61 protein-coding genes, 1 tRNA gene, 2 rRNA genes and 1 pseudogene (1 of these 65 only partly in view) are annotated in these 57,213 nt (G+C 44.0%); 30 read left to right on the top strand and 35 right to left on the bottom strand.

Annotated elements, in window-relative coordinates; translation table 11 throughout:
* The 8 genes and pseudogenes from ACINWC323_RS07125 to ACINWC323_RS07140 all read left to right on the top strand — a co-directional run.
* On the top strand, positions 1-1,765 hold the 3' portion of the coding sequence (locus ACINWC323_RS07125) for a toprim domain-containing protein (RefSeq protein WP_009513135.1). 965 nt of this gene lie to the left of the window's left edge; only the last 1,765 of its 2,730 coding nucleotides appear in the window; the start codon falls outside the window, past its left edge; the stop codon is at positions 1,763-1,765.
* Entirely contained in the window at positions 1,762-2,097 is a 336-nt protein-coding gene (locus ACINWC323_RS07130) for a hypothetical protein (RefSeq protein ID WP_009513201.1), read from the top strand. Before ACINWC323_RS07125 ends, ACINWC323_RS07130 begins: the two co-directional genes overlap by 4 nt.
* A 15-nt stretch (positions 2,098-2,112) precedes the next feature.
* Positions 2,113-2,421, top strand: a complete 309-nt coding sequence (locus ACINWC323_RS0119155; protein ID WP_032881570.1) for a hypothetical protein — start codon at positions 2,113-2,115, stop codon at positions 2,419-2,421.
* Positions 2,422-2,488: 67 nt separating this feature from the next.
* A complete protein-coding gene (locus ACINWC323_RS20395; RefSeq protein ID WP_009513195.1) occupies positions 2,489-3,064 on the top strand; it encodes a hypothetical protein in 576 nt (191 codons plus the stop codon).
* Positions 3,052-3,406 (top strand): annotated as a pseudogene (gene ssb / locus ACINWC323_RS0119145) (single-stranded DNA-binding protein). Before ACINWC323_RS20395 ends, ssb begins: the two are co-directional and overlap by 13 nt.
* A gap of 10 nt (positions 3,407-3,416) precedes the next feature.
* Positions 3,417-3,782: a hypothetical protein gene (locus tag ACINWC323_RS19500; RefSeq protein ID WP_009513087.1), complete on the top strand. Its 366-nt coding sequence runs from the start codon at positions 3,417-3,419 to the stop codon at positions 3,780-3,782.
* Positions 3,783-3,794: 12 nt separating this feature from the next.
* Positions 3,795-4,010 carry a hypothetical protein gene (locus ACINWC323_RS07135; RefSeq protein ID WP_009513070.1) on the top strand — a complete coding sequence of 72 codons (216 nt, stop codon included), beginning with the start codon at positions 3,795-3,797 and terminating at the stop codon, positions 4,008-4,010.
* Position 4,011: 1 nt separating this feature from the next.
* Entirely contained in the window at positions 4,012-4,308 is a 297-nt protein-coding gene (locus ACINWC323_RS07140) for a hypothetical protein (RefSeq protein ID WP_009513141.1), read from the top strand.
* 27 nt (positions 4,309-4,335) lie between these two features.
* On the opposite strand, the gene ACINWC323_RS07145 is transcribed toward ACINWC323_RS07140, so the two are convergent.
* Positions 4,336-5,403, bottom strand: coding sequence for a tyrosine-type recombinase/integrase (locus ACINWC323_RS07145; RefSeq protein ID WP_009513104.1), 1,068 nt, complete (start codon positions 5,401-5,403; stop codon positions 4,336-4,338).
* Positions 5,404-5,572: 169 nt separating this feature from the next.
* Positions 5,573-5,659, bottom strand: a tRNA-Leu gene (locus ACINWC323_RS07150).
* Positions 5,660-5,839: 180 nt separating this feature from the next.
* Here ACINWC323_RS07150 and queA point away from each other — a divergent pair.
* The 8 genes from queA (at position 5,840) to secF (ending at position 14,559) form a co-directional block, all read left to right on the top strand.
* A complete protein-coding gene (queA, locus tag ACINWC323_RS07155; RefSeq protein ID WP_009513030.1) occupies positions 5,840-6,877 on the top strand; it encodes a tRNA preQ1(34) S-adenosylmethionine ribosyltransferase-isomerase QueA in 1,038 nt (345 codons plus the stop codon).
* Positions 6,878-6,939: 62 nt separating this feature from the next.
* Entirely contained in the window at positions 6,940-7,926 is a 987-nt protein-coding gene (locus ACINWC323_RS07160) for a hypothetical protein (RefSeq protein ID WP_009513169.1), read from the top strand.
* Positions 7,927-8,022: 96 nt separating this feature from the next.
* Complete coding sequence (locus tag ACINWC323_RS07165; RefSeq protein ID WP_009513041.1) at positions 8,023-9,051, top strand: hypothetical protein; 1,029 nt, start codon at positions 8,023-8,025, stop codon at positions 9,049-9,051.
* Positions 9,052-9,081: 30 nt separating this feature from the next.
* Complete coding sequence (locus ACINWC323_RS07170; protein ID WP_009513072.1) at positions 9,082-9,651, top strand: LemA family protein; 570 nt, start codon at positions 9,082-9,084, stop codon at positions 9,649-9,651.
* Between the two features lie 406 nt (positions 9,652-10,057).
* On the top strand, positions 10,058-11,188 hold the full coding sequence (gene tgt / locus ACINWC323_RS07175) for a tRNA guanosine(34) transglycosylase Tgt (RefSeq protein ID WP_005289237.1): 1,131 nt from the start codon (positions 10,058-10,060) through the stop codon (positions 11,186-11,188).
* A 109-nt stretch (positions 11,189-11,297) separates the two neighbouring features.
* Positions 11,298-11,627 (top strand): preprotein translocase subunit YajC, encoded by a 330-nt coding sequence (yajC, locus tag ACINWC323_RS07180; protein ID WP_005226801.1) that lies wholly within the window; start codon positions 11,298-11,300, stop codon positions 11,625-11,627.
* Positions 11,628-11,678: 51 nt separating this feature from the next.
* Positions 11,679-13,580, top strand: coding sequence for a protein translocase subunit SecD (gene secD / locus ACINWC323_RS07185; RefSeq protein ID WP_009513047.1), 1,902 nt, complete (start codon positions 11,679-11,681; stop codon positions 13,578-13,580).
* Between the two features lie 10 nt (positions 13,581-13,590).
* Positions 13,591-14,559 carry a protein translocase subunit SecF gene (secF, locus tag ACINWC323_RS07190; RefSeq protein ID WP_009513137.1) on the top strand — a complete coding sequence of 323 codons (969 nt, stop codon included), beginning with the start codon at positions 13,591-13,593 and terminating at the stop codon, positions 14,557-14,559.
* 61 nt (positions 14,560-14,620) lie between these two features.
* On the opposite strand, the gene ACINWC323_RS07195 is transcribed toward secF, so the two are convergent.
* From ACINWC323_RS07195 to ACINWC323_RS07280, 19 genes are all read right to left on the bottom strand, one after another.
* Positions 14,621-15,262, bottom strand: coding sequence for a hypothetical protein (locus ACINWC323_RS07195; protein ID WP_009513127.1), 642 nt, complete (start codon positions 15,260-15,262; stop codon positions 14,621-14,623).
* A 22-nt stretch (positions 15,263-15,284) separates the two neighbouring features.
* Complete coding sequence (locus ACINWC323_RS07200) at positions 15,285-15,938, bottom strand: 4'-phosphopantetheinyl transferase family protein (RefSeq protein ID WP_009513147.1); 654 nt, start codon at positions 15,936-15,938, stop codon at positions 15,285-15,287.
* Positions 15,939-16,004: 66 nt separating this feature from the next.
* A complete protein-coding gene (gene der, locus ACINWC323_RS07205) occupies positions 16,005-17,414 on the bottom strand; it encodes a ribosome biogenesis GTPase Der (RefSeq protein WP_005226795.1) in 1,410 nt (469 codons plus the stop codon).
* A 176-nt stretch (positions 17,415-17,590) separates the two neighbouring features.
* The gene (gene bamB, locus ACINWC323_RS07210; RefSeq protein ID WP_009513018.1) at positions 17,591-18,733 is read right to left on the bottom strand and encodes an outer membrane protein assembly factor BamB; all 1,143 of its coding nucleotides are present in this window, start codon (positions 18,731-18,733) and stop codon (positions 17,591-17,593) included.
* The gene (locus ACINWC323_RS07215; protein WP_005226791.1) at positions 18,733-19,431 is read right to left on the bottom strand and encodes a YfgM family protein; all 699 of its coding nucleotides are present in this window, start codon (positions 19,429-19,431) and stop codon (positions 18,733-18,735) included. The genes bamB and ACINWC323_RS07215 overlap by 1 nt, the downstream gene beginning before the upstream one ends.
* 29 nt (positions 19,432-19,460) lie before the next feature.
* Positions 19,461-20,753: a histidine--tRNA ligase gene (hisS, locus tag ACINWC323_RS07220; protein ID WP_009513080.1), complete on the bottom strand. Its 1,293-nt coding sequence runs from the start codon at positions 20,751-20,753 to the stop codon at positions 19,461-19,463.
* Positions 20,750-21,865 carry a flavodoxin-dependent (E)-4-hydroxy-3-methylbut-2-enyl-diphosphate synthase gene (gene ispG / locus ACINWC323_RS07225; RefSeq protein ID WP_005226789.1) on the bottom strand — a complete coding sequence of 372 codons (1,116 nt, stop codon included), beginning with the start codon at positions 21,863-21,865 and terminating at the stop codon, positions 20,750-20,752. The genes hisS and ispG overlap by 4 nt, the downstream gene beginning before the upstream one ends.
* A gap of 22 nt (positions 21,866-21,887) precedes the next feature.
* The gene (locus ACINWC323_RS07230) at positions 21,888-22,685 is read right to left on the bottom strand and encodes a helix-turn-helix domain-containing protein (RefSeq protein ID WP_009513036.1); all 798 of its coding nucleotides are present in this window, start codon (positions 22,683-22,685) and stop codon (positions 21,888-21,890) included.
* Positions 22,676-23,482, bottom strand: coding sequence for a type IV pilus biogenesis/stability protein PilW (gene pilW, locus ACINWC323_RS07235; RefSeq protein WP_032881569.1), 807 nt, complete (start codon positions 23,480-23,482; stop codon positions 22,676-22,678). Before pilW ends, ACINWC323_RS07230 begins: the two co-directional genes overlap by 10 nt.
* A gap of 17 nt (positions 23,483-23,499) precedes the next feature.
* A complete protein-coding gene (gene rlmN, locus ACINWC323_RS07240) occupies positions 23,500-24,735 on the bottom strand; it encodes a dual-specificity RNA methyltransferase RlmN (RefSeq protein ID WP_009513049.1) in 1,236 nt (411 codons plus the stop codon).
* A 121-nt stretch (positions 24,736-24,856) separates the two neighbouring features.
* Positions 24,857-25,288, bottom strand: coding sequence for a nucleoside-diphosphate kinase (gene ndk / locus ACINWC323_RS07245; protein ID WP_004775629.1), 432 nt, complete (start codon positions 25,286-25,288; stop codon positions 24,857-24,859).
* 107 nt (positions 25,289-25,395) lie between these two features.
* Positions 25,396-25,596: a Fe-S cluster assembly protein IscX gene (iscX, locus tag ACINWC323_RS07250; RefSeq protein WP_005226785.1), complete on the bottom strand. Its 201-nt coding sequence runs from the start codon at positions 25,594-25,596 to the stop codon at positions 25,396-25,398.
* A gap of 107 nt (positions 25,597-25,703) precedes the next feature.
* Positions 25,704-26,255, bottom strand: a complete 552-nt coding sequence (locus tag ACINWC323_RS07255) for a phosphatase PAP2 family protein (RefSeq protein ID WP_009513084.1) — start codon at positions 26,253-26,255, stop codon at positions 25,704-25,706.
* Positions 26,256-26,287: 32 nt separating this feature from the next.
* Positions 26,288-27,559 (bottom strand): glycosyltransferase family 4 protein, encoded by a 1,272-nt coding sequence (locus ACINWC323_RS07260; protein WP_032881568.1) that lies wholly within the window; start codon positions 27,557-27,559, stop codon positions 26,288-26,290.
* 156 nt (positions 27,560-27,715) lie between these two features.
* A complete protein-coding gene (locus ACINWC323_RS07265; protein ID WP_009513106.1) occupies positions 27,716-28,555 on the bottom strand; it encodes a symmetrical bis(5'-nucleosyl)-tetraphosphatase in 840 nt (279 codons plus the stop codon).
* Positions 28,555-29,367 (bottom strand): 16S rRNA (adenine(1518)-N(6)/adenine(1519)-N(6))-dimethyltransferase RsmA, encoded by an 813-nt coding sequence (gene rsmA, locus ACINWC323_RS07270; RefSeq protein ID WP_009513026.1) that lies wholly within the window; start codon positions 29,365-29,367, stop codon positions 28,555-28,557. Before rsmA ends, ACINWC323_RS07265 begins: the two co-directional genes overlap by 1 nt.
* A gap of 40 nt (positions 29,368-29,407) precedes the next feature.
* Entirely contained in the window at positions 29,408-30,394 is a 987-nt protein-coding gene (gene pdxA / locus ACINWC323_RS07275; protein WP_009513057.1) for a 4-hydroxythreonine-4-phosphate dehydrogenase PdxA, read from the bottom strand.
* A 222-nt stretch (positions 30,395-30,616) separates the two neighbouring features.
* Positions 30,617-30,970 carry a hypothetical protein gene (locus tag ACINWC323_RS0119135; protein ID WP_032881567.1) on the bottom strand — a complete coding sequence of 118 codons (354 nt, stop codon included), beginning with the start codon at positions 30,968-30,970 and terminating at the stop codon, positions 30,617-30,619.
* Positions 30,971-31,035: 65 nt separating this feature from the next.
* Complete coding sequence (locus ACINWC323_RS07280) at positions 31,036-31,677, bottom strand: hypothetical protein (RefSeq protein ID WP_032881566.1); 642 nt, start codon at positions 31,675-31,677, stop codon at positions 31,036-31,038.
* A 268-nt stretch (positions 31,678-31,945) separates the two neighbouring features.
* Between ACINWC323_RS07280 and rplM the strand changes: the two genes are divergently transcribed.
* Positions 31,946-32,374, top strand: coding sequence for a 50S ribosomal protein L13 (gene rplM / locus ACINWC323_RS07285; protein ID WP_005226762.1), 429 nt, complete (start codon positions 31,946-31,948; stop codon positions 32,372-32,374).
* A gap of 12 nt (positions 32,375-32,386) precedes the next feature.
* Positions 32,387-32,773, top strand: a complete 387-nt coding sequence (gene rpsI / locus ACINWC323_RS07290) for a 30S ribosomal protein S9 (RefSeq protein ID WP_004775642.1) — start codon at positions 32,387-32,389, stop codon at positions 32,771-32,773.
* 63 nt (positions 32,774-32,836) lie between these two features.
* Here the strand turns inward: rpsI and ACINWC323_RS07295 are convergent, their stop codons facing one another.
* Positions 32,837-33,232, bottom strand: a complete 396-nt coding sequence (locus tag ACINWC323_RS07295) for a hypothetical protein (protein ID WP_009513060.1) — start codon at positions 33,230-33,232, stop codon at positions 32,837-32,839.
* A 126-nt stretch (positions 33,233-33,358) separates the two neighbouring features.
* On the opposite strand from ACINWC323_RS07295, the gene ACINWC323_RS07300 reads away from it, so the two are divergent.
* The 9 genes from ACINWC323_RS07300 (at position 33,359) to ACINWC323_RS07340 (ending at position 40,635) form a co-directional block, all read left to right on the top strand.
* Positions 33,359-34,018, top strand: a complete 660-nt coding sequence (locus tag ACINWC323_RS07300) for a glutathione S-transferase N-terminal domain-containing protein (RefSeq protein ID WP_032881565.1) — start codon at positions 33,359-33,361, stop codon at positions 34,016-34,018.
* A 14-nt stretch (positions 34,019-34,032) separates the two neighbouring features.
* The gene (locus ACINWC323_RS07305; protein WP_005226757.1) at positions 34,033-34,458 is read left to right on the top strand and encodes a ClpXP protease specificity-enhancing factor; all 426 of its coding nucleotides are present in this window, start codon (positions 34,033-34,035) and stop codon (positions 34,456-34,458) included.
* A gap of 15 nt (positions 34,459-34,473) precedes the next feature.
* Positions 34,474-35,136 (top strand): hypothetical protein, encoded by a 663-nt coding sequence (locus ACINWC323_RS07310; protein WP_005226755.1) that lies wholly within the window; start codon positions 34,474-34,476, stop codon positions 35,134-35,136.
* A gap of 386 nt (positions 35,137-35,522) precedes the next feature.
* Positions 35,523-35,882, top strand: coding sequence for a roadblock/LC7 domain-containing protein (locus ACINWC323_RS07315; protein WP_004775651.1), 360 nt, complete (start codon positions 35,523-35,525; stop codon positions 35,880-35,882).
* Between the two features lie 162 nt (positions 35,883-36,044).
* Positions 36,045-37,013, top strand: coding sequence for a hypothetical protein (locus ACINWC323_RS07320; RefSeq protein WP_009513038.1), 969 nt, complete (start codon positions 36,045-36,047; stop codon positions 37,011-37,013).
* 8 nt (positions 37,014-37,021) lie between these two features.
* Positions 37,022-37,564, top strand: a complete 543-nt coding sequence (locus ACINWC323_RS07325; RefSeq protein WP_005226752.1) for a GTP-binding protein — start codon at positions 37,022-37,024, stop codon at positions 37,562-37,564.
* A gap of 23 nt (positions 37,565-37,587) precedes the next feature.
* Complete coding sequence (locus ACINWC323_RS07330) at positions 37,588-38,007, top strand: roadblock/LC7 domain-containing protein (RefSeq protein WP_004775657.1); 420 nt, start codon at positions 37,588-37,590, stop codon at positions 38,005-38,007.
* Positions 38,008-38,349: 342 nt separating this feature from the next.
* Positions 38,350-39,693, top strand: a complete 1,344-nt coding sequence (locus ACINWC323_RS07335) for a sphingomyelin phosphodiesterase (RefSeq protein WP_009513112.1) — start codon at positions 38,350-38,352, stop codon at positions 39,691-39,693.
* 12 nt (positions 39,694-39,705) lie between these two features.
* Positions 39,706-40,635, top strand: coding sequence for a lipase secretion chaperone (locus ACINWC323_RS07340; protein WP_009513091.1), 930 nt, complete (start codon positions 39,706-39,708; stop codon positions 40,633-40,635).
* Between the two features lie 53 nt (positions 40,636-40,688).
* Here ACINWC323_RS07340 and ACINWC323_RS07345 read toward each other — a convergent pair whose 3' ends face one another.
* The 6 genes from ACINWC323_RS07345 to ACINWC323_RS07370 form a co-directional block, all read right to left on the bottom strand.
* Positions 40,689-42,647: an acetyl/propionyl/methylcrotonyl-CoA carboxylase subunit alpha gene (locus tag ACINWC323_RS07345; RefSeq protein ID WP_009513034.1), complete on the bottom strand. Its 1,959-nt coding sequence runs from the start codon at positions 42,645-42,647 to the stop codon at positions 40,689-40,691.
* A gap of 63 nt (positions 42,648-42,710) precedes the next feature.
* Positions 42,711-43,541: an enoyl-CoA hydratase/isomerase family protein gene (locus tag ACINWC323_RS07350; RefSeq protein ID WP_009513143.1), complete on the bottom strand. Its 831-nt coding sequence runs from the start codon at positions 43,539-43,541 to the stop codon at positions 42,711-42,713.
* A gap of 10 nt (positions 43,542-43,551) precedes the next feature.
* Positions 43,552-44,712, bottom strand: coding sequence for an acyl-CoA dehydrogenase family protein (locus ACINWC323_RS07355; RefSeq protein ID WP_005289305.1), 1,161 nt, complete (start codon positions 44,710-44,712; stop codon positions 43,552-43,554).
* Positions 44,713-44,819: 107 nt separating this feature from the next.
* Positions 44,820-46,433: an acyl-CoA carboxylase subunit beta gene (locus ACINWC323_RS07360; protein ID WP_009513055.1), complete on the bottom strand. Its 1,614-nt coding sequence runs from the start codon at positions 46,431-46,433 to the stop codon at positions 44,820-44,822.
* A 2-nt stretch (positions 46,434-46,435) separates the two neighbouring features.
* Positions 46,436-47,311 (bottom strand): SDR family oxidoreductase, encoded by an 876-nt coding sequence (locus ACINWC323_RS07365; protein WP_009513116.1) that lies wholly within the window; start codon positions 47,309-47,311, stop codon positions 46,436-46,438.
* A 10-nt stretch (positions 47,312-47,321) separates the two neighbouring features.
* Complete coding sequence (locus ACINWC323_RS07370; protein WP_009513151.1) at positions 47,322-49,130, bottom strand: acyclic terpene utilization AtuA family protein; 1,809 nt, start codon at positions 49,128-49,130, stop codon at positions 47,322-47,324.
* Between the two features lie 195 nt (positions 49,131-49,325).
* Between ACINWC323_RS07370 and ACINWC323_RS07375 the strand changes: the two genes are divergently transcribed.
* The 3 genes from ACINWC323_RS07375 to ACINWC323_RS07385 all read left to right on the top strand — a co-directional run bounded on the left by ACINWC323_RS07375 (position 49,326) and on the right by ACINWC323_RS07385 (position 50,899).
* Positions 49,326-49,925: a TetR/AcrR family transcriptional regulator gene (locus ACINWC323_RS07375; RefSeq protein ID WP_009513108.1), complete on the top strand. Its 600-nt coding sequence runs from the start codon at positions 49,326-49,328 to the stop codon at positions 49,923-49,925.
* Positions 49,922-50,431 (top strand): GNAT family N-acetyltransferase, encoded by a 510-nt coding sequence (locus ACINWC323_RS07380; protein WP_009513022.1) that lies wholly within the window; start codon positions 49,922-49,924, stop codon positions 50,429-50,431. Before ACINWC323_RS07375 ends, ACINWC323_RS07380 begins: the two co-directional genes overlap by 4 nt.
* 63 nt (positions 50,432-50,494) lie before the next feature.
* Positions 50,495-50,899 (top strand): YbbD-related protein, encoded by a 405-nt coding sequence (locus ACINWC323_RS07385; RefSeq protein WP_009513082.1) that lies wholly within the window; start codon positions 50,495-50,497, stop codon positions 50,897-50,899.
* Positions 50,900-50,915: 16 nt separating this feature from the next.
* On the opposite strand, the gene ACINWC323_RS07390 is transcribed toward ACINWC323_RS07385, so the two are convergent.
* From ACINWC323_RS07390 to ACINWC323_RS07420, 7 genes are all read right to left on the bottom strand, one after another.
* Positions 50,916-52,079, bottom strand: a complete 1,164-nt coding sequence (locus ACINWC323_RS07390) for an acyl-CoA dehydrogenase family protein (RefSeq protein WP_009513074.1) — start codon at positions 52,077-52,079, stop codon at positions 50,916-50,918.
* 133 nt (positions 52,080-52,212) lie between these two features.
* The gene (locus ACINWC323_RS07395; RefSeq protein ID WP_009513193.1) at positions 52,213-52,776 is read right to left on the bottom strand and encodes a DUF4256 domain-containing protein; all 564 of its coding nucleotides are present in this window, start codon (positions 52,774-52,776) and stop codon (positions 52,213-52,215) included.
* Positions 52,777-52,798: 22 nt separating this feature from the next.
* Positions 52,799-53,146 (bottom strand): GFA family protein, encoded by a 348-nt coding sequence (locus tag ACINWC323_RS07400; RefSeq protein WP_009513192.1) that lies wholly within the window; start codon positions 53,144-53,146, stop codon positions 52,799-52,801.
* 89 nt (positions 53,147-53,235) lie between these two features.
* Positions 53,236-53,628 (bottom strand): putative signal transducing protein, encoded by a 393-nt coding sequence (locus ACINWC323_RS07405; RefSeq protein WP_009513179.1) that lies wholly within the window; start codon positions 53,626-53,628, stop codon positions 53,236-53,238.
* A gap of 72 nt (positions 53,629-53,700) precedes the next feature.
* On the bottom strand, positions 53,701-54,042 hold the full coding sequence (locus ACINWC323_RS07410; RefSeq protein WP_009513125.1) for a hypothetical protein: 342 nt from the start codon (positions 54,040-54,042) through the stop codon (positions 53,701-53,703).
* Between the two features lie 140 nt (positions 54,043-54,182).
* Positions 54,183-54,297: ribosomal RNA gene (gene rrf, locus ACINWC323_RS07415) — 5S ribosomal RNA — on the bottom strand.
* A 158-nt stretch (positions 54,298-54,455) separates the two neighbouring features.
* Positions 54,456-57,213: ribosomal RNA gene (locus ACINWC323_RS07420) — 23S ribosomal RNA — on the bottom strand; the annotation flags it as partial.

Raw genomic sequence — 57,213 nt, 5'->3', positions numbered from 1 at the left:
TTGGTTCAATTTAGACATGGACAAATACAGCAAGGAATTAGAACGCATTGAATCCGATCCGGAGAGAGATTTTCTACTCGATAACGAAAAGCGTGAACTTGCACTTCAGCAATGCGCAGCCGTGGCCGAGATCTGCAATCGTCAATTAAATCCGTTGTACTTCCAGCGCAATGAAATAACAGATGAGTCCTGGTACTACTTCCAGATCCAGACACCCGATGACGAAATGAAAGCCACATTTACTGCAGACCACATTTCTGCACCGGGTAAATTCGGCCCACGTTTATTGTCGGTACAGGTAGGTGCCTGGTGGACTGGTAACAATCATCAACTTTTAACGTTTATGAAGCAAAACACCGAGAGGTTACGAGAAGTGAAAACAATCGATTTCATGGGGTACACCAAAGAATATGGGGCGTACATATTCGAAAAACACGCTGTTTATAAAGGGAATGTTATCCACATTAATGATCACGATTTCTACAAGTTAGGACGTCTGGAACTGAAAACTTTAGCTGGTAGTCCATCCATAAAACTGAACCCGAAAAAGGAATTCAAGCCGACCTGGTGGAAAGATTTCTATCGTGTACGTGGAGCAAAAGGATTAATCGCCTTAGCTTGGTGGACCGGATCCTTTTTCGCTGAACAGATCCGTGCCATGCACAGCTCATATCCATTCATTGAAATTGTGGGTGAAGCCGGTGCCGGTAAATCACGTTTAATCGAGTTTATGTGGAAATTGTCTGGCCGTGCCGACTATGAGGGCTTTGATGCCAATAAGTCTACCAACGTGGCGATCTACCGTAATTTCGCCCAGATCTCGAATTTGCCTGTGGTCCTCATCGAGGGCGACCGTAACGACCAGAACGGCAATGCCGTGGCCAAAGCTAAATTTAGCTGGGATGAATTAAAAGATGCATACAACGGACGCGCAATCCGCTCAAAAGGCCTAAAAACCGCTGGTAATGAAACGTATGAACCACCCTTCCGTGGTGCCATCATGATTTCACAAAACACGCAAATTCAAGCGTCTGAAGCGATTCTGACACGTACCTTACATATTTACTTCGACCGTAAAGGCCAATCACTCGAAACCAAGCGAATCGTGGATGAACTGGACCGGATGGATATTGAAGATACATGCACATACATGACGCATTGCCTGAAGCTCGAATCCGAGATCCTGGAAACATACGCCAAGAAGGTCGAAGAATTAGAAGCAGAGTTTCATAACAACGGCATTACCCACACACGTATTGCCCTATGTCATGCCCAAGTTTCAGCACTTATTGATGCATTGGCCAAACACGTTCTGGATGACGCGATCGACATAGAAGAAGTTGTGGCAGCCAAAGAACTGTTAATGACGATGGCCGAGGACCGTGTAAATCAACTGAATGGCGACCATCCGCTTGTAGAACAGTTCTGGGATGCTTACGAGTATCTAAATAGCAGTCGCAGTGCTGCCTTCTCTCTCAACCACTATGACCTTGATGCACAGCACGTGGCCATAAATCTGAACGAGGTTTACAAGGTAGCTGCTCGCAACTTTCAAAACCTTCCAGACATCAAAGAAATGAAGAATTTATTGCGTACCAGTCGACGCTATAAGTTTATTGATATGAACAAAGCCGTTCGATCAAACAAATATCCAGCTGATGAATCAAAAAACCTTTCTGGTGAGGATGACATTTCTGTCGACCGTTCACATACGGTGAAATGCTGGATCTTTACCAACCCAAGCTACGGAGCACCGCAAGTATGAAAACCGATATTTGGAATCAATTCGATCCCAATGAACTGCCCTTTATTGATAGTGAAATGACAGAGGAGGAATTTAACCGGCAATTTATGTGTACTTGGGATCCTGGCCTAAATTCAGTCGGAATTTCAGTCAGTGAACAACAGAACATTGAAGAAGCAATTACACAGGTTCAAAGCTGTATCTGTGCCCTCAACAACCAGGACACACGTTCTGTACGTCGGGAAGCAAAGGAAGTACTTCAGATCATCCGTAAAAACCTGAATTGGGAAAACTACGAAGAACTGAAGAACAAAGTAAATATGTTGCAAAGCCTGCTTTATAAAGCAGTTTAAAACAGAGTGAAATTTATGCAGAACAAACGAATCTTTAAAAATGAAATCACCTTTACAGATGATTCATTAGTCCAGACCTACAGATATACGTTGAGCATTGAAGGCCTGCTTCCCATACTTTGCTTCAATTTAAAATTAACACTGGAGCAAAGAAAGCAAATTTTGGGTTACGAGGAGATGATTGGCTCTTCAATCAAACGAAAGAAATTAAAACGAATCAAAAAAGAATTGGAAAATGGCCGTTTAAAGTTTTTCTTAGACAGCGTCTTAAAGGTCGATGATTACAGTCGTAAATTCAATATACAACTTACTGAAATTAATTAAGTTTAATTAGGCACACATACAAAAGCGGCAACTTCTGTATGTGTCACACAACTACTGGAGAGCAATTATGCAAAATGATTCTACAGCACTAAATCTATTAATGGAAAATACTGCTTTTGAAAACGCCTATATCAAATCGGGCGGAATATTAAATGATGTCATCTATAACGGTTCAACAAATCAATATGGACCAGATTGGGATTTTGAAGGGCTTGATTCAGAAACTCATCAACTACGTGCTGATGATGTCAGTAATTGTTGGCTTGGGTGGCAATTAGCAAAACAGAATAATTTTTTGTTTGTTGACTGCATGATTGACCAAACATGGTTTATGAAAGGTTCACCAGTGGCAAATCTTATTAAACATGCTGAAGGAGTTTATAAAGCTGAAGCAATTGCCCAAAACTCTAATATTCAATTTGGTACAGATGATAATAAAACTTGGTGGGCACACGATGTTCCCTTTTTTGGCACAGTGCAACTCGATCAAATAGAAGAACATGATCTTATCGAGTGGGATATTCATTTTAATGAATGTTGGCAAGGCCCATTCTCATCAAAATCTAAAGCTATTCAACATCTAGAGGAATGCATTGCAGAAAAACGCCAAGAAGTTCAGGAGCAAAAACCATGCGTGGAGTGAACAAAGCAATCTTAGTGGGTACTTTGGGTGCAGATCCAATCTCCAAAATATTCCCAAATGGCGGATCTTATACCCAATTTTCCATTGCCACTTCTGAAAAATGGCAAGATAAGCGTTCTGGTGACTGGATGGAGCACACCGAATGGCACCGCATAGTGGCACATAATAAAACTGGTGAAATTGCCATGAAATTCCTGAAAAAAAGGGTCAAAGGTTTACATTGAAGGATCTATTCACACACGGCAGTGGACCGACCAGAGCCGTAATCATCAATATATAACGGAAGTCAGAGCCAATCATTTACAAGTGCTCGATGGACTTCCTGCAGCTAGTCCAGTTTAAGGAAATAAATATGAGACCTTTAGAATTTGTTGAAAAATATGGCTGGGACATTTCCGCCAGTGTTGTGAGAAATCAACCTAGTATCAATGGTACCCATTACAGAATGAAGGATGATAAATATTCATCTAGATTTAGTCCTAGTTTGAATATTGTATATGTAGAAGATCTGAAGAAATTAGTTGATCAGTGGGAGTTAGTTCAGAGTCTTGGTGGGATCGATGGAGCAAGATCATGCTTTAAATTTGATGGAGGTCCATTTAAGGCAGTTTCTGTAACTATTGAAGGTCGTGAAATACAGATTAAAGTTTTGAAAGAAGCAATCGAAACCGTAAAGCGGATTGACCTTACTCATTTAGAAAATGAGATTCCATTTTAGAGGGCAAACAAAATGATAGTAGTTGAACCTGAACATCCTATTGCAAACGATGCTTATGAAACTGTTAAAGCTTTGAAATGTGAATATATACAGATCCAAGCCAAAACTTATCAAAAAACACCTTCAGAATTGGGCTACTTTATTACTGGCATTTTTCCCAGTAATTCAGAAGAAGGAATGAACAGATCTGATTGGATAAAACGATTTGAAATGCTACAAGAGGTATAAATTGTCAGTAAATATTGATTCTATTATTGAAAAAACGCTTCTTAAAATCATGAAGCAAATTGATTCAAAACCGATTATCCCGATTGAATGCCAGGTATGGGATGAACATGATATTGCTAATTATTTTAAATATACGGTTGATTACACCAAACGAAATATTATGAGTAATAAACATTTTCCACCTGGCAGAGAACTGCCAACGGATCCGAAAGGTGAACGTACCTCACTCCGTTGGAAGGCTACGGACATCATTAAATATGCTATGGCCTTCGATAAGTCCAACGTGAACTACAGTTAAGCAAGAGCCACCGAAAGGTGGCTTTTTTTATGCCATTAGCCGGCTTAAACCAGCTGACATATTCAATTCTTCCAAGATCTCATCATTGGTCGGATTGTAGTAAGTAAGGGCCTGTTTTGGATCCTTCCATCCAAAAATCTTACACAAAGTAAGAGCGTTTTTAATGCGTCTGGCCATGAGTGATGCAGCTTCATGTCTTGAATCATGAAAAGTAAGATCCGCATTTTCTAAACCAGCCTGTTTTCGTGCTTTCCGAAACAGCGCATCACGTGAAGAATCAGAAATTGTAAAAACTTTAGGACTCCCCTTCCGGTCAATTTTCAGGGCTAGCGTCCACAGCTGAAGCGCAAAATCATCTAATGGGACCTTTCTGGCTGTTCCGTTTTTAGTATCGTCCAATTGAACATAACGTTTCTCTAAATTTACATCCTTAGGCAATCGATTCACGATTTCTCCGGATCTCATACCAGTGGCCATAGCAATGAGCCACGCCAAACCCACTTCTTGTGTTTTCGTTTCTGGTACCGTTCCTGGCTTATATTTTAATGCTGTCAGCATTTTCACTAACTCATCTTCTTCAACACGTCTTTCCCGGTTATTCGGTTTTTTAGGCTTTCGAATATTCTGCACAGGATTAAAATCAATCCAGTGTTTATCTAACCGGCACCAGTTAAAGAAAGCTGATAGTAAAGAATAATCACGCAACACACTTGAAGCCTTCAGCGGTCGGATAGATCGCTTCATCACTGAATCTTCCCATTGCTTAATGTACTCACTTTTATAAGCAATCAATGGCCAATCAACGTTGGGAAGGTTTTCTTTGAAATATTCCACCCGATTTCGTTCTTTTCTGGCCGTCTTTTTATGAATAGAAACCTCATCACTATATTTCTGCAGTGCTTCACGCACGGTGAGCACTGTTTTTTTCTTTAATGCTTCCTCTGTGGATGCATTCAGCAATAAATCACGTTCTTCTGCTCTACCCCAATTCGTTGCATCAATTTTATTTTTACAAGTTTTTGTCTTGCGGACTCCATTCACCAGGACGTCTGCTTTCCATTTTTTATTAGGACGCTGATAAACCGATACGCTCATAAAATAAGTAATTCCTTCATTGTGTGTGGTCGGGTGGAAAACGGGTGGAAAGGTATACCAAATAATCCCGAAAAATACCGTAAAAAAACATAAACTCCAGAAACGACAAAGCCCCAAGCCTTTGATATATAAGGCTTGGGGCTTTGAATAATCTGGTTAAGCTTTCGCTTGGTCCCGAGGGTCGGACTCGAACCGACACGTCATCTCTGACAGCGGATTTTGAGTCCGCCGCGTCTACCAATTTCACCACCTCGGGAAGAGTGCGATGCTTTGTGATGCGTATAATAACCTGTTTGATTTTATTGTCAAACACTAACTTACGCTTATTGCTCACTTTTAAATCATTCAGATATTTTTCTGCTTATAAACACGCGAACTCAGCGAAAAAACCCAAAAAAGACTATACTACGCCCAATTTTTGCAATGTTTTAGATGTATGCAACTCTCCGACTTTTCGTTTGATCTCCCCGATGAACTTATTGCTCGCTATCCCTTAGACAGTCGTAGCGCATCTCGCCTGCTGCATATCGATGCGCAAGGTCAATATCACGACCATGCCTTTACCGATATTCTCGATCTACTCGAAGACGGTGATTTGCTGGTACTCAATGACACTAAAGTCATGAAAGCACGCTTAAAAGGCAAACGTGCCACAGGCGGCGCAATCGAAGTGCTGGTTGAACGTATGTTGGATACCCACACTGCGCATTGCCATATCAAATCAAGTAACTCACCCAAAGCAGGTGCAGAACTGTATATCGGTGAAGATGCAGTTCCTGTCACCGTACAAGGTCGCCATGAAAACCTGTTTGTGGTGAAATTTTCCCAACCAATTTTGTCGGTACTGGATCAATACGGCCAGCTTCCGATTCCGCCTTATTTCAATCGTGAAGCCGAAGAGATTGATACTGAACGTTATCAAACCGTGTTCCACGACCCTGAAAAAATTGCCAGTGTCGCTGCACCCACAGCCAGTCTGCATTTCGACCAAGACCTGTTAGAAAAATTAGCCGCTAAAGGCGTACAAAAAACCTTTGTGACCTTACATGTCGGTGCAGGAACGTTTATGCCTGTGCGTACTACAGACATCACCAATCACATTATGCACAGTGAATGGTGTGATGTTCCGCAAGCCACCATTGACCTGATTCTGGCAACCAAAGCACGCGGTAATAAGGTGATTGCGGTAGGCACTACGGCGACCCGTGCGCTGGAAAGCGCAGCACAGGCCAACCAAGGCCAAATTGCAGCGTGGACCGGTGATACCCAGATCTTTATCTATCCGGGTTATCAGTTCTGTATCGTGGACCGTTTGATTACCAACTTCCATTTACCAGAATCGACCTTATTGATGCTGGTTTCAGCCTTGTCAAATCGTGACAATATTCTGACCGCTTATAAACATGCGGTGCAACAACGTTATCGTTTCTTTAGTTATGGCGATGCCATGCTGATTGATAAACTCGACGCTTAAAACAATCAATAGGCTAAATTCAGGTTTAGCCTATTTTTTTCAGAATAATGATTTAAAAAACCATGCCATTTATCTCTAAAAAAATTCAAAAAACCTTTCAAAATCAATTCATGCATAATCAGGTGACCTTAGAAAATATTGAGGCCATTCACCAGTTGCTTGAGGAACAGCCCACACCCGACACGCTTATTCATCGCTTAAAACACTGGCAAGACGAGCAAAACCTGTATATCAAGAATTACCTTTACTGGGCGCTGACCACACTTAGCCTGATTTTTTTATTGGCTGGCCTTTTGTTCTCAGGCTACTACCTAATTGTTTGTGTTGCTTTGTTTGCTCTTGGCCTGCGCTATCGCATTCCGACCATTGAACTGGAAAACTTAAAACAGGAACTCAGACTTTATCTGCTGGAACAGACCTATCAGGTTCGGTTTGATCATGAAAATACACCATTAACCCATGCATTACAGGAACATCCCTTATTTCAACTCGGTGATAAAGACAATACCGTTACAACCTTGCTTACTGGGCAAATGCTCATTAAACAGAAAAACTATGATTATTCACTGATTAAATATCATTACACTTATTTAACCAAAACAACTGATGATCAGGGAAGAGAGGTTTGGGAAACGACTCATTGTGATTTGTGGGGAGTGCTGATGGAGAATTTTCCCTATAAAGGCGTGAGTATTTCAGCGGCACATAAAAGCCATTGTCATCTTGGCATCGAATGGCAGTCCAGTGATATCCGTTTTAACCAGAAGTACCAGCAAAGCGGTATCAGTGAATTTGAGTTTGTGAAATTTTTAACCCCAGAGCGCTTACTGGCACTTGAGCAGATGATGCAGACTTTTCATGGCGATTTTTATGTCGATCCGCACACTGGTCTGATGTGCTGGTTATTTAATGAGTCGCCTTTGGCCGAAAATAATTATTTGTTTCAGGCCATGAGCATCAATGAACTGGCTGAAAAGCTGGAACAGTTGCAAATGCCAAAACTTCAGCGTTTACAAGATGCGTTCTCTAGTCTGCTCAAGACGCTCTAATTGCATTTATAATGGTTAAAATAAGTACTTCTTAGTTTCTGAAATTTAACGCATAATTCAGTTTATACCCAGCAATTATAATGACATAAAAACGCCATGCCGATCGATACCGTACAACAGGCCCTCCATATCCGACGTAAAAAAAATGCACAGGTATTTCGTAATATCGCCCGTTTGTGGGAGGCTGGACAAAAATCACACAGCGATCAGGACTTGTTAGATGCCCTGCATCCATGGCGTGAAGATCATAATCTGTGTTTTTTTAATGCCCTGCCTTACTTACTGGGTATTATTAGCATCAGCACGCTGGTGTTTGGCTATTTTCTGCATCCGCATATTCAATATATCTGGAGCCTGCTCGGGGCATTTCTAAGCGGTTTTCTGGCCTATCTGCTGTATGAACCGCGAGAACCGCTCACCCGTGTAATCGATTATCTTGAACAACGCATGACGGTATTGCGTTATGACCTGCATTTTCAGCAATTGCCTGCTTACTTACCGATTCAGGCACAACCGCTACTGGTGATGAGTAAGTTAAAACAACATTTCCCCTTGTTTAACCGTGGTAGTGAATCCAACCAAATCACCCAATACGCCTCTACAACATGGAATGATGGTGATACCACGCATCAGGTGCTGCTTTTTCAATATCATTACGTCAATGAAATGCCTATCTTGCAAGATCAGGGCAACGATAAGAAAATCGTCAAAGAGATCCATAAAGATTTATGGGGCGCCTTTATTTTTCAGATGCCGGCTTTGGGGATTGCGGTCAGTAATCAGCGTTCCCGTTTTTTTGAACCCTATAGCAGTGCATGGCAAAGCAGTGATATTTTAATTAATCAGGAACTGAATATTTTTGGTCGGGATCAGCATCAGTTGGCCAAGCAGGTCAGTCCGAGTTTAACCTTAAAATTACATGATTTTTTTCAACATTTTAACGGTGATTTAATTTATCATCATCAAGAGCAAATCCTGTGTTATGTAGGTGAACAAAATCTTTTCCAAACCGCCAGTAAACGCAGTGAAATACATGATATTCCGGCATTACGCGGACACTTGCGGACCATGACCATGCCGCAATATCAGAAGTTTCAACAACTCATGCTGAATTTAATTAGCTAATCATTTCGCAATAACAATAAGGGGCAAGCGATGACAGGTTTACTCATTTTCTTGGGGATTTTTGTGGTGCTGATTGTCTGGGGCGTGTCGATCCGCAACAACATCGTACGCTATTTTAATGCCACCAAACGGGCATGGTCAGAAGTGGCCAATTTTGAACGTCAAAAAGTAAAAACACTAGAAGCCCTGGAAGCCACGCTGGATCAATATACCCAGTTTGAAAAATCCACGTTGGAAAAAGTCACTGAATTGCGTCAGCAAATCCTCAATCTGAATGTCAATGACACGGATATTTCACAGTTACAACAGATTGAGAAAATGAGCAAAGAGCTGATCCGTAGCTTGAATGTGGTGGTCGAAAATTATCCTGAGCTGAAAGCGGACGCGCTGTATAGCAAGATGATGGATGATATTCAGGAACAAAACGAGAATGTCGGTGCTGCAATTACCATTTTTAATCGTAACGTGGAACTGTTTAATAACCAGATCGAAGTATTTCCCAATAACCTGATCAATACCCTGACCTTATCCAAGAAAAGCATTCGTCCGTTTAAGGATAATCTGGCCACTGAAAATTTTGACTATAAACCGAATTTTTAGTGCGGTAGTTAAACATATTAGCGTCTTATAATTATCTCACTCATTTCAGTAAAAACCTTCGGTTGGAGTTACTTTTGTTTTGGCAAAAGTAACCAAAACCCTTGCACAGCTTTAATCGCTGTTCATAGACTGACGGTACATCCCTGCTACCGCAGTCTAACGCGGCGGCATCCATGCCGCCATCTCGATAGCAAATTTCCTCACAAATGTCGCATTACAAAATGCAAAAACCTTATTCACGTAAATCAGTATTTGCTCATCAACATTCGAGCAAATATCACTAAAAACTTATCAAACTAAATCTATTTTATCTCTCGCTACATTTAGTAGTAGAACTGGACGCCATAATCAAGGAAAATAGCCGCTTTTGATCAGCGAACTGTTTTTTCGCCTTGATGGATAGTGTATGAAATTTGAAAAATTAGGCCAGTCGGGGCGCGCCCGTCGTGGTCGACTCACCTTAGAACATGGTGTGGTTGAAACACCTGTATTTATGCCGGTCGGTACTTACGGCACGGTCAAAGGCATGTTGCCGCGCGATATTGAAGACATTCAGGCACAAATTATTCTGGGTAATACCTTCCATCTTTATTTACGCCCTGGTCTGGAAGTGATTAAAGAGCACGGCGGTCTGCATGAGTTTATCAAATGGGATAAACCGATTTTGACGGATTCGGGCGGTTTCCAGGTCTTTAGTCTGGGTGCAATGCGTAAGATCAAGGAAGAAGGTGTCACCTTCCGTTCGCCGATCGATGGTTCAAAAGTATTTTTGTCTCCAGAAATTTCCATGGAAATTCAACAGGTACTCAACTCAGACATCGTGATGATTTTTGATGAGTGTACCCCTTACCCTGCAACCCATGAAGAAGCGCAAAAATCATTGCAGCTTTCTTTACGCTGGGCAAAACGTTGTAAAACCCACCACCATGATGAGCTCAAGAATAAAAATGCCTTATTCGGCATCATTCAGGGTGGCATGTATGAAGACCTGCGTGATGAGTCACTAAAAGGCTTGTTGGAAGTTGGTTTTGACGGTTATGCGATTGGTGGCTTGTCGGTCGGTGAACCGAAAGAAGAAATGATCAAGGTGCTTGATTATCTACCGAATAAAATGCCACAGGACAAACCACGTTACCTGATGGGTGTGGGTAAACCGGAAGATATCGTGGAAGCGGTCCGCCGTGGCGTCGATATGTTTGACTGTGTGATGCCAACCCGTAATGCTCGTAATGGTCATTATTTTGTGACCGATGGTCTGGTCAGAATCCGTAACAGCAAATATCGTCATGACAAAGGGCCATTAGACCCACATTGCGATTGCTACACTTGTAAAAACTTTACCCGTGCCTATTTATATCATTTAGAGAAGTGCGGTGAGATGTTGGCTTCAATGCTCGGCACCATCCATAACTTGCGTTACTACCAACGCCTGACCCAAGGTATGCGTGATGCGCTGGATAACGGCACATTTGATGAATACGTTCAGGACTTTTATGCACGTCGTGGATTAGATGTTCCGCCTTGCCCAGAAGACTAATGTCAGTTAAATGCATCAAGATTTGCGCCTAATCGCAAGACAAGGTACATTGCAAAACGAATTGGAATTTATTGTTAATTTTTTGGCTTTTTAATTTTAGGAAAACGAAATGAGTCTTTTCATCTCTACTGCTCATGCTGCACCGGGTGCAACACAAGGTCCAAGTCTTATGGCTAACTTGTTGATGATCGCGGTATTTATCGCAATCTTCTATTTCTTGATCTGGAGACCTCAGGCAAAACGTGCCAAAGAACACCGTTCTTTGATCGAAAGTCTGGGTGTAGGCAGCGAGATCGTGTTTGCTGGTGGTTTAATGGGGAAAATTATCAAACTCGAAGGTGACTTTGCAGTCGTTGAACTCACTCGTGGTGTTGAGGTAAAAATCCAGCGTGCGAGTGTCATTTCAGTATTACCTGAAGGCACATTAAATAACCTTTAATCATAAAATAGTCGTGCCTCAGCACGACTTTTTCATTTAAGAAGAAAGCGAATGCGTTACCCTGCATGGAAATATTTACTGATCCTGGTTGTCCTTGTGATCAGTACGTTATATGCACTTCCAAGTCTGTATCCAGATGAGCCTGCCGTCCAGATTTCTGGCGCGAAAGCCGGCACCAAGATTGATCAGACCATCGTGCAAAAAGCTGAGCAGATTTTAAAAACTGCCGATATTAGCAGTCACGACAATAGCTTCACCAACAATGCGGCATTATTACGTTTAAGCTCTTCTGAGGCGCAGTTAAAAGCCAAAGAAGTGCTTCGTCGTGATCTTGGTGATGACTATGTCGTTGCACTCAACCTTGCACCAACTACGCCTGAGTGGTTGCAAAAGATTGGGGCTAAACCGATGAAACTCGGTCTGGACTTACGTGGCGGTGTACACTTCTTGCTCGAAGTCGACATGGATAAAGCGATTAGTCAGCGTATGGAAACATCTGCGACTGATTTGCGTCGTCAATTCCGTGATAACAAAATCAAATTCAATAACCTGGCATTAAACAACAACACCATTACAGTGCAGTTTGCAAACAATGCAGACCGCGATGCAGCGACTGATTTCTTGCGTCGTAATGGTAACGAGTTTACTCAACAGGCAGTTGCGACCTCATCTGGTGCGACGTTAAGACTAAATTATACCGATGCCCGTCGTCAGGAAATTCAGTCTTATGCAGTGAACCAAAACTTAACCACCCTACGTAACCGTATCAACGAACTGGGTGTGGCAGAAGCTTTGGTACAAACACAAGGCAGCAACCGTATTGTAGTCGAATTACCGGGTGTACAGGATACGGCTGAGGCAAAACGTGTCTTGGGTCGTACAGCCAACCTGGAATTCCGTCTGGTTGCAGATAGCAATGATCAATATATCGATCCGTATACCGGTAAATATAACGGTCAGCCGCTTCCTCCTGGCACTGAGGTGTTCGCTTACCAATCACTGGATAGCGGTCGTCAGTTGCTGTTACAACGTAACCGTATCTTGACTGGTGAGCGTGTTCAGAATGCAAGCTCTGGCTTTAGCCAGGATTCTGGTGGTGCTGAAGTTAACATTACTTTGGACTCTGCCGGCGGTAAGCTCATGTCAGATGCAACGCGTGGTGCAGTTGGCAAACGGATGGCAGTCCTGTTTATCGAAAATAAACAGAAGATCTCTTATGTTGCAGACCCGAATACAGGCGTTCAGACTGAAGTTCGTACTCCGTATACCGAATCTGTGGTGATCAATGCGGCAACCATTCAGGCTGTGCTGGGTTCACAATTCCGGATTACCGGTCTGGATTCACCACAAGAAGCAGCCGAGCTTGCCTTGATGCTGCGTGCAGGTGCACTTGCTGCGCCGATGTACTTCGTAGAAGAACGTGTGGTTGGTCCTAGCCTTGGTCAGGAAAACATTGACAAAGGTGTACTCTCAACTCAGATCGGCTTCTTGCTGGTTGCCATCTGGATGGTCGTGTTCTTCCGTTTATTCGGTCTGATCGCAAACTTTGCCTTGGTCTTCAACTTGGCCATGATTTTGACTGTAATGTCATGGATTGGCGCTTCCCTCACCCTGCCAGGTATTGCGGGTATCGTGATTACCATTGGTATGGCGGTCGATGCCAACGTCCTGATCTGTGAACGAATACGGGAAGAAATGCTCTGGGGCGCCTCGCCCAAACAGGCGATTGTGGCAGGTTATGATCGAGCCTATAACACCATTCTTGACTCGAACTTAACCACCTTCTTGGTTGCGTTTATTTTGTTCGCGATTGGAACAGGTCCGATTAAAGGCTTCGCGGTAACATTGATGATTGGTATTATTTGTTCAATGTTTACGGCCATTACCGTTACTCGTGCCATCGTCCAGCTCATTTATGGCAAACGCCGTAATTTGAAAAAGTTGAGTATTTAAGGAGATTCATATGACTGATCTGACTCAACCAGACTCAAAACAATACGGTCGCCCGGATAACCTGAAAATTATCCCGTTCATGAAGATTGCCAAACCGGCGGCAATCTTGTCGATCCTGCTGACGATTGCGAGTATCTTCTTTATCGTGACCAAAGGCTTGAATCTCGGACTGGATTTCACCGGGGGGATTTCAGCCGAATTGAACTACAAGCAAGGTGTACAGCCTACGCAAGTGGTTCAGGCACTTGACCGTGCTGGCTTTAAAGATGCCGTAGTACAAACCCTGGGCAGTAATACCGACCTGATCGTGCGTATGCCTGTACAAGAAGACCTAAATGTCGAAGACCTCAGCAATAGCATCACCAAAGCGGTTCAGTTACCGAATAACACCGTTGAAGTGCATAAAGTAGATGCAGTAGGTGGTGCTGTCGGAAATGAGCTTTACGTGCGTTCTGCAGGCGCTGTTGCACTGGCTTTGATCTTGATGCTGATCTACGTCACCATTCGCTTCGAGTTTAAACTTGCGATGGGTGCGGTCATGTCGTTATTCCACGACATCATCATTATTATTGGTGCATTCGCATTGTTCCAGTGGCCTTTCGACTTAACCGTATTGGCTGCAGTCCTTGCGGTGATCGGTTTCTCACTCAACGATAACATCGTTGTCTCGGATCGTATTCGTGAGAACTTCCGTAAGATTCGTGGTGCCACACCACGTGAAATCGTCGATATTGCATTGACAGAAACCTTACGCCGTACCATTCATACCTCGATGACCTTATTACTTGTGGTTCTTGCCATGATGTTCTTGGGCGGTGATGGTTTACACTGGTTCTCTGTTGCCATGTTTGTCGGTGTATTCGTGGGAACTTACTCATCGATCTATATCGGTACAGCATTCGCTTTATGGCGTGGTCTGAACCGTCAGGACTTTATTGTTCAAGTTAAACCTGAATTTGAAGAAGAAGAGATTCCTTAAATCCTTCTCCTCCTTGATTCAAATAAAATGCCAGCAATATGCTGGCATTTTATTTTTTGCATTATCCGCTCTGCAATAACTTAGCAAAAAATAGAAATCTCTTTATCGTGTATTCCCAAATAAAAAAAGAAAAAAATGCTCCTGATATCGTATAAAACCAACTGATCTTATCAATAGCATTTGGATCATTTAAATAGCTAATGAGTATCGTAAAGCATGTACTCATCATGAGCATGATACGTAAAGCTTTTCCAGTTCCCTTGGCTTGCCACACTCGTCCAAACATCACCTCAAAGTCAAGAGAAAATTGATCCCGATTATTTAACTTTGGCGGAATCATATTTTTAAAATTAGGATTTAAAATCAAATTATTCAAATGATTAAAAAAAATTAAAATATCTATAAAAAAGTAAAGAACGAGACAATAAAATAATTTATTTAAACTATAACCTACAGCAACCATATTAATTAAAAAAATAAAAAATGCATTTAACGCTAATACTCTGAAATATATTTTTGGGCTCAAAGTAGTCGCAGTTAACAAAGTAATAGGGAATGTAAAGATACAAATCAATACAAGGAAATAGGCAATATGATTGATTTTATAAAATACTAAATATAATAAAGAAAAAATTAGAATATTGATCCATGATTTATAAATTAGCGAGTTGGGTTTAAATATTTGATTAACTATGACATCCATTAAAGTAACCTATAAAAAACACCTAATACTGAACAATCTGGATCTGTGGAAACTGAAAACCTCGGCAAGATCGCTCTGCCCGCCATGCAATGGTGACTACGATTTTCTGGTTCAGGATAAAGTTCTGATAGGCAAAAGTGCCAATCAATGGATGCGAACACATGCCCCCCTGATTTGTAGGATGCACCTGTGTATTCAAACTATTCAGATCGAGACGAATCCCTAAACCTGAGGCTTTTAAAATCGCTTCTTTGGTGGTCCAGACTCTAAACCAATATTCTGTGTCTTGATCTTGCTGCTGCCAAGTCTGGTATTCCTCGGGATGAAAGGCATGCTGGGCCAAGGCATCAAAACGGACTTTTCGGTCCAGCGCTTCAACATCAATGCCGATATCTTGAACACATTCGCTCATTGCCAGTGCATAATATTGCTGACTATGCGAATGATTAAAATGTAAGGCATGAGAGCTTAAAAAAGGTTTGCCATGCTCATGTTTGGAAAATACCAGATCATCTATAGTGCAATGCAGTTGATGAGCCAGAAGCTGATTGCGTCGCACCTGAATCTGCTGTTTTTGATAATGATTAAAGTCTCTGAAATCAGCAAAATCTGTTTTATCCTTTTGCAGCAGCTGCGCCAATGCCTGAACATGGATGTATATGATACCTGTCGTCATGAGCAACATCTCCCGTGTATAAAAAAGCCCAAAGCAAAGTTTGGGCTTTTGAGCATCGAATACAGCTTAACGCTTGAATTTCTTTTCTGCTTTCTTGAACTTCTGTACATAACGACGTTTACGTGCTGCAACGCGTTCGTCCACTTGGGATTTACGTCCTTCGAATGGGTTCTCTGAGGTTTTAAAGTCAATACGAACTGGCGTACCTTCAAGCTTATAAACTTTACGGAATACGTTTTCCAGATAACGACGATAATCCGCTGGAGTCTTATCCACCTTGTTACCATGAATGACGATGGTTGGTGGATTTTGTCCGCCCATATGCGCATAACGCATTTTAATACGACGACCACTGATCATTGGTGGCTGATGTGCCTCGGTGGCATCACTTAGAATCTGGGTCAGTTTCGCCGGTGAAACTTTTAAGTTTGCCGACTCGTAAGCACGATGGATCGAAGGATAAAGCTCACCCACGCCTGTACCATGTAGCGCTGAAATCAAATGGATTTTTGCCCATGGAATAAAGTCAAAACGACGTTCCACATCAAGTTTACATTGCTTACGATCATACTCGGTCATGTTGTCCCATTTGTTGATCGCAATGACCATGGCACGGCCTGCTTCAAGTGCATAACCAATCAAATGCAAGTCTTGTTCAACAATCCCTTCACGTGCATCGACCACTACAACCACAACATGCGCGTCTTTCATGGCTTGCAGGGTTTTAACGATTGAGAATTTCTCAATCATCTCATCGACTTTACCTTTACGGCGTACACCGGCAGTGTCGATCAAGGTATATTGACGACCATCACGCTCATAAGGGATATAGATAGAGTCACGGGTTGTACCTGGTTGGTCAAACGCAACCACGCGTTCTTCCCCGAGTAAACGGTTTACCAAAGTCGATTTACCCACGTTTGGACGACCGATAATCGCTAAACGCAAACCGGTATTTTTGTTGTGCTCGTCCGGATTTTCATCTTCAGGCACTTCAGCCAACACTTCTTCAAGCATTTGCTGTACACCACGACCATGGCTGGCCGCAACCTGCATCGGTTCGCCCATACCGAGCTTGTAGAATTCAACTAATGCAGCTTCTGCATGGACACCATCGACCTTGTTGGCCACCAGATGGACTTTTTTACCCAATGTACGTAATTCACGGGCAATCTGCTCATCCGACGCCAATAGTCCAGCACGCGCATCCACCACAAATACAATGATATCTGCTTCATGGATAGCCGTTTTTGACTGCTCAGCCATGTAAGAGTCAATGCCACCTTCATTCTCACCAATACCGCCCGTATCTACGACAATGAATGATTTATTTTGATAAACCGCATCGCCATATTTGCGGTCACGAGTTAAACCAGCGAAGTCAGCAACCAAAGCATCACGACTTTTGGTGATTTGGTTAAATAGCGTTGATTTTCCGACGTTTGGACGACCAATGAGCGCAATAACGGGTTTCATAAATTAACCTTAATTCAGACGAGCCATCGTTGATGACATCGTATCAGAAACAGTATGGAAGATTTTGGTGATCAAGTAATCACAATAAAAATTCGGGGTTTTGTTTAAACAAATACCCCGATCATTCTTTTATTAGCAATAGCTAATTGAGCATTTTAGCACAAGCTAAGGCAAAATTAACGATTCTGCCAAATGGTTAATGCACCTTTTCGTGTTGCAACATAAAGCTGGTTGTCAATCACACGCAATGAACGCACTTCACCACTGGTTTTGGCACGACCGATCAACTTGCCTGAAGCCGGATTAATCAGATGAAGTACCCCATCCAGATCACCCACCACCAGGTTTTGTCCTAACATCACAGGGTTGCTCAGCTGACGGTTTAACAGTTCTTCGTTCTGCCAAACCAACTCGCCAGTCGCCAAGTTATAAGCATTTAACTTGCCATCGGTTGTGGTCACGAATACTTTATCTTCGGCAACCTCGGCAGTGTTAGTACTGCTGGCATCTTCACTCCATACTACACGTTGTGAAGCAAGATCAATTACAGTAACCTGACCTTGGAAGCTTGTGGTGACAAGGAATTGACCTGCAACAACCGGATCACCAACCACATCAATCAAACGCTGGATGTCTGAACGACCATCGCTAATCGCCACACGGCGCTGGAAGCGAGGCACACCACTGATGATATCTAGTGCATATACATAAGCATTGGCAGAACCAATCAACACGGTACGCTCATCCAAGCGCACTGGAGCTGGCTGACCACGTAAACTAAACTGTACATTTGGCAGTTTATAGGCCCAGACTTGCTGGCCTGTCACCGCATCATGCGCAAACACAGTGCCATCATTGGCAATGGTAATTACACGACCCGACTGGATCAAGGATGGCGACAGAATGGCACCTGACAGTTTTGCCGTCCACTTTTGCTCACCTGTGGCCTGATCTAAACCAAATAACTGTCCTTTACGATTGCCAATGACCACAATCCCTTCACCGGCTTCTACACCAGCAGTCAGTTCCTGTTTGGTAATCTTGCTTTTCCAAAGGCGTTCTTTGCCTTTGTAAGCAGACACCTGACCATCAGGGTCAATCGCAAAAATCATACCATTGTCTGTATCCAGCTGTAAGCGCAAAGCCTCAGCCGCATTGGTAGACGAAACACTTTGTGAAAAAACAAGGTTTAAACTTTGTTCTTGCGTGATTTTTGGCAATGGATTTGGTTTTGCCTCTTTTACTTTATTGCTCGAACATCCAACAAGTAAAGCTGAAGCAATTGCAATTGCCAAAGGAAGTTTTAGTTTATTCTGCATTAAGACTCATCCACTTTGGTATCTAAGATCGGGCGCTCAAACTCAGGATCATCTACTAAAACGCCGACACTTTCGAGTTTAATTTGTAAAAGCTGACGCTCCTGCTTACGCTCGAGCAGATTATCCCATGCACTTTGATACGCTTTACGCGCAGAGGCGTTGTCTTTCTTCGCAACAAAAATATCACCGCGAAGCTCATCAGCAGTAGCCTTGAACGCAGGCTCTGTCACAGCAGACAAGGTTTTTAAGGCTTCGTCAAATTTGTTTTGTGCCAATTGCGCATCAGCCAAACGTATTTTTACAACCTGTAGCAAACCTTCATCTTTTACTTTTGAGTTTTCAACTTTCTTCAAGGCTTTTTCAGCAGCAGCATAGTCCTGCTTGTCATACGCAAGCTTCGCCATCACAAATTGTGTCTGAATTGCCTGTGCAGAATCGGCATCTTCTTTCACAATTTTATCTGCAGCCTCAGACAAGCTTGCAAAGGCATTGGGCTGACCTGTGGCAGCTTTGGCCTCATCCATCAACTTCTGTACCTTCGCCGTCTGGTTCTGGGCTTCGGCAAGATTTTTCTTTTGCCAGTATTCCCATCCGAAAAAGGCAATCAAGGCAATGAGAATTCCGCTAATGATTGCAGAACCATATTTTTTGGCAAACGACTTTAAACTGTCGAGCTGTTCATCATCACTTAAACTCATGTGATTGTCCTTTTCCTAAATTCTTCAACTTATTGTTTAAATTTTTCAATCAAAAACGGTGTCAGTTCAGTCAAAGCAACTTGAGACTGCTCTGCTGTCGCCAATTCTTTAATGAGAAGCTCCTGTGATTCCCACTCGCGCTCACCCAGGATCACCGCAAAAATCGCACCCGACTGATCGGCCTTTTTCATTTGGCTTTTCATGCTGCCTTGTGAACCTGTTTTTAAACGAATCGGGCTATTTGCCGCTTCCAGCTGATCACGAATCTGTTCCGCCAAGACCAACGCTTTGGCTTGATAAGCCGGTTCTGCCAATAAGAAGATTTCGCAATCACGTACTGTTTTGGCCTGTTCGACTTGCTCGAGCAACAGGAGCAAACGCTCCATCCCCATCGCAAAGCCAACCGCAGGCACAGACTGATCCGCTTTACCTTTTAACTGCCCGACCAGACCGTCATAGCGACCACCTGCACACACTGTGCCTTGTGAACCCAACATGGTGGTGGTCCATTCAAATACGGTTTTGTTGTAGTAATCCAAACCACGGACTAACTTCTGGTTAATCACAAACTCAATACCCGCATCAGTGAGGTATTGCTGTAATTGCTGGAAGTGATTGATTGAATCTTCTTTGAGGAAATCATGCAACTTAGGTGCATTTTCCAGAATCTTTTGGGTCGACTCAATTTTAGAGTCCAGAATACGCAATGGATTGGTGCTTAAACGACGTTGCGAATCTTCATCCAGAGCATCTTTGTGCTGATTTAAAAACTCAACCAATGCAGCACGGTATTCTGCACGTTCGTCGGTTTCCCCGAGTGTATTCAACTCAAGTTGAACCTTGTCCGCAACGCCCATACGCTTCCACAAACGTGCTGTCAGTAAAATCAGCTCGGCATCGATATCGGGTGTTGCCACACCAAAGGTTTCTACACCAAACTGATGGAACTGGCGGTAACGGCCCTTTTGCGGTTTTTCATAACGGAACATCGGTCCCATATACCACACACGTGGCGTCGCACCGCGCAACAGGTTATGTTCAAGCAAGGCACGTACACAACCCGCAGTCCCTTCTGGACGTAGCGTCAGTGATTCAGGCGGATTCCCCTTGTCAAAAAAGGTATACATTTCTTTTTCAACGATATCGGTCGCATCACCAATAGCACGTTTGAATAAACCGGTTTGCTCAACGATCGGTAAACGGATCTGTTGATAACCATACGCATCCATTAAAGATGCAAGTTGTTGTTCCAGACTTCTCCAAGCCGCAGTTTGCGTTGGAAGGATGTCATTAAAACCTTTGATAGCGACGATTGAACTCATGATGAACTACGAATAATTTCTTTAGATTTTGCTTCTTCAAGCTCTTGAACACGTTGACGAACCATTGTTTCAATTTCATCAACCAACTGATTTGTATCAATTAAATGGCTCTTTTCGCCATTACGGTACACCAGTGAACGCGGAGATGCCCCGACAATCCCGATATCCGCTTCTTTGGCTTCACCCGGACCATTCACCTTACACCCGATCACAGACAAGTCCATCGGGGTACGGATATCTTCTAGACGCTCTTCCAGTGCCTGCATCACCTGAATCACATTGAATTCCTGACGTGAGCAGCTTGGACAAGCAATAAAGTTAATGCCGTTTGAGCGCAAGCCCAACGATTTTAAAATATCAAACCCGATTTTAATCTCGTCTTCCGGCTCGGCAGCAAGCGAGATACGCATGGTATCGCCAATGCCTTCCATCAATAAACCGCCCAGCGCGATGGCTGATTTCACTGTACCGGTACGATAGATGCCTGCCTCTGTGACACCGAGGTGCAACGGATTATCAATCTGTTGCGACAATAAGCGGTATGCATCCATGGTCAGGAACACATTCGAGGCTTTTACGCTGACTTTGAATTCATGGAAGTCCAGACGGTCCAGAATATCGATATGACGCATTGCCGACTCAAGCAAGGCCTGCCCGGTTGGCTCGCCATATTTCGCCTGTAAATCTTTTTCCAGTGAACCCGCATTCACACCGATACGGATCGAAATACCATGATGTTTTGCCGCAGCAACCACCTCACGTACTTTCTGATCTGAACCGATATTCCCCGGGTTAATGCGCAAACAGTCGGCACCATAATCCGCCACAGCCAACGCAATACGATGATCAAAATGAATATCCGCCACCAGAGGCACGGTCACACGTTTACGAATAGCACCAAATGCCTCTGCTGCTTCCATTGAAGGAACAGAAACACGCATGATATCTGCACCAGCATCTGCACAGCGCTGGATTTGCGCGACAGTCGCATCGACATCACAGGTTTCAGTATTCGTCATACTTTGAACACTAATCGGGGCATCACCACCGACATACACCGAACCGACACGGATTTTACGTGTCGGGCGACGTTTAATGGGGTTCACAATCATCGTATAGCTCTACTCTTTGTCGTTAACGAGACAAACGGAATTCTGCTTTTCCATTGACGGTATAAGGAGACAATGAAATCTGTTCCTGATTCAAAACCAGGGATACAGCGGTCGCATCGTCCAAACGAATCTGGAATGGCGACTGACCACTCAGATTCAAGGTCGATGCCTGACGACCTGTTGCCAATACTTTACCCGTTGCATCCACAATATGCACAGAGGTTGGTCGGCTAAAGTTCAGGACTAATTGGTCACCAGATGTTGCTGCCGTTGTATTTCCACCCATCGGCAGAATTTCAACTTCAGAGTTTTTGATCTTTGGTACATCCGCATCATCCTTATGGCTTGATGTCCAATTCTGTACAGCCACGACCGCTAACCATGCCAATACTGCCACCGCTGCCACAATCGCAATGCGTTTTAACCATTTGCGGTTACGGACGCTTTTCGAACCTGACAATTTCCCCATGATCTTAATCGGAGAGTTATTCAGGGCATGGCTGGCTTTAAGACCGGTATCATTAACATAGATTTCATCAAAACGCTGAATAATCGCGCTGGCGTCGGCATTTAAATGCTTGGCATAAGCACGATAGTAGCCTTTGATAAAGGTCGCTTCTGGCAATGACTTGTAGTCATCTTGCTCTAATGCCGTCAAGGTTTTGACCGGCATGTTCAATACGTTTGCAATCTCTTCAATTTCTTTCTTTTGTGCAATACGAATTTGACGCAAATACTCACCAGGTCGTTGAATATTTCCTAACGCAGACGATGGCGAGGTTGAGCCAGTTGGCTGATGTGAATTTGGATTTATTTCCATACGGCCTCAGTACTGTACTGTAATTGCAAATAACGTTGATATTCTGGACTATCAGGAAATAAAGCGCGTAACTGATTGACTAACACTTGCATTCCTAACTGATCCGCATTTGCCCGAGCAATGCGTAAACCAATCCAAAGCGCACGGGCACCCTGGTTTTTCTGACCTACATTACGAACATATTGTTCGTATAGTTGCGATGCATCTCTATTATTTTGTTGCAAATAGAAAATTTCCGCCAACTCTAACATTGAAATTGTTGCGTTTCGATTCGCTTGTAGCGCCTGTTTGAATGCTTTTTCAGCATTCGCCACATCGCCGAGTTTTAAATAGATTCGCCCCAGGTTTTCCAGCGACTGAAAACGCTGATCATAACCCAGAGTTGCGCCCGCACGGGTAAATTGCTCAATGGCTTCATTATAGCGTTGCTGCTGGTACAAATATGTACCGTAATTATTACGCGCCTGAGCATTATCTGGTTCGGAGGAAATAGCACGCTTAAAATAAGACTCCGCTTTTTCCATATTGGCTGCGCTGCCTTCCTGTTGCAGCAGGATGCCCATCATCATGTTGGCGTTGGCATCCCGGGAATTCAGTTTTAATGCCTGATCAAGCGAACGCTTGGCTGAATCCAGATCACGTGTACGAATATATTCTGCCGCAAGTTGCGTACGCACCTGCACCGCTTTTTCAGGATCTTTTTTTAATGTTGTAGATGGCGTCTGGCAAGCTGTTAAGCCAAGTAAAGTAAACACAACAGCTGTCGCTATAATCGTTTTTGATCGAGTTGTATTCAACGCTTTTCCCCCAAGTTTTATCCTTGTGTGCGCAATATTTCTTGTCGTTGCGCCACTTTCTTTTTCCACTGTTCAGCACGACGGGTTCGGTCAGCCACCTGTCCTACCAATTGTCCACATGCCGCATCGATATCATCGCCACGTGTCTGACGAATCGTACACACAAATCCGGCATCCGACAAAGTTTTTTGGAAGGCAATAATGCGGTTACGGCTCGAACGGCCGTACGGCGCATGCGGGAACGGATTAAATGGAATCAGGTTGATTTTACTTGGTAAGTTTTTCAGCAATTTTAACAATTGCTGTGCATGCTCAGGTTGGTCATTGACCCCTTCCAGCATCACATATTCAATGGTGACATGACGACGAGAGCTTTCATTGCCATCTTTGCCCAAATAACGTTGGCAAGCTGCGATCAGCTGCTGTAACGGATATTTTTTATTGATCGGTACCAATTCATTACGCAATTCGTCATTCGGTGCGTGTAATGAAATTGCCAGGGCAACATCAATGTCCTGCGCCAGTTGATCAATCTTTGGCACCACACCCGAGGTTGATAAGGTGACACGGCGTTTCGACATGCCATAAGCAAAGTCATCCAGCATCAACTGCATCGAACTGAGCACAGCATCGTAATTGAGTAAGGGTTCACCCATCCCCATCATCACGACATTGGTGACAGTACGTTCACGCTCTGCAACCGGCACTTCTTCCATGTAGGAATAGTTCGCCATCCACAGCTGACCAATAATTTCTGCAGGGGTTAAATCACGCTGAAAACCTTGCTTACCGGTAGAACAGAATGAGCAATCCAGTGCACAGCCCACTTGTGAAGAAATACACAGGGTTTTACGCGCGCCAGTTTTGTCATCAGCCGGAATCAGGACCGTTTCAACCAGCGAGCCCTCACCATCACCGACACGGAATACCCACTTACGGGTGCCATCTTTGGAATAGTTACGATGCACCACTTCAGGCGCTTTAATTTCACAGATTTTTTCTAATTTTTCACGTAATTTTCCCGAGATATTGGTCATCTCGGCAAAATCTGTCACAAAATATTGATGAATCCATTTCATGACCTGACCGGCGCGAAACTTTTTTTCGCCCAGATCTTCAAAGAATTTTTCCAGTTCAGCTCGAGACATGCCAAGTAAATTGACTTTATGCTCGGCAGCTTGAACGACAGGCGTAGTAACAGACTGTTGTTTTTCATCTAAATTTTCTGATGAAACGACCACTGCAGAACTCATGTATATTTACCTAAACAATATCAGCGCTAAAAAATACTGTGCATTATTTACACAATATAATCGATAAGAAATAAAAAACCAGATAAGTAGTATACCACTTATCTGGCTCGAATACTTTGGATTAACGAGTGCGTGGGCAAATCTCGTTATCAGCAAAGAAGTAAGCGATTTCGCGCTCAGCAGAAGCAACTGAGTCAGAACCGTGAGCAGCGTTTTCGTCGATGCTTACAGCGAAGTCAGCGCGGATTGTGCCTGGAGCCGCTTCTTTCGGGTTCGTTGCACCCAAGATATCACGGTGAGCAAGAACTGCGTTTTCGCCTTCAAGAACTGAAACAACCACTGGACCAGAAGTCATGAATGCAACAAGGTCAGCAAAGAAACCACGTTCTTTGTGCTCAGCATAGAAACCTTCAGCATCAGCTTGAGAAAGGTGTTTCATTTTAGTAGCAACAATCTTCAAACCTGATTTTTCGAAACGAGCAAAGATGTCGCCGATGTGGTTTTTAGAAACTGCATCTGGTTTTACGATAGATAAAGTACGTTCAATCGCCATGATTGACTCCTATTATGGTCTAAACTAAAAAATTTGCCGCATTATACCGATGTCATCGTTAATAATCAGCTTGAATATGCAAAAGTTCAGCGATTTCTGACGAATTTTTAACGAACTTCATCCAGCCAGGCCATTTGAATGGCTTCAAGCAAACCTTCGGTTGATTTATTCGGATCATCACTAAAGTCTGGTAATGCACACACCCAGGCATGCAAATCGGTGAATCGTACCCATTGTGGATCGACATCTGGATGTGCTTCGGTAAGTTCAATTGCAATATCAATCGTATCTGTCCAGCGTAAGCCCATATAACAACCTGAATAAATGTATGTGATTGAGCCTACTTTAACAAAACACCGGATTTAAGAGATAGTGTTGAAGTGCTAAATTGTCGCTAAAACGCTGGTAAAAGGCGTTACAGAACCAGATTAAAGCTCGGTGCCAGCAAAATGATCGCACTTGCCACCGATGCACCAATCATTGCACCGACAATGACATCGCTTGGATAGTGTAGTCCCAGAATCATCCGTGACAATGCGACCAAGATCGTAAACGGTAGCATCAGGATTAATAACAGGGGCTGGATATAACCCAAAGTGATGGTGACCATGACCGCATGTAAGGTATGGCCTGAGGGAAAACTGAAATGATCGAGCGGTCGCTCCCCTAAGACAATGACCTGATGCACCTGATAAGGTCTTGGACGGGTAGTTTTATGTTTTAAAAATTTATAAATCAAGGTGCCTACAGAACCCGCCCCGATCAGATACAAGATCTGCACCCCATATGCCAAGCCATGCATCGCCCAAACTGACAGCAACATGACATACCAAAATGGCCCATCACCCAATCGGCTAATCGTTTTAAAAAATAAAGCGATACGTTGCGACTGTGAAAGATGGTTGAGATAGACACACCCTTTTAAATCGAGATCCAGCATTTTTATTTTTGCATTTTGAAATTTCATACTTTTTCTCCTCTTCAGGATTTAGGTCGGCGTCATGGGTGACTCCTCACGACCTGATAAAATGCATGTTCTAATTGTTGTACCGGAAACTGCCAGCTGCTGTGTTGTACGCTTTCGCTGGCCAGTAAGCCCATTTGTCTCAATTGCGGTAGCGCAGGTAAATGACAAATGGATTGAATAAAATCCGTGGTCTCTCCAAGCTGGCTCAACCAGCCGGTGACCCCATGCCGAACATGTTGATGTGCGCAAACATAATCGTAGGCCACCACTGCTAAACCACTGGCAATGGCTTCCAACACCACATTTCCGAAGGTATCAGCCTGACTGGCAAAGGTAAACACATCGGCACTGGCATAAGCCGCCCAAAGCGCTTTCCCGCTCAGGCTTCCCATAAAGATCACATCACTGGATTGCGCCATTTTGCTCAGGCGTGTCTGGTCTGGCCCTTCGCCCACAATCACGAATTTAGTGTTTTTGCCTTGTTGTGCCTGTAAGGCATGGAAACTCTTGATCAGCACATCGACTTCTTTTTCAGGTGACAAACGCCCGACATATAGCATGACACGGGTATCTGCATCAGCGCCCCATTGTTGGCGAAGCTGTTCTGAACGATGTTTCGGTGAAAACTTTTCTGTATCCACACCACGTCCGACCACCACCAAAGGACAGGTTACGCCAAAACCGCGTAAAGCCTGTTCGGTGTATTGACTAGGTACGCAGGTAACATCAGTACTGTTATGAAACCAGGTCAGATAACGTTGAATCGGCTTGACCAGAAAAGCCAGATCAAAGAACCGGCTAAAGTCATGAAAGGCTGAATGGAAGCCACTCGACACTGCAACCTTTCGCGATTTTGCGGCCTGCAAAGCGGTTAGTCCCAAAGGCCCTTCTGTGACGATATGCACCACATCCGGCATAAATTTCTCAAAGGCTTTAGACACCTTGAGATATTGTGGCCATCCGAATTGCACACTCGGATATTTGGGAATCGGCTGAGACATCACCAGACATTCCTGATCGGGATGGAATTCGGTACAGACTGTTTTTTGTGTGGGACGTACCAGTAAGATTTTATGTCCAAGTCGCTGTAAACCCTGACATAACTGCATCATGGATAAAGCCACACCATTAATTTCCGGGGGCCAGGTTTCAGTCACAATCGCGATACGGAGACGAGGACGAACCAGATCATGCAGTTCAGACAATTCATCTTGTTTATTTTTGAGTTGTTTCCTTTTAAAGTAAAATTTAAAATTTTCAGGAAACTCTTGCTTGAATAGAGATGTCGCGTATGTACTCTGCATATCGCCATCCATTTGTGTCGTTATTTTCATGCTTTTAGCTTATAAGCATTTTTTGACACTTTAATGATCAGTGTATGACAGTTTTTTGACAGTCTTAAAATAAAAAATGCCCATTTCCCAAGCAAAAATGGGCATCTAAAAATAGCACTGCATCCATCAGGCAAGCGGGTTCTCTACCGCAAAAAGCTGCTGATCTTCTAAACGCAAAGCCACCAATTGTTGTCCCCAGACACAGCCACCATCCACATTTTGAATTTGAGGACTAATGGTCTTGCCCTGTAATGCCGCCCAATGTCCAAAAATCAGCTGATGGGTTTGTGCGGCCTGACTTTCAAATTCAAACCACGGCTGAAAACCCGCTGGCATCGGTGCATCGAGTGCATCCTTAAATTCAAACTCCAGACGACCTTCGGCATCGGTTAAGCGCATACGGGTCAGATAATTGGTGATACAACGCAATCGCGCCATACCTTTCAGCTCATCTGACCACAGATCCGGCTGTGAGCCATACATTTCTGCCAGAAAAGCATCCAGCACCGAGAGATCTTCATGCGCAACAACCTGTTGCACTTCTTGCGCCAATGCAACTGTCTTTTCAGCGCTCCAGATACAGGGTACGCCCGCGTGAGTAATCAAAGTGTGTTGATTTGGAGACAGACTTAAAGGCTGTTTACGTAGCCAGTCAATCAGCTCATCGCCATCAATTGCGTCAATCACTTCCTGGGTATGGTCTTTTTCTTTGGCTTTTTTAAAGCCACGCGCACAGGCAATCAAGGTCAGGTCATGATTACCCAACACCGTTGCAGCGGCCCCACGGTCAGCCAACTTTTTAATAAAGCGTAAGGCACCGACCGAGTTTTCACCACGCGCCACCAGATCGCCAGCGAACCATAAAAAGTCTTGGTCCGGATCAAAGCGGATTTCTTTCAGCAACGCTTTTAGTGCTTCAAAACAGCCTTGCACATCACCAACGACATAATTATAGCGCTTAGACATCAGGCCACCATCTGATCAGAAAGCGCCACGAAATCTGCCAGACTTAAGGTTTCTGGACGCGCCATTGGATCAACCCCGGCTTTTTCAAAGCCATCTTCCACCAGCATGCCTTTTAAGCTATTTCGCAAGGTTTTACGGCGTTGAGTAAATACGTGCCCCACCAAACGTGCTAACGCTTTCTCATTTTTTGCCACAATCGGTTTGGTTTCGTAAGGCTCTAAACGGAAAACTGCTGACGTCACTTTTGGCGGAGGGTTAAATGATCCCGGCGGTACTTCAAACAAGAAAGTTGGTTTGCAGTAATACTGAATCATGACCGACAGACGACCATATTCTTTGGTATTGGGTGTTGCGGTAATACGGTCCACCACTTCTTTTTGCAACATGAAATGCATGTCTTTGACTTTGTCACCAAACTCCAAGAGATGGAACAACAGTGGTGTTGAAATGTTATAGGGTAAATTCCCAACTACACGTAGTGGGCGGCCGTCCTGAAACAGCTGGGTAAAGTCGTACTTCAAAGCATCTGCTTCAACAATGGTCAAACGCTCAGGATGTGGTACACGGCCTGGCAAGCCTGCTGCCAAATCACGGTCCAGTTCAACTACGGTCAACGCATCACACTCACCAATTAACGGTGAGGTCAATGCTGCCAGACCAGGGCCAATTTCAACAATATTTTCGCCCGCACGAGGATTCACTGAGCGTACAATTTTGGCAATCACACGTTGATCATGTAAAAAGTTTTGACCAAAACGTTTTCGAGCCTGATGCCCTTCATCTTTAGGGTTTAGGGCATTAATTTGATACATATATTTATACTCAATATTTGAAACTTAATTCCCCCCTCTTTTATAAAGAGGGGCTGGGGGAGATTCTTGCCAAATCAAGTGCTAAATCCACTGCAACATGCAAGCTCGATGCTTTTGCCTGTCCAGTGCCTGCAAGAGAGAGTGCCGTACCATGATCGACAGAGGTTCGAATAAATGGCAAGCCTAATGTAATATTTACTGCTTCACCAAAGCCCTGTGATTTTAACACAGGTAAGCCCTGATCGTGATACATCGCTAAAACTGCATCTGCATCTTTGAGATTTTCCGGGGTAAACAAGGTATCTGCTGGCAAACTCAGGCTCATGTTTACGCCCTGCGCTCGATAGCTTTCCAGTACAGGATTAATCACCTCAATTTCTTCACGACCTAAATAGCCGTCCTCACCCGCATGCGGATTTAAACCACATACCAAGATACGCGGCGCAGAAATTTTAAATTTGGTTTTTAAGTCATGAATCAGGATATCAAGCACCTGATGTAAACGTTCTGGACTAATGGCAGCAGGCACATCGCGCAACGGCAAATGAGTGGTTGCCAGAGCCACCCGTAGCGTTTTGGTCGCCAGCATCATCACCACACGATCAATACCAGCAAACTCCTGATAAAACTCGGTATGTCCGCTAAACGCGATGCCCGCCTCGTTGATAACGGACTTCTGTACAGGCGCCGTGGCCACACCGACACTTTGTCCAGACATGGCATAATCAGCCGAACGACGCAATTGTTCCAATACATAAGCCGCATTGGCAGAGTCTAACTGCCCTAAATTCACCGGTTTTGCCAAAGGCACATGTTCAACAAAGAGCTGCCCCTGCAAACTCGATGCTGCTTGTCCCTGATAAGCAATCAGTTCAACATTTAAACCAAGTAGATTGGCACGTTGCTGCAACATTTCGATATCAGCCAATACCACCAGCGGCCGTTCATCAATCCGTTCCGCCAGACTCAGACAGATATCTGGACCAATTCCAGCCGGTTCACCTGAAGTGACATATAAAGGAAGCATATCTAGCGCCAGTCTTTTTGATTTACTGCTAGTGTAACCAAAATCTAAAAGCAGCTATAGCCCTACCTTTTGATAAATTCTGTTTAAAGGTCAGCAATAGTCCTTTATTACAGGACATACAGCCAAAAATGTAATAGCTCTTCGTTAAAATCGGCACGGTCTTTGCCTAAACCATTGCTAAGCTCAGCCTTTATAAAGGTCAAAATATGAGTGTTGAAGTATTTAGTCTTCCGGTTTTCGTGGCAAATGAAACTCGGCATTTAACCAGCCGAGCACATGCGCAATTTCTGACAAGCAAATCAAGAGCCCAGCAACCCCAATAGCAATGGCCAGCCATTTCCACAGTTGGCGATGGGTCTGACTAAAACGCTGCGCTGGAATACAGAAAAAAATCAGCCCACCAGCCAAATAAAGCAGATATGGAAAAGGAGTGAAATGCATAAACATGCTGACTAAAGCCACGCCAACCATTCCACTAAAACCGTAATAGATTCCAAACCCGGTGATCAGAATGAAATAAGTTGTGACAAGTCCGAACAGACAGCCCAACAGAAATTGTTTTACGCGCAGCATCATGAGTCTTTTTTATTTGGATTCACACTCATAAAACATTATTTTATCCGTTCAATCAAGCTGCTGGTTCAGCGTTCAGGCAGCAAAGCTTTAGACAGGTTCTGTGGAACAAGATTGGAAGGAACAAATTCGACCTTTCGGGTCCATGGATTCACTTTGGGCTGTGCTTTCTTCTCCGGCTGCGCCAAAGCCATTTCTTCTTTTTTTTCACTCACGGCAACCGTACTTACTGCCTTGTCAGCAAAAGGGTTGTTGATGCTGTCTTTTTTTTCTGCGGCTGGCAGCGCCTGCTGAAGTGGAGCTTCTTTTTTCTCAAGTGCTGTGGTGTTCACGACTGTACTGGCTGGACGGGCATAAGCAGCGACCATAGCCCCTTGCTTTACAATGGTCTGAGTAGTCGGTGCGGGTAACTGAGGTGCGGGAGTTGCCAATGTAGTACTTGATGTCCCTTGCAGATTCAGCGGATCTACCGGAATTTCGATGGCTTTCATTTCAGCGGTAACCGCCATTGCAGGATCAATATGATCGTTGCCCCGACTTTCCAGCACTTCAAGTTTACGGCTAGTGCCCTCTTTCGGCTGGAATTCAGAATAATTGGTCACACTGGTCTGATCGACCCATTTATACAGTCGTCGTGCATGGGTCTGGGTCGCACAAACACCCACCAGCAAGGTGACTACTACCATTTTTGTAGAAAACGACAACTTCATCAAATTCCCCGAGAGAAGAGGTAAATACTTCTATTTATTTCAAATAATTGGCATAAAAAATAATAGGTTAAACCCGGCGCTGTCTCAAGCGAAATAACAGGCCCTGCAACTCACCGCCGAATAGTTCCCAATTCAGTCACATTGCAGCAATTTCTGGCTTCGGTAGCGTTTTTTTCTTGTGCATGGATATAAACTCATGTAGAATTCGGTCTCCTTTTGTTTGGACAGATTCCACCGTCCAAACCAACTATAATAGGTAGTGGTTTAAATGAAAACTCTCAGCGCTAAGCCAGCTGAAGTTCAACACGATTGGTATGTTGTTGATGCTTCTGGCAAAACTTTAGGTCGCCTTGCGACTGAAATCGCTCGTCGTTTACGCGGTAAGCACAAAACTTCTTATACTCCTCACGTTGACACTGGCGATTACATCGTTGTGATCAATGCTGAACAAGTTCAAGTGACTGGTAACAAATCACTTGATAAGAAATACTATCGCCATACTGGTTTCCCTGGTGGTATCCGTGAGACTAACTTCGAGAAGTTAATTGCTCACAAACCTGAAGCTGTTTTAGAAAAAGCGGTTAAAGGTATGTTACCAAAAGGTCCTCTTGGTTATGCAATGATCAAAAAAATGAAAGTGTACGCTGGTAGCGAGCATCCTCATACTGCTCAACAGCCACAAGTTTTGGACATCTAAGGGATACAGCACATGGCTACTAATTATGGTACAGGTCGCCGTAAGACCGCAACTGCACGTGTTTTCTTGTCAGCTGGTACAGGCAAACTCGTAATCAACAATCGTACTTTAGAGCAATATTTCGGTCGTGAAACTGCTCGTATGGTTGTACGTCAGCCTTTAGAACTTTTAGAAGTTACTGAAAAATTTGACCTTTACATCACTGTTAAAGGTGGTGGTATTGGTGGTCAAGCAGGCGCTATCCGTCACGGTATTACTCGTGCATTGATCGCTGCTGACGAAAACTTAAAACCTGCTCTTCGTCAAGCTGGTTTCGTTACACGTGATGCTCGTGAAGTTGAACGTAAGAAACTTGGTTTACGTAAAGCACGTAAACGTCCTCAATTCTCTAAACGTTAATCGTTTTACGAATTGGACAAAAAAACCTCGGATTTTCCGAGGTTTTTTATTGCCTATGATTTATTACTTTTTAGAACAATCCATAACGGCATCGCCCATGCCATCGGCAGCAGCAAATTCGGTGACGGTACAGCCATTTTGCTGATAACTTCGGGCAGGTTTCGAAAATTGATGGTCTTTCGGGATCGGTGCATTACACGGCTGCCCGGTTTTTTCATGTACCATCTGGATCGGTCCATCATTATAAATAGTCACCTGACAGCCTTTGACCACATACTGTTTTTTAATGCCGCCATAGGGTTGCTCACGAGCATCATCGGCCCCAGCAACAATCACGGCATCAGCTGCCGCCCCACCGTCGATTGAAGATACATTGTGCTGTTCCGAACCATGAGGTGCCCCCGCACAACCACCCAGTAACAACACACCACACAATACCATCAGGTAATCTCGTTTCATTCTATTTTCTCTCATTGAACTTATTGAATAATAAATCTATTCTGTAAGGCTCATATTATTAATGTTTAAGTGCTTTCCAACGTTAATTTTAGTATTCTAAACAGTCAATCAGAATTTTTTGGATTTATGTCTTTAGAAAATCCCCCAAGCCCTATGCAAGGCATCACGCTTTATAGTCATGCAGATGATTTCCGCTCACACTGGATTCGTTTTTTACTGGCTGAGAAACAAATCAAATATCAGCTCATTATCACTGACCATGAAGATGAGGATTTGGCAGACCTCAATCCCTACAATCAGCTTCCGATGTTGATTGAACAAAATCTGAAATTATTTTCAACCAACGTGATTGCCGAATATCTGGATGACCGTTATCGCCAGAATAAACTCTATGCCGATGCACCGATGGCCAGAGCAGAACAACGTCAATATATCTGGCGCTTTGAACAGGACTGGTTCAAACTGGCAGATCATATGCTCAGACATGCCGATAGCCTGGACCTGAAACAAAAACAAAAGGCGCAAAAAGAACTCAGGGACACCTTGATCTCACTGACGCCCCTGTTTCAGCATTTTCCATTTTTCATGTCAGAAACCTTCTCCATTCTGGACTGCATGCTAGCCCCGATCTTCTTGCGTCTTAAAAGTATGGGAATCGAATTACCGGCACAGCATTGCCGACCGATTTTCTTGTATTGTCATCGTATCTTTAGCCGCCCATCTTTCATTAAATCAATGACAGCTCAAGAAAAAAACAGCTACAATGAATTGATTTCTACGATTTAATAAGTTTTTCAATTATGTCTGAGCAAATAACTTTTACGCCTACACGCCCATACCTTGCTCGTGCCATTTATGAATGGATTTGCGATAACCAGCTGACGCCTTATTTGTTAGTGGATGCAACCCAACCGCACACAGATGTTCCGCTACAATTTGTAAAAGATGGGCAAATTGTTTTGAACCTCGCACCGCATGCAGTGCATCAACTGCATATGAGTAATGATGCAATCACTTTCTCCGCCCGTTTTGGCGGTGTTGCCAAAGAAATTTATGTGCCTATCCGTGCCGTACTTGGCATTTATGCCAGAGAAAATGGACAAGGCCTATTCTTTGATCCTTCTGAATATGAAGATATGGAAGAAACTGCTGCACCAGAAACAGAACAAACCAAGCAAGAAGCAGAACCTACGAAAAAGAAACCTTCACTCAGAATTTTAGATTAAGCAAGGAGAGACACAATGGCATTTGACTTGGTTCAGTATTTTGCTGAACAGATTAAAATTCAAAAACCGCAGCTTTTTAGCCAATATTCTCCAAAAGAAAAACAGTCTTATATTGATGAAGTCAATATTTTAACTCTTGGACAATTAATCAGCCTATGGAAACAGAATCCCCAGAAACTTTATCAGGAAGTTCAAACCGCTGATCCGCTTTATATCCAAGAGATTGCTCGTCACCTGACCACCTCCCCGCATAATCAGTCTGAGCTTAAAGCGGCTGAACTCGAAAATAGTGTTTCAGAAGTATTGGCCTTACAACTGGCGGAGTTAAAACAACTTGACCAGACCGGCAGCTTCGGACAAACCGGACTGACCGAACTGTTAATGGGTCAAATTGAACATCTATCCGGCCAAGCGGAAGACTGGGTCTGGTCAACCAACCATTTGACAGAGTTACTGGGCTCCAAACCGGTTGTTCAAGAAGAGGTTTCTCTTGAAGCTACCATGCAGGAGTTTAACCAGATGGTGAATCAGGCCAAACCTGTGGCTCATGAGCCGCATGAAGCTGCTGATATTGTCCCGCCAGTGGTACCCGGCTGGGCCTATCTTGTTTCTCCTTTGGTCGCATTGGTCATTCTTATATTTTTGTATTGTTCATATTGCCAGTTAATCTCTGGCTGATTTGAGATAAGCCGATAAAGAAAGAATTAAATTCTTTCTTTATCATCATTTTAGTAGAAAATTAATCATTATTAAAATAACAATTCAAACTTTCTAATTAATAAATTTACATTTATTTACAATCCTAATTACATATTTATCTCAATTATTAATGTGAATAAAATCACACTAACAATTAATTATTCATCTTAATTAATATTTTTATTTGTTAATCTGACAAAAAATGTCAATTATTAGCACTCCTTAAATTTCAATTAATCTAAAGCATGATTGATTTAATAAAAGAGTTTCCTATAATAATTTTATCTACTTTTGAAAACTAATCAAAAACAAAAGTAGTGTATATATAAATTCATAAACAAAGATGTATCAGTAGAGATAAAATCATGGCTAAAATTTCATTAGAAAGCTTAACAAATATTGATGGGTTCGTTGCAGCAGCATTAGTAGATACAGAAAGCGGTTTGGCGCTAGCAACACAAGGTGGGGGTTCACTGGATTTAGAATTGGCAGCTGCTGGTAATACCGAAGTTATCCGCGCCAAACGCCGCGTAGCCAACTCATTGAAACTTAACGATGATATTGAAGATATCCTGATCACCTTAGGTAAGGCATATCACTTGATCCGTCCATTAGAAAGCAATGGCAATTTGTTCCTTTATCTTGTTTTAGACCGTACCAAATCAAATCTTGCCATGGCGCGTCACGAACTTAAAACCTTCGAAAAAGAGTTAGATTTTGCTTAATTCTTAATTTAAAAATATTTAATACATTAGGTTTCTTGTATATATTTCTATTTTATTTATTCATTATCATAAAATAGAAATAATACAAGTTTCCTATTATTAGCCTTTAGTATAATGGCTATTTTTTGCAGTCCAATATTTTAAAAACATTAAAGTGATACTATGAATGGACATTGCATTAATATCGCAATTTCAGGTATAAGTTTAAAAGTTTCAGATGAATTAAAAATAGAACTTAGAAAAACCATACCACACGAGTTTGGCATAAACTGGATCAATATTGCCGATCCCAATATCGACTTACTATTAATCAATGAAAATTTCTTCGAGTCCGAAGGCATTCAACGCATTTTAAAACAAAAACAACTACTCTGCTTAAAAGTGGCGAAAGGAGAAGGCTCACATCATATCGAACAACACAATACCCTGTATTTACCGTTTCAGCATAGCGAGGCATTAAAAAACTGGATTCAGTTTCGTCTACTGAGCTATCTCTCTCATCAACAATCCCAGCAACCCAAAACCGAACGCGTTTCCAGCCACAATGCCATTAATGAAAAATATTTGACGAATATGCTCAATCCCGAGAATGCCAGACTGCATCTTTTTGATGATCACGGCACCTTGGCCATCATCGATACCCGTAGTCAAATTGCCTGGCTGGAGCCGACACGCATTCATACCAAAACCAATCACAGCTTTAAATACGAATTTGCAACCACCTCCAATTTCACTAAAGTGTCCCGTAAAGTGGAATATAACTTACAGGACTGGGTCTGGAATCTGTTTTGGCACTCGATCGAATTCCAACGTCTGGCACCCAATGAAAATGAATATTATAAAATCGAATACTGGCCGCAGCCTGCTCAAAGCGAAGGTCGTAAAACCGCCCTCCTACTTTCAGCCTGCTTTATACAAGGCGCGCAACTTTATCAGGTCGCCACACAGCTAAAACTTCCCATTCAAACGGTTCAACAGTTTATTGCGGCCTGCATGATTTCGAACAATGGCGGCATTATTCCTGCTTCAGAAAGTCATTACTTAAAAACAGAAGCTGAAGAACAAACGATTGAACAAAAAGGTTTTTTAAATAAATTTTTCGGCAAAATCAGACGCCGCTTTGGGCTTTAAGGAATACTATGATTCTCCAACAATATAAAATTGTCTTTGCAGGAAGCATGGGCGCAGGAAAAACCGAAGCGATTAAATCGCTTTCAGAAATTCCTGTGCTTGCGACTGAGGCATTAAACACAGACAGTCAGGCCCATAACAAGATGCAAACCACGGTAGGGATTGATTATGGCGAAATTACGCTGGATGACGGGGTAAAGATCGGCTTATACGGTACACCGGGTCAATCACGTTTTGATTTTATCTGGCCGGTGATCTGTCAAGGTGCCTTGGGCGTTATTTTACTGGTTGACCATAACAGCAAAGTGCCGATTGAAGAACTTGAAGCCTATCTGGAAACCTTTAAAGATTACACCCAGAATATTTCGATTGGCATTACCCATGTCGATGAAAACAAAGAACAGCCGACTACGATCTATCGGGACTGGCTGATTCAGAATGACTATCACTATCCTCTATTTTTTATCGATGCGCGTAAACAAGAGCATATCTTGCTCATGATTGAATCTCTTATTGCAGCATTAGAAGTCAATTTAAAAGCAACAAATTAATTACTTTATAAAAGAGAAGAATTATGTTCAGTATTCCCAGTCAGCAACGTACCGCACCCAAAGAGCTGATCCAGTTTGCCAAGGCTCAAGCCAATGATATTCTGATGAATATTCGAGGGGTGGATTATATTATGCTCTGCTCAACAGACGGGTTTGAACTCGCGGCAATTTACAAGAAAAACCCGTATAACAGTACCAAGCTGGCTGCTGTCAGTAGTTCAATTCTGGCCATGGTCACGGCTTTTCTGAATGAAATCCAGTTAACCGGATGTCAAAGTATTACGCTAGATGCTGAAAATGGTAAGGCGATCCTGACCTCTATCCCGGCCCAGCATCATCCGATGGTTATGGTGACCTTAAGTAACAAGGACGTATTATTAGGCCAGCTTCTTTATAGCTTAAAGCAGGCCAGTACGGCGATTTCCGAAGCAGATCAAGCCTAAATACCTCATAAAATAACTAATCTGACAGGGTGTCATCCTTGTCAGATTTTTTTCATTTTATCCCTCATAGAATTTGCATCCACCTATTTATTTTCGTTTATGAACACTTGTATATTTTTATAAAATCCCCACCCTCTTCTTTCACAAAAAATATTGATAACAATAAACGAGATATGATTTTTTAAAACATCAGATGAATGGTCATTAATTTAAATGATTTAGCAATATTTTTTCATTATTATAATTTTCGAACAATTAACGATCATAAAATTTTCATAAATGAATAATTTTAATAACACATCTCGTTTTTGTTCCAACATAATGAGCACGATGGAGAGAAAAATGAAGCTGAAAAGCTTAAAACTCGGCGCAGGGGTTGCGTTATTGATTAGTGGTTTTTCGAGTCAGCAGGCGATGGCTGATTCCTATATTTTTGTGACCAATACCACACCGCAAACGGTATCGGTACAAGTCAATCAGACGGGAGCGGCCTTACAGCAAGGCAATGAATGGGCACAGGAAGCCACACAAATTGCCCCTTATGAAACCAAACGTATTTTACGGATCAACCGGTATACCGGGATCAAATCCGGTAAAACCTATAATTTTGATACTGTCGTCAGCAGCGGCAACTCACAAGTGACTTTAAAGCAGACCATGACTGGCACCTGGTCTGGCAGCAACATTCAGCATGGCATCCAAACCGCGACGGCAACATCGCCTTGGTATTCAGATCGTAATGTTCATCGGATTAATACCACTTATGCAGGTTTATCCGCTCAGGCTGCGGTAAAAGCCGAATATACCGGCGGTTATGATGACTTCCATTACACCATTCATCAAAACACCGTTCCAGAACCGGTTTCAGCCAGTGCCGATGAACTCAAAGTCCTGACGTATAATATTTATGCCCTGCCGATGGTGGCGAGTAAGATTAGCGAACGTCTGGCTGAATTGCCCAATCATTTAAACGGCTACGATGTGATTATGATGCAGGAAGCCTTTGCCTCTTCACGCACAGACATGTTGAATCAAATGGCACAACAATATCCGTATCAAACCCATATTCCTGTCGGTTCGGGCTATAACCTGTTTGACAGTGGTCTGGTGATTGTCAGCCGCTATCCGATCGTGAAAACAGCACAATTGATTTATCCGGACTGTACCGGCACCGACTGCTTTGCCGATAAAGGCGTACTCTATGCTGAAATCATTAAGAATGGTAAGGCCTATCATGTGACATCAACCCATACCGCATCTTTTGATACCGATGCCGCACGCGCATTACGCCAGACCCAGTTCAAACAGATTCGCCAATTGGTCAATCAACAAAATATTCCAAGTTTTGATGCCGTGCTGATGGGAGGAGATTTTAATGTCAATAAACTGTTATGGCCGCAAGATTATCAAGACATGTTGACCAACCTGAATGCAACCGCAGCACCAAGCACAGGTTATACCGCTTCGACCTTTGATCCACGTGTAAATAAGCTGGCAGGAGCGGCAGGTTCTGGCGGTTCAAATGTTGAATATCTGGACTATATTGTGGCGTCCAATAACCATCGTCAGCCAACACAGTCGCGTAATGATGTGCGTATTCTGCGCAGTACGGCGGACTCCCTGTTCATGACCTGGGATCTCTCCGATCATTTCCCGGTGATGGGTCAATTTAATTACACGCCATAAATGGAATGCGGTATGAATAAAAGACTATTGCTGACAATGCTTATTGTTGTCGTGGTCTTGGTTGCGATTGTAGTCTGGAAGAGCACCGCCTCTTCCGCTGCAGTCCAGCACACCAAATCCACCTCTTCATCTCAGGATTCATCAGCACAGATGAGCGATGAAAGCATGCCAAATAAAAGCAAGGACGAAATTTTTCAGGACTCGCTGTTAAAACAACTCAAAACATTGCAACAACAACCCGGCAATATCACTGAATTTCTGAATGATTTTAAAGCCAGTTGTCCTGTCTCTGACTGTAATGCAGTGCTTGCAAAAGCTTTGGCCAATTATCCCGACCAGAAATTTGCAGCTTTAGTTGCGAATCTGTTGAAACGGATTCCGCAATATGAACAACAGATGCAAAGCACGGTACTCTCAACCGCGTTATCTCCCAAAGAGCGTTTTGATGCATTGTGGAAACTCAGGGAGCAGACCTTAGGCCAAGCCGAAGCCATGCTGGGCTTTGGGCAAGAACGACAGTATGCAGATTATCATTTTGCCTATCATGATCTGGCACAGAAACAGAATCTGAGTGCTGAACAACGTTTAAAAGCCTTTGAACAGTTGCAAAAACAGTATCCAGATGCAACTCAGCAGGAAAGCAAGATCGGACAATATCAACAGGCCTTGAATCTGCTCGAGCAAGGCTCACACAACCCGGCAGAAACGGCACGTTTAAAGCAGCAATTACAGCAGCAATATTTAACCGAGCAGCAACGCCAACAAGTTCAGCAAAGAGAACAACAGGAGGCTCAACAACAGCAGCAAGTCAATCAATATCAGCAGGCCTTGCAGCAGTTACAACAAGAGATGCAACCGCTGAAAACACAGCTTTCAGAAGCCGAATGGCAACAGCAGTATCAAAGCCGTTTGGAGAAGTTACGCTTGAAAATGTTTCCTTAAACCGGTTGAACCCAAGCGATGGCAGGTCGCAAGGGTTCAATCAAGCCATAAAATCAAAGCAAAGCAACATTTAATAATTGCTGACGTTTTTTCACCTGTTGGCCGACTTGACCAATCAATTCCTCCACCACCCCATCGACATCCGATTTGATCTGTTGCTGAATTTTCATGGCTTCAAGTATCAATAAGGTTTGCCCTTTCACAACCTGATCCCCCACATTAACCAGTAGATTCACAATTGCCCCATCCATTGGCGCACGGATTTTGCCATCCCCCACCACTTCTGCTGCTTCAGGTGCGGCATAGGTGATATTTTCAATCATGACATTACCATTGCCTACATCTAAATACAGCTGATCTTGATCAAACACATAAGCCAGCTTACGGCGAACACCGTCACAGCTATAAATGATTTCCTCCCCATTGATCCTTACAATCTGGAGGATTGCCTGTTGATCACACAACGCAACTTTGAGCTGCTGCTGATCATGTTGTACATGTAACAAGAGCTGCTGATCGGCATATTTCAGTTTCAATGGAAATGGCATAGCAACACCCGTTTGCCAAGCCACTTGCTGCCGGTTTTGCTGGCTAAACAGTGCTGCCGCCACAGCGAGTATTTCAAGCGTCAGGCTTTGTTGATGCAGACTCACATCATCCTGAAAATGTTGCTGAATAAAAGCAGTATTGGTGTCTCCAGCCACAATAATCGGATGACGTAATAAATTGCTCAGGAATTGTTTATTACTATTTACCCCCAGCAATACACAATCATCAACAGCCCGGGCGAGTAAACGGATGGCATCCTGACGGGTCTTCCCATAAGCAATCACTTTCGCCACCATCGGATCATAGAAAGGACTGATTTCACCCTGCTCTAACATGCCGTGGTCAATCCGCACATTCGGCATCATCCCATCGCTACCTGCAGGTTGCCAACGCAGTACCTTCCCGGTTTGTGGCAGGAAATCCTGACGTGGATCTTCGGCATATAAACGCACTTCGATCGCATGCCCGTTTAAGCTCAACTCATGTTGCTGTAAAGGCAGAGTTTCGCCATTCGCCACACGCAACTGCCATTCCACCAGATCCAGTCCAGTAATCATTTCCGTCACCGGATGCTCGACCTGTAAACGCGTATTCATTTCCAGAAAATAAAACGCAGCGGATGAGTCCAGCAAGAACTCTACCGTACCAGCGCCAACATAATCACAGGCCTTGGCTGCGGCCACTGCCGCCTCCCCCATTTGCTGACGAAGTTCAGGTGTCATCACCGGACAAGGTGCTTCTTCGACCACCTTTTGATGACGACGTTGAATCGAACAGTCCCGTTCAAACAAATACACATAATTGCCATGCGTATCACCAAAGACCTGTATTTCGACATGCCTTGGCGCAATCACGGCTTTTTCCAGGATTAACTCGCCAGAACCAAAGGCATTTTCTGCTTCCGACCGCGCTGTTTTTAAGGCTTCCACGATATCAGCAGCATACTGGACCAGACGCATGCCTCGTCCACCCCCACCTGCCGATGCCTTGACCATCAAAGGATAACCAATCGACTCAGCCTGCTCAGCCAGATAATCAATATCCTGCTGATCGCCTTCATAGCCCGGTACACACGGCACGCCTGCCTGAATCATGGCTATTTTCGAAAGACGCTTGCTGCCCATCAGCTCGATCGCAGCTGCAGTTGGCCCAATAAAAGTGATGCCATGCTCAAGACAGGCTTGGGCAAAATCAGTATTTTCTGACAAAAACCCATAACCCGGATGTACCGCATCTGCACCGGTTTTTTGGCAAGCTGCAATAATCTGGGCAATCGATAAATAAGATTCGGAAACTTTAGATGCGCCAATATAAACCGCTTCATCCGCTACCTGCACATGACGGGCATTGGCATCGGCATCTGAATAGACCGCAACCGTTTGATAACCCATTGCTTTAGCAGTTTGCATCACCCGTACAGCAATTTCACCACGGTTTGCCACTAAGACTTTTGAAAAACTCATTGTTTCATCTCTACGATTCAATCCCCCCGTTGCTGCTGTTCAAACAGTAGTTGAGGGCGATTTCTAGTCAAACCAACTCGGATTACGCTTTTGGATAAAGGCCATGGTGCCTTCCTGTCCTTCGGCACCCGCAACTGCATCTGCAAACTGTTGTGCTGCATCATCCAGAAGCTGATCTAAAGGTTCATTCAGTGTTCGGTGTAATAACGCCTTGGTCGCACGGGAAGCCAGAGGCGCAGCACGTTTAATCTGTTGAATGGTCTGTTCAAGCTGCTGTTCCAGTTCCGTTTCATTCGATGCCACCTGATGAACAACACCTAAATCCAGCGCGGTCTTGCCATCAAAGCGTAAACCTAATAATGCCAAACGACGGGCTTGGGTCAGTCCAATACGCTTTACCACAAAAGGCGCGATCTGCGCAGGCAAAATTCCCAAGCCTGTTTCAGGCAAACCAAACTGGGCGGTATCACGGCTGATGGCAATATCTGACACACAGGCTAAGCCGAAGCCGCCTCCCAGCACGGCACCTTCCAGCACAGCAACAACAGTTTGAGCAGCCTGATCCACTTGCTCAATCATGGTACCGAAACGGCGATTAAAATCGACATAAGCTTGTAAGCTACCGCTATTGGCAACTTCAATCCGCAGTCCTGCCATATCCTTGATATCGCCTCCGGCACAGAAATGCCCGCCTTGACCGCGAAAAATAACCGCACGAATCGAGACATCATCGGCAATCTGGCTAAACACCTGCTGAATGGCGGTGACCATCTTCAAACTCATGGCATTACGGCTTTCAGGACGATTTAGCCATAGAGTTAAAATACTGCCTTGCTGTTCCAGCTGAATGCTGTCATCTATCTCTAAGCCTGCAACAGAAGTTGAAAGTGTCATACGTCAGCCCCTAGTTTTTCTGTTTCTTCGGCAGAATGTCAGTGAGCTTGCAGATAATTCCGAGCATGATCTCGTCTGCACCGCCGCCAATCGAACCTAAGCGCCCATCACGGAACAATTGTGATGCCGGGTTATCCCACATAAAGCCATTCCCGCCCCAATATTGCAGGCAGCTGTCAGCCACCTCACGGCTTAATCGTCCGGCTTTCAGCTTCGCCATAGAGGCCATCAAGGTCACATCCTCACCCGCAACATGTTGCTCACAGGCCTGAAGCGTTAAAGCTTTCAGTGCTGCAACTTCGGTCATGAGTTCAGCAAAACGGAAATGTACATACTGGTTATGAATTAAAGGCTGACCAAACGTGGTTCGTTCTCTGGTGTAATCAATGGTTTGCTGAATGACTTTTTCCATCCCACCTACTGCATTGATACAGGCCCACATGCGCTCTTCCTGAAACTGCATCATTTGCATCATGAAGCCCATGCCTTCCACCCCAACCAAGTTACGTTGCGGTACACGCACATTGTCGAAATACACTTGTGCAGTCGTGGTTGAACGCATCCCCAATTTATTCAAAGGTTCTGAAAAGCTAATTCCGGGAGTCTTGGCTGGGACAATAATCATGGATTTATTGACGTGTGGCTTGTCGTCGGATGTATTGGCAAGTAAACAGAAGAAATCAGCTTGTAATGAGTTGGTGATCCACATCTTGCTGCCATTAATCACATAATCATCACCATCTTTTTTGGCTGTGGTTTTTATCGCTGCCACGTCAGAACCTGCATGTACTTCGGATACCGCAATCGACGCGACATATTCACCACGAATGGCAGGATTCAAAAACTCATCGCGGAGTTCCTTACTGCCAAAACGTGCCAGTGCAGGTGTAGCCATATCGGTTTGTACACCAATCGCTAGGGGCACACCACCACATGCAGCACGACCTAATTCTTCTGCTACTACAAGGTTATAAGAATAATCAAGACCCAAGCCGCCATTTTCCTCTGGCTTGCAAATTCCCAATAAGCCCAGATCCCCCATTTTCTTAAAGACATCATGAATCGGAAAACGCCCCGCTTCTTCCCATTCCGGAATAAACGGATTTAGCTCATTTTCAACAAACTGGCGTGTGGTACGGCGTAAGGCTTCATGTTCTGCGGTAAATTTCATTGTTTTTGTTCCTTAAAATTGTTTCTCCCTCTCCCTAACCCTCTCCCCAGATGGGAGAGGGAATCCCTTCTCCCTCAGGGAGAAGGCTAGGATGAGGGTGTTAAAAATTAAAATCTCGATACACCAAATCGTGTTGGATTTAACTCACGTTGTTGTGCTTCAAAAATGGTTTGTAATAAAAAGATCAGGACCTTACGGGTGTCTCTTGGATCAATGATGCCATCGTCATGCAGCATGGCCGTATTGAATAAAGCCGTTGACTGCTGTTCCAGTTTCATCGCTGTACTTTGTTCCAGAAAATCCAGCATCTGCGGATTCGGTTCCATTCCTGAAGCTTTCTGTTTGCCCTCAGCCACAATCCGTAAGACTTTGCCTGCTTGCGCTGCACCCATCACCGCCACATGTGAGTTTGGCCATGCAAAGATAAATTGCGGCGATAAACTACGGCCACACATCGCATAGTTACCTGCGCCATAAGAGCCTGCCACCACAATCGAAATCTTGGGTACGGTTGCATTGGCCACCGCCTGAATCAGCTTGGAACCATGTTTAATAATGCCGTTCTGCTCGGCATCGGTTCCGACCATAAAACCGGTGGTGTTATGCAGGAATAAAAGTGGGCGTTGGGTTTGCTCACACAGATGAATAAACTGAGCTGCTTTAGCCGCCCCTTGCGGGGTAATCGGACCATTATTGGTAATAATGCCGATATGTAGTCCGCCCACTTTGGCCCAACCACACACGGTTAAGGCATCATATTCCTGTTTAAACTCCAGAAAATCTGAATCATCAATAATCCGCGCAATGATTTCCTTCATATCAAAAGGTTGCTTTGGATCTTGTGGAATAATCCCTAACAGCTCTTCAGCAGCATAACGCGGTTCTTTATAATTCTGAGTGGATTGCGCGGTCTGTTCTTTCCAGTTGAGATGCTCGAAAATCTCACGCGCCAGACGAATACCGTCTGCATCGTTTTCTGCCAGATATTCCGCCACGCCTGAAACTTGGGTATGCATTTCTGCTCCACCCAGTTCTTCCGCAGTCGCCACTTCTCCTGTTGCCGCCAATAACAGTGGTGGGCCAGCCAACAGCATTTCTGTTTGTTTGCGAACCGCAACCACATAGTCAGACAAACCCGGCTGATAAGCACCACCCGCAGTTGCATTGCCATGCACCACCGCCACTTGTGGAATCCCTGCCGCAGATAAACGTGCCTGATTGGCAAAGGTCATTCCACCATAAGTAAATACTTCCGCGGCATAATTCAGGTTTGCACCACCACTTTCGGTCAAGGTGACCATCGGCAATTTTTGTTCCAGGGCAATCTTTTGCAGCCGTAGGGTTTTATGCACGCCCATGGGTGACATGGTACCGCCTTTGATTGCGCTGTTACTTGCAGACACCAGCGCACGGACCCCACTGACAAAACCGATCCCGGCAATTACACCACCGCCTGCTTCGGAACCATCTTTATCGTCATGCATGTTGTAGCCCACCAGACCACATAGCTCGACAAAAGGTGAGTCTGCATCTAACAGCAACCGGATCCGTTCGTGTGGCAAGATTTTACCTTTCTTATCAAACTTGGGTTTTGCGGCATAAGACTTATCAATACTTTTTTGCTGTACCGCACGAACTTCAGCCAACTGGGTTAATAGCGCCTCCCGATTTTGTTGGTATTGTTCACTACCCACTACAATTTCAGATTGGAGAATCGTCATGTTTATTCTCCATCTGTTTTGAATATGTCAGGAATAAACGCTCGATGGAAACCGTTAAATGCGTCATTGTTGGTCGCATCAGCCAATGGATACATGCGTGTGCCTTGTGACGCTGCCCCATCAATACGCAGGGTGACGCCTGATACAAAAGCCGCTGCATCAGAAAGTAGATAACAAATCGCTGAGGAGATTTCTGATTCTGTGCCCATCCGTTTTAATGGAACATTGCTCGCTAAACTAGGAATGATCACTTTGGCAAAATCGCCACTATAGTTGTCCATACCCGAAGAAATAATCCAGCCCGGTGCAACTGCATTAACCCGTACCCCAGATTTGCCCCATTCCACTGAAGCCGTTTTAGTCAAGTTGTCCACCCCTGAACGTGCTGCACCTGAATGCCCCATGCCCGGCATACCGCCCCACATATCTGCGGTCATATTCACGATGCTGCCGCCATGTTTTGCCATCCACTGGTTATAGGCTTCACGCATCAGGTAAAAGGTGGAATGCAGGTTATTACGGACCACGGCATCAAAACCATTGGCTGAAATATTCTCTAATGCAGAAGGAAATTGTCCGCCTGCGTTATTGACCAATCCATCCAGCTTGCCAAATTTTTCAATAACTTCGGCAATCATGTTTTTAACCTGTTCTTCATCGCGGTTATCGCAAACGATGAAATGCACTTTACCGCCATCTTCCAGAATTTCCTGACTGACTTTTTCCAGCTTTTCAATTTTTCGACCGGTAATGATGACTTGCGCACCTAAACATGCCAGTTCATGTGCCGTACAACGGCCAATACCCGAACCTCCACCTGTGACGATCACTACTTTGCCAGCAAATGCATCTGCCCTGAAAATTGATTGATAACCCATGTTTACATCCTTAATATTTTTCTAACAGTTGTGCAGGCACTTTCACCGGCATATCCAATAATTGCTGTGCAAACGCCTTACCTTGTGGATCAATCCGCAAACTGGCGATTCCCCCGCCCCCCAATGCATTTTCCAGCATGAAATTCAGCGCATGCATCTCAGGTAATTCATAACGAATCACTTTTGATTTTTCAGGATCTAAAACATGCTGCATATATGCGGCAACATTGGCCTCGGTCAGAGCTGCACGAATCCACGGTAAATATTCAGTCTTGCGCGCGATCACCCCAATATTGCTGTGATTGCCCTTATCGCCACTGCGTGCATGTGCTAGCTCAATCAAAGGCACTTCAACCTCACCGCCTTGATAACTTGCCACTTCACCGACGGGATGTAGCTCGACCTCTGCTACCTTTTGCCCAACAGGAACCTGAACCGGATAACGCTGCCCCGCAAAGTCGACTTCAACTTTTAATTGATCTTTATCAATCAGGAAAGAAAACAGCTTCACTACAGCGGATGCTTTCGGACGACCGCCGACAATCCCTGCCAATGCGGGTGCCATCCCTGTTGAAGCTTGAGCAATTTCCGAGGCAAAGAACATACAAGCTTCTTTAAACAGATGTTTGACCGCGATTTTAACCACCACTTCACGGCTATCTTGGATTCGGGCATGCGCCCCATAGGTACTTTCAATACCGAGAATCTCAACCGACTTTTCACTAAAAGGAGGAACTGAACGTAGTGCCAAAACGCGTTCACATTTATTGATAATGGCATCCGCAATCACTTGGGCTTTTTCTGGTGCTTCACGACCTGCAATCAAGAAACTAACCAAAACTCGGTAGCCATCCGCATAAGTCGCACTGACTTTATATTGTTGAGTTGGTGCCCGACCTGTTGCGCCAGTCACCTTGACTCGATGTTCGCCCACCTGTTCTAAATGGACTTGGCTAAAATCAGCGCTTACATCAGGTAAAAGATAGGCTTGCGGATTGCCTATTTCGTAAACGATCTGCTCTGCTACAGTCGCAGTTGAAACCAGACCACCCGTCCCTTTCGGCTTGGTCACAATAAATGAAGCATCAGCGCTGACCTCCACGATCGGAAAGCCCATATTGTCAAAGCCTTGAACGAGACGCCAGTCAGTAAAGTTTCCACCTGTACACTGTGCGCCGCATTCAATTACATGCCCAGCCAGTGAACCTTGCGCCAGCTTGTCATAATCATCCAGTGACCATTTATATTCGTGTAACAATGGAGCAAGCACAACTGCGGAATCCACCACTCGACCCGTGATCACAATATCTGCACCCAAGTCCAAGGCATCACGAATCGCAACAGCACCTAAATAAGCATTACTGCTGGCAACCTGTGCAGGTAAAGCATCGCCATTAAACATTTCCTGAATGTTTTGTTTTGATAATTCTGCATGCTTTGGCAATACATCGTCACCCAGCACCACTGCGACTTTTAAATTCAGGCCTTTCTCATCAATGATTTTCTGTAAGGCATCACGACAAGCCAGTGGGTTTACCCCGCCTGCATTGCTGATCACTTTTATTTTTTTCTCGGCAATTTTATGGATCAGTGGTGACATCACCCGACTGACAAAATCCAGCGCATAGCCATGACTTGGGTCCATCATCATCGCCTTGGCCATAATCGACATGGTAATTTCAGACAGATAGTCAAAGACCAGATAATCAATATCACTCAGATGCACCAACTGAAAAGCAGCGGTGTTGGTATCGCCCCAGAATCCTGATGCACATCCGATTTTGACTAGCCTCTGGTCATCCTGTTTGACAGTTGTCATGCGCTTTCTCATTGTTATTACTAAAAACGCCTTAACATTACCAAGCAAGTGCTTGGTTTGTAAAGTACATAATGCTATGCTGTATTGGCAAAAAACGACAAACTCAAGCAACTGCTTGTTATAAAAAGATAAGACAAAGCACCGAATGAATTTTGTTACAATACACTTTAGCTTGAACAGGATAGACGGATAGGCATGATCGCAACTTCAATTGAGCAAATACCCAAGATTGTTTGCTTTGACGATAGTCCACGTGGGCGTTTATTACAGGGCGCAGCCTATCTGTTTTATAAGCAAGGTTATGACAAAACCACGGTTCGTCAACTTGGTGAATTTATTGGCATTCAATCGGGTAGCCTGTTCCATCATTTTAAAAGCAAGGATGAAATTCTGGCGACGGTGATGGAACAAACCATTATCTATAACTTCGCCCGTTTAAAAGAAGCGGCTGAACGCTCAAGCGATCCTGAACAACAATTACGTCATTTGATCAAAGCTGAATTACTGTCGATTGCCGGTGATACCGGTGCGGCTATGGCCGTATTGGTGCATGAATGGTTTGCCCTTTCCAAAGAAAAACAAGATTACCTGCTGAAAATGCGTAATGAATATGAGCAGGTTTGGCTAGACGTGATTGAAAAATTACGTGCTCAGGGCAAAGTGAAACATGATGCTTTTATCTGGCGCCGTTTGCTCGGTGGTTCGATTTCTTGGACCGTAACCTGGTACAGACCCGAAGGTAAAGTCAACACTGATGAACTAACTGAAATGGTTTGGGAAATGGCGGTGAAATGAATGCCATCTATCTGCGTAGGCCCCTACCCAGTGATTTAGCCGAGATCAAACAGGCTTACCAGAGTAGTATTCAACTGCATCGACCATGGACCTATCCACCTGCTAATTTTGAACACTACCTCGCGCAAGAACACCGTTATTTTGTCTGCTTGAAAGAGAATCATGCCATTGTCGGCACTTTTAACATCTCCAATATCGTTCGAGGTCACTTTCATTCTGCTTACTTGGGTTATGAAGCCTTTTCTCCTTATGCAGGTCATGGCTATATGCGACAAGGACTACAACTGGTTTTACACGAAGCATTTCAAACTCTCAATCTGCATCGACTAGAAGCCAATATCCAACCAGATAATCTGTCCTCTATTCGCCTTGTATCAAATGCAGGTTTTGTCAAAGAAGGCTTCTCCCGCCAATATCTGCGGGTGGGCGGAAAAGAATGGAAAGATCATGAACGTTGGGCAATTTTAAATAGCGATTGGACAGATAAAAAATATCAGGCATTTTAATCATTGCGATATCTGACACGTTAATATAAAAATAAATTGATGCCAATTTTTTAAGCGGAATATATGCAACGCATAATCATGATTTTACTTTGCAGCTTAATATTGGGTTGTACAGATGATATTGTTACAACCAAATTTACAGATTTGCAGCATGCTAAAGTTGAACATGCGTTTGAACGCGGTTGGTTGCCTCCAATTTTACCACCCAGTACAAAAAATATTATTGAAATAAATGACCTAGACCTAAGTAGAGGTCATGGCTCTTTTACTTTTTCACCAACAGACCTAAACTATTTTAGCGGTCATGGTGCCATCCCAATTAAAATGAATAATACGACTCAAGGTAAAAAGAAAGAAATGCAGGATCAGGGATTCCAGTTTTTGGTCTATGCTCAGAATTCATCAATTTGGTATATCGCAATTCATCCTGAGGGAAAAGGAGCTTATTGGGTTGAACCCATACGGTAAGCTCCTAGCGATCAGTTTAATAGCCCAGCTGCTTACTAATTAAATCCTTCATAATTTCTTCTGCACCACCGCCAATCATATTCACCTTCACTTCACGATAAATACGTTCAGACTTAGTACCACGCATAAAGCCCATCCCACCTAGCGTCTGTACCGCCGCATCGGCACAGAATTGCATGGTTTGAGTGGCGACATTCTTCAGCATACAAATCTGGGCAATCAGTTCACTGCCTTGCAATTCAGGTTTACCTAAACGATAAGCGGTATCCTCGAGTAAAGCACGGGTTGCGGTCAATCGAGTCGCCATGTCCACCAGCTTATGACGCATCACCTGATGATCGACTAAACGCTTGCCAAAAGTATGGCGTTGCTGCGCCCAATCTAATGCTTCTTCATAGCAAGTCAGGGCAAAGCCATAACTACTGGCAGCAAGGAAAAAACGCTCCATATTGAAGTTATTCATAATCACCAGAAAGCCCATATTTTCTGGACCCAATAAATGGCTAACAGGCACTTTGACATTGTCAAAATGTAAATGCGCGGTATCGGATGCCCACCATCCCATCTTATCCAGTTTGGTTTTGCTGATCCCTTCACTATGCGCATCAATCAGCAGCATGGATATACCGTTTGCCCCTTTCGCATTTGGATCAGTACGAACTGCCACCGAGTAATAATCTGCTCGCATCCCCGAAGTGATAAAGGTCTTTTCACCGCTAACCAGAAAATAATCACCTTCACGTACAGCCTTGGTTTTGAGTGAGGCAACATCTGATCCACCACCAGGTTCAGTAATCGCCAAGGCCGAGATTTTTTCACCCGATAAAATCTGAGGCAGCACTTCAGCTTTCACCGCTTCGTTGGCAAAATGCTGAATTGGTGGCGCACCAATGGTATGCGACAGCAAAGAAGCACTAAGACCGCCCGACGCACATTTTGCCAGCTCAATCGAAGCTAGCAGCGTATAAAATGCATCTGTCCCTGCAATCCCGCCATATTGCTCTTCAAACCCTAATCCCAATAAACCAATATCTGCGGCCTTCTTATACAGCTCTCGCGGAAAAGTTTCATTCTCATCCCATTCATTCACAAAAGGCGAAATCTCCTTTTCCACAAAGCGTCGAATACTCTTGGCAAATTCCAGATGTTGCTCGTTATAGTACAAAGGATTAAGGTGCATATTCTGCTTCCTAGCAATTATTGATCATTGTTTATTGAATGAGCACTAAAGTAGCAAAACCGGAAAAACCAAGCAAGCGCTTGGCAAAATTAAAAGTTAAAAAATAGATCAAAACCTGTGATAAAGCATAAAACTATATTTTTAATCGACCTCGAAATCCACGCGTCGCATAATAAGATTGAGCACCATTATGATACGTAAAAACCCGACCATAACGACTATCACAGAAAATTGCGCCACCTAAAGCTCTTACATCCTCTGGCGTTTTTACCCAACTCGAGGTTTTTAGATCAAAATGTTCTATTGCCTGTAACTGCCTATATTGCTCTTCTGTGAGTAATTCAATTCCCATGGCTTCAGCAACATCAACCGCATTATTTACCGGTTTATGTTCCTTGCGTGCGTCTAAAGCGGCACGGTCATAACACAGGCTTCTACGCCCTTTTGGCGTTTCTACGGCACAATCATAAAAGATTATTTCTGGTGACTTTTCATCCAATACAATGATGTCTGGCTCTCCACCCGTTTCTTCCATTTGATGGAGTGACCATAATTTTTCTGGCTGCTGCTGTAATTGATCTTTAATATCGGCCCAATTCAGATCCTTGTGACGATGCATATTTTGTTCAAAGCGCTGCTTTAAGATGTCGAATAGCCTTGCAACCTGTTCAAGGTCTAACTTTTTATTCTTGGTCATTTTTATACTCTAGATTTTGAGGTTATACCGAACGACCATCAAAGTGATTGATCTTGATACTTTCCAGTTCCAGATCATCAATACAACGCACATTGATCGCACATATGGTATTCCCTTGAGGATCTACACCGATTGCATAGGGATGAATACCACAAACCTTACAGAAATGATGCTCGATCACATGCTTATTGAATTGATAAGTCGCCTGAGCATCGTCTTCCACAGTAATCTCAACTTCACTCTGAGGTAAAAACCAGAGTAAAGAACCTTTTTTCTGGCAAATTGAACAGTTACACGATAATGCTTCAGTGAGTTCACCCTGCGCAATGAAGGTTAATTTTCCACAATGACAACTTCCTTTATATTGCATCTTTTTTTCCTTTTTGATTTTTTATCTATTTTTACAGGATGCCGTGTATAAGTTCAAATCTGGTTCTGTTAATCAATGCTTATGTAAGTTTAACTCCAGAAATGTTGGCATTGTTGACACTTGGTTCCATGTTTATACGAGAATAACGGGAAACCAAGTAATAAGAAAACCAGATAAGCAGGCCGTTTTCCTTCCGTATAAGGCTTTATATCTGTGCTTCCGCATTGAGGACAACGCTCACTTAAACCAAACTCTTGTTCTAATTCCTGGCTAAAGTCTTGCGCCAGTAATGCTTGTGCTTGTTCTAAATAACGGTCAGGAACCAATAACCGAACCCCACCCAATGCATTGGAATAAAGCCAGTCCATGTTAATGGTATGTTCATTTTCAATACGGGCAGGAATATCAGCAGCTTCAAGTTGCGTTTTGGCAATTTGGGCTTCATAAGGAAAAGAATACGTTTCAGCGACCACCCATTTCATAGGAATATCTAAATAGCATAAATATAAATTCTAAGCTCAATTCATCTCGGTACACAATGCGTAAATTTGTTGTTATATATTTTGGCCATGAAACTTTTCCCATGCGATCGACTCCAAGTCGCCAGTCAGTTCATTGGATTGCTCATCCAATAGCTTATACATGATTTGATATTGACCAATTGTTGCACTACCATCAAGACCTAGCAAAACCGTATACAACGCATCAGTTAGAGCTTCTGAAACAATTTTTTTAGTTAAATGAATCTGTTCATGATTCATACCAGATTTTTCTAATAGACTGATTCGTGATATTTCAGAATCAACAGTAAAATAACTCTGGATCAGATCATCTCTTAAAAGTTTAAATTCCTCTACGAATTCTTCTGAAGTCATGGCAAGGTTATTATTGGGCATTTTAATTTCATCCTTTTGTTATTTTGATTCAACTTATAAAACAATAACATATTCCTCAAAAGATGCTATTCAATGTATTTTTCTATGGCCAATAAAAAACACCCCCTCTGCGTAAGCGGAGGGGGTGTTTCGTATTTAAAAGCTGGCGATGACTTACTCTCACATGGCAAGTGCCACACTACCATCAGCGCTAAGAGGTTTCACTTCTGAGTTCGGGAAGGGATCAGGTGGTTCACTCTTGCTATTGTCGCCAGCAAACTGTTTTGGTTTTAGGTGGTCTTACATTTTTTGCCACTTAGTACCGAAAGAGTTATTAACGGATTAGTTAATTGAGTCGTATTGTAACCAGTTTCTACACTAAATCAAGTTATGTATTGAATTTATCTTGAATACAACAACTGTTTGGGTGTTGTATAGTCAAGCCTCACGAGCAATTAGTATTGGTCAGCTTCACACGTCACCGTGCTTCCACACCCAACCTATCAACGTCCTAGTCTCGAACGGCTCTTTAGAGGAATAAATTCCTAGGGAAATCTTATCTTGAGGTAGGCTTCCCGCTTAGATGCTTTCAGCGGTTATCCCTTCCGAACATAGCTACCCGGCGATGCGACTGGCGTCACAACCGGTACACCAGAGGTTCGTCCACTCTGGTCCTCTCGTACTAGGAGCAGATCCTCTCAAATTTCCAGCGCCCACGGTAGATAGGGACCGAACTGTCTCACGACGTTCTAAACCCAGCTCGCGTACCTCTTTAAATGGCGAACAGCCATACCCTTGGGACCTGCTTCAGCCCCAGGATGAGATGAGCCGACATCGAGGTGCCAAACACCGCCGTCGATATGAACTCTTGGGCGGTATCAGCCTGTTATCCCCAGAGTACCTTTTATCCGTTGAGCGATGGCCCTTCCATACAGAACCACCGGATCACTAAGACCTACTTTCGTACCTGCTCGACTTGTGGGTCTCGCAGTTAAGCGCGCTTTTGCCTTTATACTCTACGCGTGATTTCCGACCACGCTGAGCGCACCTTCGTACTCCTCCGTTACTCTTTAGGAGGAGACCGCCCCAGTCAAACTACCCACCAGACATGGTCCTCGCCCCGGATTACGGGGCAGAGTTAGAACCTCAACATTACCAGGGTGGTATTTCAAGGACGGCTCCATTAGAACTAGCGTTCTAACTTCAAAGCCTCCCACCTATCCTACACAAGTAAGGTCAAAGTTCAATGTCAAGCTGCAGTAAAGGTTCACGGGGTCTTTCCGTCTAGCCGCGGGTACACTGCATCTTCACAGCGATTTCGATTTCACTGAGCCTCTGCTGGAGACAGCGCCGCCATCATTATGCCATTCGTGCAGGTCGGAACTTACCCGACAAGGAATTTCGCTACCTTAGGACCGTTATAGTTACGGCCGCCGTTTACTGGGGCTTCGATCAAGAGCTTCGCTTACGCTAACCCCATCAATTAACCTTCCAGCACCGGGCAGGCATCACACCCTATACGTCCACTTTCGTGTTTGCAGAGTGCTATGTTTTTAATAAACAGTTGCAGCGGCCTGGTTTCTGTGGCTGCCAAAGCTCAGGGAGCAAGTCCCATCACCGTCAGCAGCGTACCTTCTCCCGAAGTTACGGTACCATTTTGCCTAGTTCCTTCAGCAGAGTTCTCTCAAGCGCTTTGGTCTACTCGACCTGACCACCTGTGTCGGTTTCGGGTACGATTCCTGTGTAACTGAAGCTTAGAGACTTTTCCTGGAAGCATGGTATCAGCCACTTCACTGTACAAGTACAGCTTGCTATCAGCTCTCAGCATAGAGCACCCCGGATTTGCCTAAGATGCATGCCTACTGCCTTCCACCTGGACAACCAACGCCAGGCTGACTTAACCTTCTCCGTCCTCTCATCGCATTACACAGAAGTATTGGAATATTAACCAATTTCCCATCGACTACGCCTCTCGGCCTCGCCTTAGGGGTCGACTCACCCAGCCCCGATTAACGTTGGACTGGAACCCTTGGTCTTTCAGCGAACGGGTTTTTCACCCGTTTTGTCGTTACTCACGTCAGCATTCGCACTTCTGATACCTCCAGCATACTTCTCAATACACCTTCATCGGCTTACAGAACGCTCCCCTACCACGTATACAAGTATACATCCGCAGCTTCGGCACATAGTTTTAGCCCCGTTACATCTTCCGCGCAGGCCGACTCGACTAGTGAGCTATTACGCTTTCTTTAAAGGGTGGCTGCTTCTAAGCCAACCTCCTAGCTGTCTATGCCTTCCCACATCGTTTCCCACTTAACTATGATTTTGGGGCCTTAGCTGGCGGTCTGGATTGTTTTCCTCTTGACTACGGACGTTAGCACCCGCAGTCTGTCTCCCGGATAGTACTCATTGGTATTCGGAGTTTGCATCGGTTTGGTAAGTCGGGATGACCCCCTAGCCGAAACAGTGCTCTACCCCCAATGGTATTCGTCCGAGGCGCTACCTAAATAGCTTTCGGGGAGAACCAGCTATCACCAGGCTTGATTAGCCTTTCACCCCTATCCACAAGTCATCCCCTGGCTTTTCAACGACAGTGGGTTCGGTCCTCCAGTTAGTGTTACCCAACCTTCAACCTGCTCATGGATAGATCGCCTGGTTTCGGGTCTATACCCAGCAACTAAACGCCCTATTAAGACTCGATTTCTCTACGGCTCCCCTATGCGGTTAACCTTGCTACTGAATATAAGTCGCTGACCCATTATACAAAAGGTACGCAGTCACACCACGAAGGTGCTCCCACTGCTTGTATGCATGCGGTTTCAGGATCTATTTCACTCCCCTCACAGGGGTTCTTTTCGCCTTTCCCTCACGGTACTGGTTCACTATCGGTCAGTCAGGAGTATTTAGCCTTGGAGGATGGTCCCCCCATATTCAGACAAGGTTTCACGTGCCTCGCCCTACTCGTCATCATTATGTGTGCCCTTTCGTGTACGGGAATATCACCCTCTACGTTCGCACTTCCCAGAGCGTTCCACTAGAACACACATAACTTAATGGGCTGCTCCCCGTTCGCTCGCCGCTACTAAGGGAATCTCAATTGATTTCTTTTCCTAAGGGTACTGAGATGTTTCACTTCCCCTCGTTCGCTTCATAAGCCTATGTATTCAGCTTATGATACCCGCCTTATAGCGG

The sequence above is a fragment of the Acinetobacter sp. WC-323 genome, assembly GCF_000314615.1.
GTDB lineage: Bacteria > Pseudomonadota > Gammaproteobacteria > Pseudomonadales > Moraxellaceae > Acinetobacter > Acinetobacter courvalinii.
This window is presented reverse-complemented; position numbering and strand designations above follow the sequence as displayed.

Bases quoted from the DNA above. Each gene is read 5' to 3' on its own strand.
- ACINWC323_RS07385 (WP_009513082.1), top strand. From the start codon at position 50,495: ATGCAACGCATAATCATGATTTTACTTTGCAGCTTAATATTGGGTTGT.
- ACINWC323_RS07305 (WP_005226757.1), top strand. From the start codon at position 34,033: ATGTCTGAGCAAATAACTTTTACGCCTACACGCCCATACCTTGCTCGT.
- secF (WP_009513137.1), top strand. From the start codon at position 13,591: ATGACTGATCTGACTCAACCAGACTCAAAACAATACGGTCGCCCGGAT.
- ACINWC323_RS07145 (WP_009513104.1), bottom strand. From the start codon at position 5,403: ATGAGCGTATCGGTTTATCAGCGTCCTAATAAAAAATGGAAAGCAGAC.
- ACINWC323_RS07295 (WP_009513060.1), bottom strand. From the start codon at position 33,232: ATGAAACGAGATTACCTGATGGTATTGTGTGGTGTGTTGTTACTGGGT.
- ACINWC323_RS07370 (WP_009513151.1), bottom strand. From the start codon at position 49,130: ATGACAACTGTCAAACAGGATGACCAGAGGCTAGTCAAAATCGGATGT.
- iscX (WP_005226785.1), bottom strand. From the start codon at position 25,596: ATGGGCTTACGCTGGACAGATACGATTGATATTGCAATTGAACTTACC.
- bamB (WP_009513018.1), bottom strand. From the start codon at position 18,733: ATGCAGAATAAACTAAAACTTCCTTTGGCAATTGCAATTGCTTCAGCT.
- ispG (WP_005226789.1), bottom strand. From the start codon at position 21,865: ATGATTGTGAACCCCATTAAACGTCGCCCGACACGTAAAATCCGTGTC.
- ACINWC323_RS07280 (WP_032881566.1), bottom strand. From the start codon at position 31,677: ATGAAGTTGTCGTTTTCTACAAAAATGGTAGTAGTCACCTTGCTGGTG.
- rplM (WP_005226762.1), top strand. From the start codon at position 31,946: ATGAAAACTCTCAGCGCTAAGCCAGCTGAAGTTCAACACGATTGGTAT.
- rpsI (WP_004775642.1), top strand. From the start codon at position 32,387: ATGGCTACTAATTATGGTACAGGTCGCCGTAAGACCGCAACTGCACGT.
- ACINWC323_RS07375 (WP_009513108.1), top strand. From the start codon at position 49,326: ATGATCGCAACTTCAATTGAGCAAATACCCAAGATTGTTTGCTTTGAC.
- ACINWC323_RS07360 (WP_009513055.1), bottom strand. From the start codon at position 46,433: ATGACGATTCTCCAATCTGAAATTGTAGTGGGTAGTGAACAATACCAA.
- ACINWC323_RS07215 (WP_005226791.1), bottom strand. From the start codon at position 19,431: ATGAGTTTAAGTGATGATGAACAGCTCGACAGTTTAAAGTCGTTTGCC.
- ACINWC323_RS07310 (WP_005226755.1), top strand. From the start codon at position 34,474: ATGGCATTTGACTTGGTTCAGTATTTTGCTGAACAGATTAAAATTCAA.
- rsmA (WP_009513026.1), bottom strand. From the start codon at position 29,367: ATGTATCAAATTAATGCCCTAAACCCTAAAGATGAAGGGCATCAGGCT.
- ACINWC323_RS07410 (WP_009513125.1), bottom strand. From the start codon at position 54,042: ATGCCCAATAATAACCTTGCCATGACTTCAGAAGAATTCGTAGAGGAA.
- ACINWC323_RS07230 (WP_009513036.1), bottom strand. From the start codon at position 22,685: ATGGAAATAAATCCAAATTCACATCAGCCAACTGGCTCAACCTCGCCA.
- ACINWC323_RS07135 (WP_009513070.1), top strand. From the start codon at position 3,795: ATGATAGTAGTTGAACCTGAACATCCTATTGCAAACGATGCTTATGAA.
- ACINWC323_RS07325 (WP_005226752.1), top strand. From the start codon at position 37,022: ATGATTCTCCAACAATATAAAATTGTCTTTGCAGGAAGCATGGGCGCA.
- tgt (WP_005289237.1), top strand. From the start codon at position 10,058: ATGAAATTTGAAAAATTAGGCCAGTCGGGGCGCGCCCGTCGTGGTCGA.
- ACINWC323_RS07400 (WP_009513192.1), bottom strand. From the start codon at position 53,146: ATGCAATATAAAGGAAGTTGTCATTGTGGAAAATTAACCTTCATTGCG.
- queA (WP_009513030.1), top strand. From the start codon at position 5,840: ATGCAACTCTCCGACTTTTCGTTTGATCTCCCCGATGAACTTATTGCT.
- ACINWC323_RS0119155 (WP_032881570.1), top strand. From the start codon at position 2,113: ATGCAGAACAAACGAATCTTTAAAAATGAAATCACCTTTACAGATGAT.
- ACINWC323_RS07315 (WP_004775651.1), top strand. From the start codon at position 35,523: ATGGCTAAAATTTCATTAGAAAGCTTAACAAATATTGATGGGTTCGTT.
- ACINWC323_RS07330 (WP_004775657.1), top strand. From the start codon at position 37,588: ATGTTCAGTATTCCCAGTCAGCAACGTACCGCACCCAAAGAGCTGATC.
- ACINWC323_RS07300 (WP_032881565.1), top strand. From the start codon at position 33,359: ATGTCTTTAGAAAATCCCCCAAGCCCTATGCAAGGCATCACGCTTTAT.
- ACINWC323_RS0119135 (WP_032881567.1), bottom strand. From the start codon at position 30,970: ATGATGCTGCGCGTAAAACAATTTCTGTTGGGCTGTCTGTTCGGACTT.
- ACINWC323_RS07170 (WP_009513072.1), top strand. From the start codon at position 9,082: ATGACAGGTTTACTCATTTTCTTGGGGATTTTTGTGGTGCTGATTGTC.
- pdxA (WP_009513057.1), bottom strand. From the start codon at position 30,394: ATGCTTCCTTTATATGTCACTTCAGGTGAACCGGCTGGAATTGGTCCA.
- ACINWC323_RS07255 (WP_009513084.1), bottom strand. From the start codon at position 26,255: ATGAAATTTCAAAATGCAAAAATAAAAATGCTGGATCTCGATTTAAAA.
- ndk (WP_004775629.1), bottom strand. From the start codon at position 25,288: ATGGCGATTGAACGTACTTTATCTATCGTAAAACCAGATGCAGTTTCT.
- hisS (WP_009513080.1), bottom strand. From the start codon at position 20,753: ATGAGTTCAATCGTCGCTATCAAAGGTTTTAATGACATCCTTCCAACG.
- der (WP_005226795.1), bottom strand. From the start codon at position 17,414: ATGAAACCCGTTATTGCGCTCATTGGTCGTCCAAACGTCGGAAAATCA.
- ACINWC323_RS07355 (WP_005289305.1), bottom strand. From the start codon at position 44,712: ATGAAATTTACCGCAGAACATGAAGCCTTACGCCGTACCACACGCCAG.
- ACINWC323_RS07395 (WP_009513193.1), bottom strand. From the start codon at position 52,776: ATGACCAAGAATAAAAAGTTAGACCTTGAACAGGTTGCAAGGCTATTC.
- ACINWC323_RS07365 (WP_009513116.1), bottom strand. From the start codon at position 47,311: ATGGGTTATCAATCAATTTTCAGGGCAGATGCATTTGCTGGCAAAGTA.
- ACINWC323_RS07390 (WP_009513074.1), bottom strand. From the start codon at position 52,079: ATGCACCTTAATCCTTTGTACTATAACGAGCAACATCTGGAATTTGCC.
- ACINWC323_RS07345 (WP_009513034.1), bottom strand. From the start codon at position 42,647: ATGAGTTTTTCAAAAGTCTTAGTGGCAAACCGTGGTGAAATTGCTGTA.
- ACINWC323_RS07260 (WP_032881568.1), bottom strand. From the start codon at position 27,559: ATGCAGAGTACATACGCGACATCTCTATTCAAGCAAGAGTTTCCTGAA.
- ACINWC323_RS07195 (WP_009513127.1), bottom strand. From the start codon at position 15,262: ATGGATGTCATAGTTAATCAAATATTTAAACCCAACTCGCTAATTTAT.
- yajC (WP_005226801.1), top strand. From the start codon at position 11,298: ATGAGTCTTTTCATCTCTACTGCTCATGCTGCACCGGGTGCAACACAA.
- ACINWC323_RS07335 (WP_009513112.1), top strand. From the start codon at position 38,350: ATGAAGCTGAAAAGCTTAAAACTCGGCGCAGGGGTTGCGTTATTGATT.
- ACINWC323_RS07380 (WP_009513022.1), top strand. From the start codon at position 49,922: ATGAATGCCATCTATCTGCGTAGGCCCCTACCCAGTGATTTAGCCGAG.
- ACINWC323_RS07130 (WP_009513201.1), top strand. From the start codon at position 1,762: ATGAAAACCGATATTTGGAATCAATTCGATCCCAATGAACTGCCCTTT.
- ACINWC323_RS07320 (WP_009513038.1), top strand. From the start codon at position 36,045: ATGAATGGACATTGCATTAATATCGCAATTTCAGGTATAAGTTTAAAA.
- ACINWC323_RS07340 (WP_009513091.1), top strand. From the start codon at position 39,706: ATGAATAAAAGACTATTGCTGACAATGCTTATTGTTGTCGTGGTCTTG.
- secD (WP_009513047.1), top strand. From the start codon at position 11,679: ATGCGTTACCCTGCATGGAAATATTTACTGATCCTGGTTGTCCTTGTG.
- ACINWC323_RS07265 (WP_009513106.1), bottom strand. From the start codon at position 28,555: ATGTCTAAGCGCTATAATTATGTCGTTGGTGATGTGCAAGGCTGTTTT.
- ACINWC323_RS07405 (WP_009513179.1), bottom strand. From the start codon at position 53,628: ATGAAATGGGTGGTCGCTGAAACGTATTCTTTTCCTTATGAAGCCCAA.
- ACINWC323_RS07165 (WP_009513041.1), top strand. From the start codon at position 8,023: ATGCCGATCGATACCGTACAACAGGCCCTCCATATCCGACGTAAAAAA.
- ACINWC323_RS19500 (WP_009513087.1), top strand. From the start codon at position 3,417: ATGAGACCTTTAGAATTTGTTGAAAAATATGGCTGGGACATTTCCGCC.
- ACINWC323_RS07160 (WP_009513169.1), top strand. From the start codon at position 6,940: ATGCCATTTATCTCTAAAAAAATTCAAAAAACCTTTCAAAATCAATTC.
- rlmN (WP_009513049.1), bottom strand. From the start codon at position 24,735: ATGAGTTCTGCAGTGGTCGTTTCATCAGAAAATTTAGATGAAAAACAA.
- ACINWC323_RS07200 (WP_009513147.1), bottom strand. From the start codon at position 15,938: ATGACGACAGGTATCATATACATCCATGTTCAGGCATTGGCGCAGCTG.
- ACINWC323_RS20395 (WP_009513195.1), top strand. From the start codon at position 2,489: ATGCAAAATGATTCTACAGCACTAAATCTATTAATGGAAAATACTGCT.
- ACINWC323_RS07350 (WP_009513143.1), bottom strand. From the start codon at position 43,541: ATGACACTTTCAACTTCTGTTGCAGGCTTAGAGATAGATGACAGCATT.